Consider the following 43,113-nt stretch of genomic DNA (forward strand, 5'->3'; position numbering starts at 1 on the left):
CGTGCAGTCGTTCTTCGAAAGGCGACCACTGCTACAGCGCTCATGAACGGGGGTGCTGACCTTCTCTCAGACCCTGCAATCCGCCAATCTAGCTGTCGCGTCACCTCTATGTACTTGACATTTGATACCGAGCGCAAACAGGCCGAAGAAGCCCTCCGCGTTGCCGAAGAAAACTATCGCAGCATCTTTGAAAATGCCCTCGAAGGAATTTTCCAATCCTCCCCAGAGGGCTACTTCATCAGGGTCAATCCAGCCCTGGCGAAGATTTACGGCTACGACTCGCCCCACGACATGATCCAAAGCATTACCAATATTTCAAAACAGCTCTATGTGGATGCAGAAAGACGGGCAGAATTCATCACCGCCATTGAAAAGCACGGCACCATCAAAGATTTTGAATACCGTGGCTACTGCAAAAATGGCAGCATTATCTGGACTCAAATTGATGCCCGTGCGGTCACCGATGGCAATGGCAGAGTGATCTACTACGAAGGCATTGTGCAGGATATTACTGAACGTAAGCAGCAAGAAGAGTCTTGGAAGCAGCAGTTACAGGAATTACAGATCGAAATTGACCATAAGCAGCGGGCGCGTCAAGTCGCTGAAATCAGCTCAACGGACTATTTTCAGAAGTTGATGGCCGAAGCCGATAATTTAAGAAATTTTAATAATGAGTGGAGTTAACCCATGGCCGAAGTTGTATTAGTGCATTCCTTTCGCGGTGGTACCGGAAAATCTAACACCACCGCCAATTTAGCGACCACGATCGCCCGCACGGGCAAACGGGTGGCGGTGATCGACACTGATATTCAATCCCCTGGTATTCACGTGTTGTTTGGTATGGAACAGGTCGATTCCCAAACCACGCTCAACCAATATTTGTGGGGCAACTGTTCTGTAGAAGAAGTCGCCCATGATGTCAGCCCCGATGAGGTGAAACAGAATGGGGGAAAGGTGTTTTTACTGCCGTCGAGTAGTGATGCGGGTGATATTACCCGAATCTTGCACGAAGGGTATGACGTGCGTCTATTGAAAAAAGGCTTTGCCAGCCTGATCAAAACTCTCACCCTGGACTATGTCTTTGTGGATAGCCATCCAGGGCTGAATGAAGAAACCCTGCTCTGCATCGCGGTTGCCAACACGCTGATCGTGATTTTGCGCCCCGACCGTCAAGACTTTCAGGGCACTGCCGTGATGGTGGATTTAGCCCAAAAGCTCAAGGTGCCCAGAATTTTGATGGTGGTGAACCGGGTGATGCAAAATTCTGACCCGGAGATGGTGCGCCAACAACTGGAAGCCAAATATGAGGTGCCCGTCGTCGGGGTGTTGCCCAACTGCGACGAGATGATGCAACTCGCCAGTAGCGATCTGTTCTCCCTGCGATATCCCGACCATTCCCTGACCCAGATTTACCACCAGGTGGCCGATAAAGTTATGACCACCTAAGCCCTTTCGCAATACTGGCTCAGCCATGAAAGTTTCCCCCCACAAGTCCCAACTACCTCAATTAACCCTAGGCACCCAAGTGCGTCAGGAATTACAGCCTGCTCGGCTTATTCCCACGCTGACAGCAGGGTTGATTACGGGAGTTCTGCTGGTGATTTATGCCATTTCAATGGCGGCGCTGATCTTTACGGGTCCCCTAGCAGAGTTTATTTCCGTAGGTATTGGTTTAACGCTGTTTGCCGCGATCGTGACCGCCGTGGTTGTGGCGTTGACTAACTCAATGCCAGGAATTGTGACCATGCCCCAAGATTCCCTAGCGATCATTCTGGCGATCATGGCTGGGGCCATTGCCGCTCAACTTCCAGCCTCTGATGCGGCTCTATTACCAACGGTCATTATGGGCCTGGCGATCGCGACCGGCATCGTCGGCATTGTCTACTTTTTAATCGGCTCCTTCAAACTCGGCAATTTAATTCGGTTTATTCCCTATCCGGTCGTGGGCGGCTTTTTGGCAGGCACGGGTTACCTACTGGCCCAGGGTGCCTTCAACGTGATGACAGACCAGTTCTTTAACCTGGCAAATTTACCCGCTTTGCTGGCTCCAGCAATGGCTGTGCGTTGGCTACCGGGTTGCGCGACTGGCTTGGCTTTAGTTCTGTTGCTGAGACGCTATCACAGTGTATTTATTTTGCCAGGCGTCATCGTTGGCGGCACTCTCGTCTTTTACTTAACCCTCTGGCTCACCCAAACCCCCATCAGCAGCGCTCAAAACTTGGGGTTGCTGTTTGGCGCTTTCCCGGAAGGTGGACTGTGGCGACCTTTGCACTGGTCAATGCTAACTCAAGTCAATTGGGCACTCATTTTGGGGCAGGTCGATAAAATTGCCACCGTAGTACTGTTATCCGTGATTGCCCTTTTACTCAACGTGTCGGGCATTGAGCTGGCTGCTCGTCAAGATATCGACCTAAATCAAGAACTGCGATCAGCCGGGATAGCCAACGTGTTGGTGGGCTTAGGCGGTGGCATTGTTAGTTTCCACTCGTTGGGGTTATCCGTTTTAAGCTGCGCCAAAATTAACGCCAAGAGCCGCCTAGTCGGTATTTTAGCCGCCATTATTTGTCTGATTACCCTCCTCATGGGCGAAACCTTGGTGACCCTGTTTCCTAAGCCGATGTTGGGCGGTATCGCTCTATTTTTAGGCTTAAGCTTTCTGGTGGAGTGGGTTTACGATGCCTGGTTTAAGCTGCCAAAAACGGACTACGGCATTGTAATTCTCATCCTCTGTGTGATTGCTACCCTGGGTTTTTTGCAAGGGGTAGGAGTCGGGTTGGCGGTGGCAATCGCTTTATTTGTCATCAGCGCTAGTCGGGTCAACGTCACCAAGTACACACTTTCCGGGGCCACCCACCAGAGCCACACGGCCCGCAGCTTACCGCAAACTCGGATTCTTCAAGAAGAAGGCGAGCAGATTTACATTCTCGATTTACAGGGGTTTCTCTTTTTTGGCACGACAAGTACTCTGCTCAATCGCATTCAAGAGCGGCTGCACGATGATCGCTTGCAACCGCTGAAGTATGTGGTGCTGAATTTTCAGGCGGTCAACGGTCTAGATTCTTCGGCGGTGCTCAGCTTTGTGAGGCTCAAGCAGCTCTTGCAGCAGCAAGATATCAAGCTGGTGCTGACCCATCTCAGCCCTGCGATTCGGACGCAGCTAAAACGCGGCGATTGTTTGTTGCCCGATGATCCGGTTTGCCAAGTCTTTCCCGATCTTGATCGCGGTTTAGAGTGGTGTGAAAACGACCTGCTGGGCGTAGTTCCCCTGCGGCGCGCCCGCACTCTGCCGCTGCTGCTTCAGCTTAACAACCTGTTTCCTCAACGCGATGTCGCCGCCGAGTTTATCGATTACCTGGAAGAATGGGACGCCGAACCAGGGGAATACATCTATCAGCGGGGTCAGCCCGCCGATACCCTTGATCTGATCGAAGTGGGGGAGGTGGCCGTGTATCTAAATGGGCAACAGGAACAAAATCATCGCATTCAAGCTCTAGGCGCAGGCAACGTGGTCGGAGCGGTAGATTTTTTCCGTTACTCAAATCACCAAACTACAGCAATCGTCGAAGCCCCCAGTACCCTCTATCGATTAACGATAGAGAGCTTCCAGCGCATGGAAAAAGAGCAACCCAAGGTGGCCACAGCGTTTCAGGCGGCGGTGATTCAAATTTTGGGCGATCGCCTCACCTATGCCTACAAAGAGATTGCCGACCTGCTGCGATCGTGATGCAGAGTATGGCTAGGTATTTGCATACTTAGCCCAAATCAGCTGTATACCTTTGTGAGTTAAACCTCACTTACAAAACCACCGGCCAGGGCTGCGAATTATCTTGTGATATTCCGGTACTGGTCGGTTTCTTGACAACTAACATCAAATCCGCTTTAGCTACCCTCGGCTTGCGTAGGGGCAAACGGTGTTTGCCAAAAAAATCCCAACTTCAGAACTAAGACTGCATACTCACCCTATATAAGCCGTATTAGCCTGCAAGGGCATAGCTTTGTTCATCCCTAACAACAAATCCAGGGTCAGATACCAAATCGGAGCAACTTCTATGAAAAAAAACCTGAGCATTGATGGCGGCTTTTGTGGATTGATGGTGACGACAATGCTGGCCAGCGCTTTTGGTTCTAGCGCGATCGCCGACCAACCCACCGTTGCCACCGTTCAAAATCTCATCGCTGGCGATCGCGCCTGCTATGTCGATATCATTGATGTGGGGGGAGTGTACTCTACAGAATATGCTGATTTTGAGATTTGCGAACAAGATTTAGTTGGTAGAGACGTGCAGCTTACCTATGAGTCGGGCACCATTACGGCTGCCTCGTGTCAGGGTGATCCGGCCTGTAGCGAAACTGAAACGGTGATGCTGATTACCCAGGCTGAAATCGTCGAGACCCCGACAGTGGGCAGTATCCATGACGTTATCGTAGGCGACAGAGCCTGTGATATTGGATTTACAGATGAAACGGGAGAACTGTGGTATCGCCAGGCGACCTTTGAAGTTTGTGATCCAGATTTAGTCGGTGACACCGCGCAATTTACCTATGAGGTGACAGAGATTGCAGCCTATGCTTGCCAGGGCGAGCCAACCTGTGAGCAAACCGATGTCGTGACTCTGATTACTGCGGTTGAGGTTCTGTCTGCCGCAGAGACCGATCCGTCAGATATCGGGGATCGAAGCCGGGTACAGGATCTTCCTGATGGCAACTATCGCTACTGGAATGCTACTACCAGCGATGTGATCGTTTCTGATGAAACGCTATTGACTACTGGCGGTACGCTGTTTCTCTTTCGCAAGCAGGACAATGCCATCAATGGGGTGTTCTCCTATGTTGGCGAAGAAGCCATCTGCGTGAGCGGCCAGGTTAACGGCAACACTGTCAGCGGCACGGCCATCCAAACCGGTCAGGGGCTTTCCGTCGTGAGTACTGGAGAATCTTTCGCGAATTTTGGCCCAAGTGAGGCTTTGTCTCTTCGCCGGGGTCGCCGGATCAGCAGTGAGCAGATCCGTTACGACAGTGCCCTTTTGAATCTAGCTGAACTCAATCGAATCAATGCCGGTACGGTCGTTCCTCCTGGAGGATGCTAGAACCCATGGCACTGGCCTCTAAAAGTATGATCCTTGATTTCTCGTCACCCAGAATCCTTGTATAGCAAGAATTCTAAAAAGCATCTCACCTTAGCAGTCCAGTGCCCAATCTGTAGGGCTGAGCCAACTTTTATCAGAGATAATCGTTCTAGTTTGCGCCTAGTTGGCTGAGTGTTTCGCTATATGCAATGGTTCCACCGCTTTAGATGGTCTCGAACTTTCAAATTCTGCCTCGGCATGATTTTGGGCACCGCGATCGCCTGTAGTCCAATCCTCAACCAGGGTTGGAAATTCGCTGCGGTTCCGGCAGCATTTGCCCAGGCCTCTACTGCGATCGCAGCCACCCCAGCCGAAAACCTAATCGATCAGGGTCGCCAAGCCTATGCCGCCCAGCGCTTCACCGAGGCCGTAGCCACCTGGGAAGAGGCCGCAACAATATTCTCCAATCAACCCCTGAACCAAGCGCTGGCTCTCAGCTATCTCACCGCCGCCTATCAACAACTCAGCCAGTGGGAGGCGAGCGATCGCGCCATTACCCGCAGCCTAGACCTACTAGCCACCACCCCTGACTCCACCCAAAAGCTAGTCGTCAGTGCCCAGGTCCACAATACCCTCGGCAGCCTGCAATTTGCCCAAGGGCAAACCCAGGCCGCCCTAGAAACCTGGCAAACCGCTGCCGATCTGTATGCTCAAACCGGGGACGAAGCTCGCTATTTCAACTGTCTTTTAAACCAAGTCCAGGCTCAGCAGTCCCTTGGCTACTATCAGCAGGCGCGAAATACCCTGGCTGTGCTAGAGCAGCGCTTGCCGGAACAGTCGCCGCCGCTACAGGTGCTCGGCTATCAGCGTTTGGGGCAGACCTATCGATTGCTGGGCGACCTAGCGATCGCGCAAGCCCACTTACAAACTGCTCTGGATCTGGCTCAGCGAGAGAACCTAGCAACTGCTGCCATTCTGCTAGGGCTGGCCAATACGGCTCAGGGGCAGGAAGATTGGCAGGGTGCGATCGCCCTATACCAACAAGCCGAACAGTCCCCTGAAGCCGAGATCCGCCTTAAGTCCCGACTGAATCAACTCAAGCTATTCGTTCGGCACGATCCTGATATGGCGCTTAAGCTTGCGGCCATTCTGCCGAGTGACCTGGGCCAAATGCAGCCGGGGCGCAGCCAAATCTACGCCTACATCAACACCGCCCAGAGCTTACTTCAGCTCAAAACCCCTGCCGAAGTTGAAACCGCTGCCCGTCTGCTGGCTCAGGCCATCCAGCACAGCATCGCTTTGCAAGATACTCGTGCCGAAGCCTATGCCCAAGGCTATCTGGGCCATGCTTACGAAATCTCCCAGCAGTGGCCTGAGGCGCTACAACTGACCGAGCAAGCCCTGAACCTGGCGCAATCTCTCAACGCTGCCGACATCGCCTACCAGTGGCACTGGCAATTGGGTCGCCTGCTTAACCAACAGGGCCAACAAGAAGCGGCTTTACCAGCCTATCGGGCTGCCTTCACAGGCCTCCAATCGCTCAAACAAGATTTGGTCAACCTCAGCGATGACTTACAGTTCTCGTTTCGAGACAGTGTCGAGCCAGTCTACCGAGAGCTAGTCGATCTGCTGCTGCAACCTGCACCTCAAGCAGGTCTCCCTCCTGCCGCCCGCTTAGCCGAAGCCCGATCTGTCCTAGAAGCATTGCAAATTGCCGAACTCAACAACTTTTTCAGAACCGCCTGCCTAGAGGCTCAGCAGGTCAATCTTGAGGAGATAAGCCAGAGTACCACCGCCATCATCTATCCGATTATTCTGCCAGATCGGCTGGAAATTATTGCCAGTTTGCCGGGGCAGCCCCTGCGGCAATTTACCAGCGCAGTACCCCAGGCAGATCTGGAGCAAACCCTGCTGGCCTGGCGACAAAATCTCGAAAAACGGTTCACCGCCCCCGAAGGCAGAGCCCTCGGTCAGCAGCTCTACCACTGGCTGATTGTGCCGATGCAGACAGCTTTGGCAGAAACCCAGACTCAAACGCTGGTGTTTGTGCTAGATGGAGCCCTGCGGAATGCTCCAATGGCCGCGTTGTACGACGGCGATCGCTACTTGGTAGAAGACTATGCGATCGCCCTCTCCCCCGGTCTCCAACTCCTCGGCCCCCGCCCTTTGCAGTCAACTCGGGTATCGGCTCTGCTGGCAGGGCTGACAGAATCCCGCCACGGCTTCAGCGCCTTGTCCAATGTGGATGACGAAATTCAAACCATTCAGGCGCTGTTAGATAGTCAGGTGCTGCTGAACCAAGATTTCACCACCACCGCCCTGGCTCAGCAGGTGACCAACTCTGAACGACCGGTTGTCCATTTGGCCACCCACGCTCAGTACAGCTCGAACTTAGCAGACACCTTTATTCTGGCTTGGGATCGTTCCATCCCGGTAAAAGAGTTGAGCAGTTTGTTGAGAACCGGTGACCAAACCCGCCTGGAACCCATTGAGCTACTGGTGCTCAGCGCCTGTGAGACAGCCACTGGAGATAGCCGGGCCGCCCTGGGCCTGGCCGGTATTTCGCTACAGGCCGGTGCCCGCAGCACTCTGGCTTCGCTGTGGAATTTAGACGACGCTTCGGGAGCATACTTCGTCGGTCAGTTTTATCAGGCCCTGGCCCAGCCCCAAACAACGAAAGCGGCCGCCCTGCGCCAGGCTCAACTGGCCTTGCTAAATCACCCTGACTATCGCCACCCCACCTACTGGTCGGCCTATGTGCTGGTTGGAAACTGGCTGTAGCCCTATAATGCGATCGCCATTACCACAGCTTCCTGAAAATCTGCGTTGACTCGATCTCTGCACCGTTTGCCTTGGGTTGGCATTATTCCTGCCTTCTCAGCTATTTTTCCGATCCTGGTAGCCATTTCCTCGGCCAGGGCAAGGATGATCGATCATTCCCGATCGCCCTATCCTGCACCCCAGCTGTTATCCCAGGCGAATCCGGAGTTGCCCCGCCTGCCGAACCAGCCGATTCCAGAAACGCCCCTACCGGATCAACCGCTACCGCCTCTGCCGCCCCTGGAAGAACTGCTGCCCTCGGTTGAACCCCAGCCTCCTGAAAGCCCTCTGGAGGGGACGGATACCACCTTTTTCGTGGGAAACATTGACATTACGGGCAGTACCGTCTTTTCTCAAGCCGACTTTGCCGATCTCGTTGCGCCCTACCTAAACCGTCAGGTCAGCTTTAGCGAACTGCTGGACCTGCGCTCTGCGATTACAGAACGCTACATCGCAGCCGGATACGTCACCTCTGGGGCGATCATTCCACCCCAAACCCTGGTTGACGATACGGTCACCGTTCAGGTGATCGAAGGGGAACTCGAAGACATCGTGGTTGCTGGCTTGAACCGCCTGAACCCCGCCTATGTGCGCAGCCGCATTGGGCTAGCCAGCAACCCACCCCTCAACATTGATCGGCTACTGGCGGGTCTGCAACGCCTACAGCTGAATCCTTTGATTGAGACGGTGGTGGCTGACTTACAGGCCGGGAGCAGGCCGAACGCCAGCATCCTGGTTGTTAACGTAGCCGAAGCAGATTCGTTTGCCGTCGATGTGAGTTTGGATAATTACGGTTTTCCCAGTGTCGGGGCTGGGCAGCGCCGCCTGCTTTTGAGCGAGGGTAATCTGGCGGGGTGGGGCGATCGCATCGCGCTGGAGTACGAAAACACCGACGGCAGCAATGAGATCGATGCCAGCTACACCCTGCCTGTCAGCCCTAACAACGATGCCCTACGCTTCAGGGCAGGCTACTCCAATAGCCGAGTGATTGATCCAAATTTTGATGTGCTGGATATTTCCTCCGACAGTTTCTACTACGAATTTGGCTATCGTCATTTCCTGATTGAAACCCCTACCGAAGAACTCACCCTGGGGCTCACCCTGTCTCATCAGCGAAACCAAACTTTCCTGGGCTTAGACAACATTGGCCCCTTCCCGCTGTCTCCCGGTGCCGATAGTCAGGGCATTACCCAGGTGACGGCCCTGCGGTTTTCTCAAGAATGGAGCCAGCGGAGTCAACACCATGTACTGGCCTTTCGGTCTCAATTTAGCTTTGGTCTGGATCTGCTCAACGCCACTCTCAACGATACCGGCCCTGATAGCCGCTTTCTTGCCTGGCGCGGGCAGGGGCAGTGGCTACAGCGCTTAGGTGCCGATACAGTTTTGCTCCTGCGGGGTGACGCTCAGCTAACCACCGATGATCTGCTGTCGCAGGAAAAATTTGGCCTAGGCGGTGCCCTGAGCGTGCGCGGCTATCGACAAGATGCCCTGCTGCGCGACAATGGCATGCTGCTCTCGGCAGAGCTGCGATCGCCCATTGCCCGCATTCCAGAGCTGGATGGAACTTTGCAACTGATCCCTTTTCTGGATGCCGGATTGGCTTGGGACGCACACACAAACTCGCCGTCTGCCCCCAATACATTGATCAGCACTGGGTTAGGGCTGTTGTGGCAGCAGGGCGATAGCCTATCGATGCGACTCGATTTAGGCATTCCGCTTGTGCCGCTTGCCGAAGAGAGAAACGGGTTACAGGAGAGCGGCCTGTATGTTTCAGTCAGGTACATGCTTTTTTGAGAAGACGTTGGTTTCTAGTTTCGCCTGGCAGAGCGACTCCGAGAAAGGAAGATTTTCGCCCTTCCGTTTCCCGTTTAAGGCCTGCCACAAGCGTTCGGGTTGTAGGATGGCCTGCAGTTCCATCAGGGCGGGTCGGATATTTCTTTAAGTGTATGGCTCTGCGCGGGAGAAGTAGAAATGGCGAAAACTGAGCGGGAGAAGATGCTGACCTGTGAGCTGTATCGGGCGGCGGATCCGGAGCTGGTGGCGCTGCGGCGGCTGACTCAGACCCAGTTGTATCGGTTTAATCACTCGCGGCCTGAAGAGATTGAGGTGCGGGAAGGGGTGGTGCGATCGCTTTTCCATGCGATCGGTCCCAACGTTGAGATTACGCCCCCGTTCTTCTGCGACTACGGCGGCCACATTCGCGCCGGTAAAAACCTCTACATCAATGCCTACTGCACCATTCTCGACTGCAACTGGGTAACGCTGGGAGATGACGTGCTAATTGCGCCAAATGTGCAAATTTATACCGCGTACCACCCCACCGACCCCGCAGTGCGACTGACGGGGTTAGAACTGGCGGCTCCCATCATCATCGGCAGCAACGTGTGGATTGGCGGCGGCGCGATTGTTTGCCCTGGGGTAACGATTGGCGACAACACCACCATTGGCGCGGGCAGCGTAGTGACAAAATCTATCCCCGCAAGTGTAGTGGCTGTGGGTAATCCCTGTAAGGTTGTTCGCAGTGTTTGAAACTGACCCTAGAGATCTGCTGATGCCGCTGACCCTAGTCATTGTGCTGGAGCCGCTAGTCCTGGGCTAAATCAACTCAATACGTGGGGCCTATCTCTACCCCTGTTAAGGTAAGCATTCTGCCTCACCAATGATTAGCCCAAGGTTAGATGAAATTGTCCGCTGCCACAGTGACAATTTCACCAAGGTGTTTTGACGTGATCACAGTAATCACGCTAAGAACAGAACTCAAGCAGAAGTGGGCCAATGGTAAAAATTGCAGAAAAAACCTGGTGGCGCGTTCCGGTCATCAACCGCCGTAACTGGCAGTGGGAAACCCAAAACCAAGCGACTAAGGATGGCGAGTGGTGGCAAAACGCCGTCATTTATCAGATCTCACCCTGGAGTTTTTTAGATACCGATGGCGACGGCAAGGGCGACCTCAACGGCATTGTTGAGCGGCTTGACTACCTCGCCAGTTTGGGGGTAGATGCCCTTTGGCTGACACCCATTTACGAGTCGCCAATGAAAGACCTGGGCTACGACATCACCAACATGCGCAAGATTGGTGAGCCATTTGGCACAATGGAAGACTTTCAGCGCCTGCTAGATGTAGCCCACGCCATGAAGCTGAAGGTGATTATCGACCAGGTGTGGAACCATACCTCTGACCAGCACCCGTGGTTTCAGGAAAGCCGCTCTAGCCGCGACAATGCCAAGGCCGACTGGTACGTTTGGGCCGACCCCAAGCCCGACGGGTCTCCCCCGAATAACTGGCTCTCGTCGTTTACGGGTAAGTGCGCCTGGCAATGGAACGAGCCGCGCCAGCAGTACCGCTTGTCTAGCTTTTTAGACAGTCAGCCCGATCTAAATTGGCACAACGAAGAGGTTGTGGCAGCCATTTTAGAGCGGGCTAAATTTTGGCTCGACCTAGGTGTTGATGGCCTGCGGGTCGATGCCGTCAACTACTTTCTCCATGATGACCAGCTGCGCGACAATCCGCCCCGGCCCGAAGATGCTCCCCTGGCCGATGGCGTGCCCGTAGACAACCCGCTGAATAGCCAGATCTTGAAGTACAGCTTCAATCGGCCCGAAACCCTCGATCGCATTAAGCCAATTCGCCAGTTGGTAGATCAGTACCCCGGCGTGGTTACCCTGGGCGAAGTCACCCTGTGCGAAGACTCGATCGCCCTGGCTAGCCAGTACACTGCTGGCAAAGAGCGCCTGCACTTGGCCTACCAGAGCGGGCTGCTGGTGGCAGAGCCCATGACCGCTGAGCTGATGCGCGACATTCTGCAAAAGGTGGTAGACAACTTTGTCGATGGCGGTACCTGCTGGATTGTGGGCAACCACGATTACGGTCGGCTGCGCTGCCGCTGGACCGAAAAAGATGTCAACGGCAACCCCTACCCCGAGGCGTTCTACCACATGATGGCAGCGCTACTGCTGTCGCTACCGGGGGCGTTTTGTCTGTGGCAGGGCGATGAGCTGGGGCTGCCGGTGGCCGAAATTCCTGAAGATATTGCGCCTGAGCAGATCAAAGACCCCTTTGGCAAAACCCTCTACCCCGAAGTGGTGGGTCGAGACGGGTCGCGCACGCCCATGCCCTGGACTCCAGCAGCACCCTGCGGCGGGTTTACCACAGCCGAAAAGCCCTGGCTGCCCATTCCTGACGAGCATTTGGCTCGATCGGTCTACAATCAGCATCGCGAGGCCGGGTCACTGCTGAATACCTGGCGGCGATTGCTGCACTGGCGCAAAAATCAGCCTGCCCTGGCCGCCGGTCACCTGGAAGGGCTGGTCGCAGAGGGTACAGTGTTGGCCTTTAGTCGCTACTACGGTGAGCAGCACCTGCTCTGCGTGTTCAACATCGGCGATGAACCGGCTCACTACGACCTGGCGGGCTATGAGCGCTGTGAGGCGGTCAACCACTTGGCGTTTGATTTTAGCCTCGACGGCAACCAGGTGGTGCTGCCCCCCTACGGCGTCTTTTTTGCCTGCATTGACCTGTGAATCGACCATCGGCTCGGCGTAATGTGACCCGCGATCGCACCCCTGGCGCAATGCCCCCAACCCTGACCCAGAGCACTATGGAGCAGTGACCCCATGAACATAGATCGAACCAGCCTGAGCCAGGCCCAAAGCCGATTGGTGCCCATCTTGCTGATTATCATTGCGGTCATTCTTATGGTGCAGGCGCTGCGCATGACGCGCCCGGTCACGATGCCGATCGCCTTTGCCTTTTTTATTGCGGTGATTGCTCACCCGCTGCAGACCTGGCTAGAGCGCTATGTTCCTAAATGGCTGGCCATGGTAGGGGTACTGGTAGTGCTGGGCGCAGTAGTCGGGTTGTTTGTGGGGGCCGTCGAACTCAGTCTAGAACTCGTTGCGCCCAAGCTGCCGCAGTATGGCGATCGCCTGCAATCCCTGGCCCAAACCGTGCAAACCTGGTTGAGCAACCACGGGCTGCCCACCGGCGGCAGCCCTTCCGATCGGACGATTTCACAACTGACGCAGCGTGCGGTGGGCGGGGTGCAGTCGGTAGTGGGAGCCTTTAGCCTGCTGATTTTGGTAGCGTCGTTCTTAGCACTGCTGCTGCTGGAGGTGGGTAAATACCGCGATCGCACCCAGCGCGCCTTCCCCGATGGGGCGGGCGACCACATCATTCACGCCGTGACGAGCATGGGGAAAAAGCTGCGCCGCTACTTTTTGGTCGTTGCCTTCACCAGCCTGATCACGGGCGTTTTGACCTCGATCTGGTGTTTAGTGCTGGGAGTAGGGCTAGCCTTTGTGTGGGGATTGCTGGCCTTTGTACTCAACTTTATTCCAACCCTAGGATCCCTGATTGCAGCGATCGTTCCAGCTCTAGTAGCGACGCTGTTCCAAGGCCCCGCCATTGGTGCGGCTACCCTAGCAGGCCTGGCGGTGGTTCAAACGATTTTGGGCAACTTTGTCGACCCCAAACTACAGGGCAAGTACCTCAAACTATCGCCGTTTGTCGCTCTGCTGTCGATTGTGTTTTGGGGCTGGGTGTGGGGCATCCCTGGTGCTTTTATCGGCGTACCGATGACCGCCGCCGTGATGCTGTTTGCCAACGAGTTTAAGTCGAGTCGGCCCATTGCCATCATGCTGGGCGGCAGCGATTAGAGAAATGCTCTGGCGCTGATCAGCCGCCTAGTAGACTGTCAAGCCAAGGCCATAGTCGCCTAACTTGCACCGTCGAGTACCCGTGTGAGGGTAGATGGCCGCGCCGGGACCCGGTTCAGCCCATCAAACTGTCCCTAAAAAGATAGAGGCCAAACGCGATCGCGATCGCTAAGGTACGGGCAGTACTGTTTTGTTAAGAACTATGAACAACCCTTCGGCAGACAAGCGCCCCTTTATCGATCGGGGTACGGGGTCGCCTACCCTAGTGTTTTTGCACTATTTCAGCGGCGCTGCGGTCAGTTGGTCATGGGTCATCGAGGCACTGCAGTCAGAGTTTCGCTGTGTAGCCCTCGATTTACCGGGGTTTGGCCAACAGATGCCCCTACCTCAGCCCTCCCTGGCTACCTACAGCACTTTTGTTACCGAGGCCCTGAACGCTTTAGATATTAAACAGTGTATTTTAATTGGGCACTCCATGGGCGGCAAAATTGCCCTTCAGGTCGCCAGCAGTACCATTGCTCAAGACCTGCAACAGGTGGTGCTGATTGCACCGTCCCCGCCGACCCAAGAGCCCATGCCTGAGGACGAGCGGCAGCGGCTGCTGCAAAACCACCCCAGCCCCGATAACGCCGCTACTACCGTCGATAGCGGCACCCAGCAGCCTCTCTCTGAACCGCAGCGATCGACAGCCATTCAGACCCACATGCGGGCGGCAGACTCGGCCTGGCGCTGGTGGCTACTAGAGGGCATGAACCACTCGATCGCCGATCGGCTCGATCGCATTCAAGTCCCTGTTACCGTGGTGGCATCTGAAGATGATCCGGTGATTTCTTTCGACACCATCCAGCAGGAGGTGCTGGATCTAATTCCGCAGGCCCAGTTGGTCAAGCTAGTCGGCCTCGGCCATCTGACGCCTCTAGAAGATCCCGATGCAGTAGCTGAAATTATTCGACAAATAGCCTACGCTACCCCGGCGGCAGACGCCCGCGATCGATCCGTGTCGGTTCGATAAGGCTCTTGGCAAAAGAGCGTGAGATAGACCAGCTACCAGGAGACCCAGGCCATGGAACCGAGAGTTACGGTGATCATGGGGTGTTGCCCACCACTCTGAGTAGAGTGGTGGATTGATTGCATAGGTGCGATCGCGGCGGCCTGTTTACTCGGTGGGGGTAATGCGGCGGGTCATCACGCTGATGTATTCGCCGCTGCGCCCGGTGGGGATGGGGTCGATCCAGCCGATGCGATCGCAGTAGCGCAAGACTTCCATGCGGTTGATGGCTTCGACCAGGGCGCTGTAGTCACCGAGCAGAATGTGGCAGAGCTTGTCGGGCTGGTAAGTGGGCAGCCGAAAGCTGGGGGGGAGGTTGGGCTCCCCGGTGGATGGGTTAAACATTACGGGTATCTCCGTTTTCGGGTAAGAAAACGAGGAATGGTCTAGCTTTGTCCCAAAATGAAGGTGAAAAAGACGCTAGATCCTAGAATGAATCCAGGTTATCGCCAGCTTACCGCGCTAAATTGGGATGACTTAGGGGATTTGAGGAGTTCCAGCTCCTCTCTTCCCCGCCCAGAGTAATTCTCCGTGGCAAAGCGTAGTACAGTAAGCCCGTTAGGAGTGTGCCAAAGAAAACTCGTAAATAGCCTGGTAATTGCAAGACGTTAAAAATGTCAGATTTATTGAACGAATTGCGATAAGCCTTAAGCATTGTGATGATCGCCCTCGCCTTCGAGGTATGAGAATTCAAATTTCGGATGTGCTCGATCTGATTCAGCGAGGCTGAGCGCTGAGGAGTTTTTAGAATATTTACTCGTAACTTGGGTTAATGCTCACCTGTCACCTCTAATCGCGACTTGGGTAACAATAAGATTTCAAGCAGGTTTTGCTACATTATTTTTTAGTATAATGAATAAAGCTTGCTGAATTGAGAAGTAAACATTAATTAGCTATGTCAAAAGAAAAATGGGATAGAAATAGGTCGCTTCTTTCTCCTGGTGAACTAGAAATAGTTATCAACGAAAATCCGGTTTCACTTCAAGCGAGCCGGAGAAGAAAGGATATTGTAACGTCAGCAATTCACAAAATTACAAGCAAGTGTGAATTCATACTAACCGATGACGTTCAAATCTATATTGAATGGTGGATTCATGAGCAAGATAGATATGAAAGTGACTCATCAGCTGATGTGGACAACATAATAAAGCCTATACTAGATGCTATTTCTGGCCCAGATGGAATCCTTATAGATGACTGTCAAGTTCAAGCTGTTGATTGCAGATGGCTAGACTTCTTTAGTGTGGAACAAAAGATAAATATCAGAATTAAAATGTTTGATCGAGATGGATGGCTACTAAAAGACGGGCTCTTTTTTGTCCATATGGGAAATGGCTTATGTTATCCCACGTGGATGGACAAAGAAAACCCTGAAAACACTTTATCAGTCGTCGAACAAATGGAAATAATGCTTTTGTCTAGGGATAAAGTATTGGATAAAAAAGGAGATTATTATTTAGCAAGGGGGCTGATGTCGGTTCAGAGAATATTTCACATTTCTCGAGCGAAAGGTTTTCCGATTTTCAAAATTGAAGAGATAAAGGGAGAAATTGGAGCAATGATAGAAAAACAAAAATCAAAAAAATAAACAGTGCCTGTTAGTATTGACGCATAGCAAGTTAAGTTATTTTTGATTTTACTGTAAGGCAGGAGGGCAAAGAATGACACTAGAATCTTCGATTTTGAACAACATTCATAAGCTGCCGGAACCAATTCAGCAGTCTGTACTGCTCTATACAGAGTTTTTGGTCAGCCGCTATGCCAAAGACTCTGCTGAGATTGGAGAAGATGCGGAGCCTCAGAACCTTCGCCTAGCAGGTTCTATGAAAGGAACCTTTGTATTGCCATTGCCCGATAATTTCGACGAACCCTTAGAAGAGTTTGAGGAATATATGTAATGAGTTCTATTCTCCTAGACACTCATGCATTTATCTGGATGGCTGAAGATGATTCAAAATTGCCACTATCTGTGAAAAGTCAGATTGAATCAACAGAAAATGTTTTTGTGAGCATTGTTAGCTTTTGGGAGATCGCCCTCAAGTCACAAAAAGAGCGGGTTTTCCTAGAAATTGATTTTAATGAAATTGAAGCCAGATTTGCATTGACACGATTTAAACTATTAGATATATCGATTCAAGATACGATCCGAGTTTACAACTTGCCCTTTTATCTCAAAGAGCATAGAGACCCGTTCGATCGCCTTCTGATTTCGCAAGCGATCAATAGATCGCTGCCCTTGGCTAGCTGCGACAAAGCCTTTGATGCCTACCCAATTGAAAAAGTATGGGCGTAGCCAGTTTTGCCCAGCGCGGCGGACATTCTCATCTTTACCTTCGGCTACATTACAGAAACACCGCGATACCTTTAAGCGGCTAGAACCCGTTATCCTAAAAAAGCTAAGTTTTGAGAGCTATGCAGTGCAAACCCCAGCCCCTATTCATGTGACTGGCAGCGAGCAGGCCGGTACCGAGGCCACCTGGCAAATTGCCCAGGCCGGGGTGCCCGTGGTGCTGCTCCACGAAGAGACGAAAAAAGGTGCGCCATCGTTAAGGTGGCGCACCTTTTTTCAAGTGACAATCAGAGGGCTATTTATTCTTTCTAAGTCGCTGCACCAGCCAGCTCTGGAGTGGTAGCAAACGGCTTTAGCACCACCTTAATGCAGTTTTCTTCTTTGTCGCGGAAGATCTTGTAGGCGTGGGGAGCCTCTTCCAGCGGTAGCCGGTGGGTGATTAAAAACGTGGGATCAATATCGCCGTTGCGGATGCGCTCTAGCAAGGGCCGCAGGTACTTATGCACATGGGTTTGGCCCGATCGCATCGTTAGCCCCTTATTCACAAACGCCCCCATCGGCATTTTGTCGATAAAGCCGCCATAAACGCCGGGCACCGAGACCTTGCCCCCCTTGCGACAGGCCACGATCGCCTGTCGCAGCACCATAGCGCGCCCCGTTTCCATACGAACGGCCTGCTTGACCGTGTCGTATAGCGCCATTGCGCCCGTACCGTGGGCCTCCATACCGACCGCATCGATGCAGCAGTCGGGGCCAATGCCGCCGGTCATTTCCTTGAGGGCAACACCAGCATCCATCTCTTCGTAGTTGATGATCTCTGCCCCTGCCGCTTCAGCGAGGGCCAGCCGCTCAGGAATGCGATCGATCGCAATCACCCGCTCGGCCCCCAGCATCATGGCGCTGCGAATGGCAAACTGACCGACCGGGCCACAGCCCCACACCGCTACCACCTCACCGGGCTGAATATCGCAGTTTTCGGCGGCCATATAGCCGGTGGGAAAAATATCGGTCAGAAACAGCACCTGCTCGTCGCTGAGGCCGTCGGGCACCTTGAGCGGACCCACGTTGGCAAAGGGCACCCGCACATACTCGGCCTGGCCACCCGCGTAGCCGCCCAGCAAGTGGGAATAGCCAAACAGCCCCGCAGGCGAGTGGCCGTAGAATTTCTCGGCCATCCAGGCGTTGGTGTTGGTGTTGTCGCACAGCGACCACAGATCACGATTGCAGAAAAAACAGTTGCCGCAGGAGATCGTAAAGGGCACTACGACGCGATCGCCCTGTTTCAGGTTGGTCACCTCGGGGCCAGTTTCGACCACTTCTCCCATAAACTCGTGCCCCAAAATATCCCCCGACTGCATGGTGGGAATATAGCCATCGTAAAGGTGAAGGTCAGAGCCGCAAATGGCGGTCGAGGTCACCTTGATAATGGCGTCATGGGGATTGAGAATCTTGGGGTCGGGTACGGTGTCAACCCGCACATCTTGGGAACCGTGCCAGCAGACTGCTTTCATCAATTTCTCCTGAGTGAATGGCCGAGGTGAATGGCCGGGACAAGGTGCTAGAGGCGTGATGGTAGGGAGGCGAGCGGACTTACTGCTCAGCTGCTCCGTAGCGCTTCAGCGTCGGGTTGCGGGTTGGGTTGGGCTGGGCGTTGGGGTTAGCGGCATTTTGGCCCAGGCTCTCATCGCCATTGCCGGGTAGAACGTCTTGCACTGCATCCTTGACGGTGCCCAGAATTCCTCTGGCCTGATCTTCGGGGGCCTGGCTACGTTCTGCAGCGACTGTAGGGTCAACACCACCGTTGAAGTTTTCATTGCTCAGCGGGTTGCGCGACTGCCGCACGGCTTCAGCTTCGTAGCGTCTCGCGTCGAGGTTGTCGTCGGCCTGGGCGGGCTGGGTGTAGGTACTCGCAGCCCCTAGCCAGAGCACCATCGCCAGCATGGCTACCGTTACGATTTGGCTGGCTCGGCGAGCCAGTCCGCGCAGGCTGTGAGCTACCCCAAAGCCGAAGCTCAGCCGCTGGCCAAGACTAGAGACCTGGCGGCGGCACGACACAGAAATAAAGTGAAAACGAGAAATTGTCAGCATGGTTCTACTCAAAAACGTTAAAGAAAGAATGAATTGGTCGGTGGCCCTAGCCACCTTTGGGTTGTCCTTCGATGGTGGCGATTTCGCCAGCTTCCATCAGCTGCTTAAACCGGTGGAGTTCGTCGCCGATCTGCTGCTCAGGTTCTTCACCGAAGAGTTTGGCGATCGCGGTGCCCAACATGCCGCCCGGTGGCTGGTACTCCATCACCACCTTGACCTCAGTCCCGCGATCGCCAGCCGAAGGCCGAAACCGCACAAACCCAGAGTTTTCAATTGGGGCATCGTCGGTCGATGTCCAGGCAATTAGGTGGTTGGGCTCGTCGTTGACAATTACCGCATCCCACTCAATGGCCTGGCCCAGCGGCGCATTGGCCACCCAGTGAGAGGTGCGATCGTCGATCACCTGCACCGACTGCAGGTGACGCATAAACGTAGGCAAGTTGGTGAGGTCACGCCAAAAAGCGTACAGATCCGCAGCCGGACGGTTGATGGTCACGGTCTTCTCAACTCGAATGGCGTGGTCCAGACCAGCGGCGTCTTCCACCTGTTTGAGGGTGCTTTTACCCTGAGTGCCCTGATACACCAGGCCCCCACCGGCAATAGCGGTGAGAATGCCCTTCAGCGATCGCCGCTGTAGACCCGTCAGCACCATCGCCCCGCCGCCGATAATCGAAGCCCAGCGTTCCAGGTCACCCGCCTGTTTACTGGCTGGCGTCTGGGTGCTCATAGCGTTTTCCATATCCGTACCTCCTGACAGCAGGGCTGCGATAAATAAGTCAGCAAATGACAGCCTAGGGTAAGTTTTTTGCCGCTCGATTAAAGGCCCGGCCAGCGGCCCGCAGCAATCAAAACTCACCGTTAAATCATGGTTTCAGCGTAGGAGGCTAAATCGCAATCTCCGTCGACCGTAAGGCAGAAACGAGCCGTAAACTAGCCCTCCATCAGGAGTAGATAAACCCGTCGGGGCGATCGCCAAGCAACTGATCAGCAGGCAATATACCTGCTGCTCGGCGTTTGAATACACCATCGATGGCCAATCAAGGCTTTTGGCCAGCCCCAAAGTATCTACCGATGTAGCCGATGAGAAAGTCAGGCCGTTTTGGGGCATGATAAAGTGGAATCTATCGCTGGGAATAGGTTGATCTACGTCTCACGATAGATGTGAAGTTACCTAGTGTTGACTCGTAAAGTTGCCGCCATGAATGACAGCTGGCTTTCGGATTACATCATTTACTCTGAGCGCAAAGGCCAGGGCTATGCACGGCGGGCCTGCCGCCCCTTAGAGTCTCACATTAAAAAAATGTTGGGCCTGCCCATCAGCGAATCCTCCGTGCAGGCAGAAATCAAATATCTCACCTTGGTATCGGGTGGCGCGACCTGCGAATGCCCGGCCTGTAAGTTAAGGGCTCCCGGCAGCGCCGGTATTTTTTGGGCTGTAACCCGAAAAAGCGCCGCCTAACCAGAACCGCCTGGGCTATAGTCTTATCGCCCCAGTGCTAGCGGGTCAAGGTTCTCCCTGATCCCCTCTCGTAAGGGGGTTAGGGACCCAAAAACGAATAAAGTCTCAGCGTCATTCCCGCGCAGGCGGGAATCCACTTATGGAGTAGCTACTCTAGCTAATACTTTATTTTGAGGCGCATCCCTTAGGGGAGATCACCTGTGATTTACGTTAGCCCAGTGCAGTCTGCTCGGTTGCCAACGGTCCTTCGGCTAGGGCAGGTGCGACGTTAGGGCATGGCAGCGTAATGCCCAGGCCAGAAAATTCTACTGGTCAATGTGTTTTAACTAAATCAACGGCTGCAATAGCTGGGTTTGCCTCTTGCGATAGAGACTTGAGCAGGGGAAAAATCGTATACTCGCCTCAATTCACTGATGCTTGTCTGAACCTTCGACGGTGGCAAAACGGTACCGTCGACAGAGTTAACTCGGCGCGAAAACACCGTAGCTACAGTACGGGTCGTGAATGGACTAGAGCAGCAGAATGGCAAGAGTTTTACAATGAGCCCAAAACAAGCTTGGCGAATGCTTAAGCAAGCGTTCCAAGAATGGAACCAGGATAAAGCATCGCAGTTAGCCGCAGCATTAGCCTACTACACCCTTTTTTCGCTTGCCCCCCTGCTGATTTTAGCGATCGCGATCGCAGGCCTGTTTTTTGACAGTGCCGCCGTACGCGATCAGCTCATGGGTCAGGTAGAGACCTTGATTGGCGGTACTGGTGCCGACTTTGTTCGCACCGTGCTCGACAACGCTAATCGGCCTGGTCAGAGTTCTGGTTGGGTTGCTTCAGTCATCAGCATTGTGCTGCTGCTGGTAGGTGCCACCGGAGTGCTCACCCAGCTACAGCTAGCACTCAACACCATTTGGAACCTCGAAGCCCGCTCCGACATTGGCGTAATGAACCTGGTGCGCAAGCGAGTATTATCGCTGGGGATGATTATGGTAATCGGGTTTTTGCTGCTGGTGTCGCTGATCGTCAGCTCTGTTATCTCTGGATTTTCTGCCTATCTTCACACTCTGGCACCGGGACTAGATGCCCTGGTGCAGCTAATTAACTTTGTGGTGGCTTTTGGACTGACTACTTTACTGTTTGCCGCCCTGTTTAAGTATTTACCCGATGCGATTATCTCCTGGCGCGACGTATGGTTTGGAGCGATCGCTACTGCCATTTTGTTTTCTGTGGGCAAGTATTTAATCGGTCTTTATTTGGGTAATAGCGGGTTCAGTTCGTCCTATGGAGCGGCGGGGTCAGTTATCATTTTGCTCATTTGGGTGTTTTATTCGGCTCAGATTATGTTTTACGGAGCCGAACTCACGCAAGTTTATAGCCGTCGGTTTGGCTCCCCCATTAAGCCCAATAAATATGCCGTTTTGAGTGAGCCCTCTCCCCAAGAACAATCTGACTCGGCCTAAACCAAGCGCTTTTCCTTCAATCTCCATAACTTGCGTAAGCAAAAACTATTCAGCAATACCAACTTAAACCCCGCCTGTCGAAAGAACGTTCATTCTTACCAACAGGCGGGGTGAGTTATTATCTATGAAAGCTGGGTTAACGGCACGTTATTCTGATTGTGCCCATCATCCAAACACTAGATTTAGTAGATGCTGTCTACGCCTAGGCGGGATGCGAGCTGCTGTTGCAGAGTTTCAGGCAGCAGCACTCGGTTAACGGCATGAATAACACCGTTGCTGGCTTGAATATCGGCACTAACAACGCTGGCGTTGTTGACTACGATGCCAGAATCTCGAACGGCAACCGCAACCCCGCCGCCAATGGTTTCGACGCCACCTGTGCTGAGTTGGCTAGAGGTTACAGAGCCTTCTACCACGTGATAAGTCAGCACCTGAGCCAGTAGATCTCGGTTTTCAGGCTGAAGCAGGTACTCTAGGGCACCGTCAGGTAGTTGAGCAAAGGCTTCATCCGTGGGAGCAAATACTGTGTAGGGGCCTTCGCCAGACAGGGTATCGCCCAACCCTGCGGCCTGTACCGCCTGTACTAGGGTGCTAAAAGAGTCGCTACCGCTGGCCACATCCACAATCGTCATGCTCGATGTGGTGCCCATGGTGTCCGTGGGCTCAACCTGCTGCTGAGTCGTAGGCTCCATCATGCCGCCATCGGTGTGGTTATCGGCCTGGGCCGTACCACCTAGCAGCAGGCCAAAGCTGGCTGCCGCAGCGGCGATCGCTGTGTTACTACAAAGGGTTGAAAAACGCATAGATTATTTCCTTGTTTGGTTTTGCTCGGTCAATATATGTAAAGTTTAGTAAAGATATCTGACTCCCTCATCTGTCAATGGTCGTGAATGAGTTGTGAATGACCAAGATGCTTCGGGTTTAAACGTCTTGTGCTGTCGCCGGTTCACCGTCGTCATCGCCGGGCTCGTTGGGGGGTTGAGCATCGGTTTTGGCTTGGGGGTGCTGCCCGTTGCCGTTTTGGCCGGGCTGATAGGAGGGGTGCCCATCGTTGAGAGCCCCCTGCAGCGTAAGCCGAAACTCATCGGAAGGATGCAGCCAAACATCGCGCTGGGGGAAGGGTATGTCTGTACCTGCCTCCTGAACAGCTAGCTTAAAGCGACGGCGGTATTCCCTTGAAATATCCCACTGCTTCATCGGCTGGGTCTTAATCCATACCCGAATGATCAGCGAGCTATCGCCAAAATCATCGACGCCCAAAATTTGCGGATCGTCCAGAATGAGAGAACTCCAGTCGGGGTCGTGCTGTAGCTCGTCACCCACCTGTCGGGTGACCTCTAGCATGTGGTTAATATCGGCATTGTAGTGAACCGGAATTTTGAGGTCGGCCTGCGACCAGTGCAGCGAATAGTTGGCAACGCGGTTGATGTCGCTGGTGGGGATGGTAATTAAACGACCGGCGGTATCGCGCAGCTGGGTAATGCGCAGATTGAGCTTCTCGACGACGCCTGCATCATCGCCTATTTTGACCACATCACCGATCGCAAACTGGTCTTCTAGCACGATGAAAAAGCCCTGAATTGCGCCTTTGACCAGGTTTTGAGCCGCGAGCGACAGCGCCAAACCAATAATGCCAACGCTGGCCAGCAGCAGCCCAATATCGATTCCCGTAATTGAAAGCGCTACCAAAAAACCAATTGCAATCCAGACAAAGTTGGTGATGTTTTTAATCACGCTTGAGAGGGTCGAAATGCGCAGCCGGGCGCGGCGAGAGTAGTGGCTGCTAAACCCAGCTTCATCGGTGAGGCCCAGGGCGAGGCGATCGACCACGGTGTAGGTGAGGCGAATACCGACATAGGCCACAATCACGACAATGCCGATAATGATCGGCACTTTGAGCGTCGAGAGCAGTTCTTGCTGAACCATCCGCAGTTCGGGAAACTGCCCCATGGCCCACAGCAGGGTGCTGGCCAGCACCAGACCCTGCACCAGCGGCAGCAGGCGATCGCGCAAATCGTGCACCTGGTGACGCTGGTTTTCAGTCGTCTCAGCCTGGTTTAGAGATGTGCCTAACCCTCGGATGGCTGAGCGCACCAGCTTTTTGGAGGTGTACTGAAGCACAATCATCAGGCCGATGGCCAGCGCCACCACCACGCCAATGTGAATAAACTGCTGCCGTCGGTACTCGGGCTGCCGCTGTCGGTAGGCTCGTTCTAGGGTTTCTGGAATGACGTCCTTTAAATGTTCAACCAGCCCCTCGGTCGTCATGCCCTGTAGGTTCGTATCCTCCGAGGTGATCGTCATTAAATACTGATTGTTGACGTAGACCTTAGACTGCCCGCTCTCGGTTTGGAGGGTCGTGATGTTGGCAACGGGGTTGTCGAGCGCTAAATAGTCGTCGCGGATCTGCTCCAGATTTTGATGAATTTGCTGGCGACGCTGCCCCAGGGCGGCACCGGGGGCCGTGATCTGAAAGGTGTCATAGCCATCTAGTTCAACCCAGCCCAGCGAGTAGGGATTGCTGTTGCCGCCACCCACCGCCGAAAATTGCCCCAGTACCGGAGAAGCGCTGCTCGGCAGAGCGTGGCTGAGAATTAAACAGCAGGTGCCCACTAGCAGCAGCGATCGCATCCCCTGAGACAACATCCACCGCCACATTCGGCGCAGTCGGAGGGGTAGGCGAGATGTTATATGGGGAAGAAAAAATCTTCGCATAGGGCCAATGGATACTCTGTGGGTGTCTGTAAATAGCGGCCAGTAACGGGCGGTAAACCCTTGAAAACTTGAAGCAGTAGAAGCTTTAGAGAGTAGGAATACTCACCCCGCAGAGTGTCGCATTCCGGCGGCATTAACCTCTCTCGAAAGAAAGAAACCCGTTGCAAAACAGGCATTGGCAGGATTTAACTAGGCTAAATCGGCAGCAAAATCTGCCTATGGCTAGAAGACAGCACCCCGTCGGCAGCAGACAATAGCGGTTCGCGCTTTGTAGGTATGCTCAGCTGGTGCTTGAGGATGCGATCGCAGTTTTACTCCAACCTCTGATGACTTTTCTTAAAGACAACAAAGCTACGCTGCGAATTATTTTGGCCGTTTGCATGGTAGTGGCAGGTATTCTTCATTTCGTGGTGCCACAGCCCTTTATTCGCATTGTGCCTGGGTTTTTACCCGCCCCAGCGGCCCTGGTTTATATCAGCGGTGCGATCGAGATCGCGCTAGGTCTGGGCCTGCTCATGCCGTCGGTGCGTCAGTTCTCAGCCTGGGGCCTGGTCGCTCTATTTATTGCGGTTTATCCAGCCAATCTCAATATGGCATTTAACCACATTCAAATTTCTGGCATTCCAGATACTTGGTGGTTCCACGCCATTCGCCTGCCCTTTCAGTTTGTGCTGATTGCCTGGGCCTACTGGTATACCCGTTCTGAAACCCCTCAGCTCTCGTAAAAGCCTATGGATCCACTGTCTCCCATTCCCTGGCTAAATGCTACCGGACGATTGGGCATCGCCATCCTATTTGCGGCTATTATCGGCCTTGATCGCGAATTCAACAACAAACCGGCTGGCCTCCGAACCAATATGCTGGTGTCCCTAGGGGCCGCCCTGTTTGTGCTGGTTACCGTTCAAAGCGGGCTGGTTCAAACCGATAGCAGCTCTATGGCACGCACTCTGCAAGGCATTATTACCGGGGTTGGGTTTGTTGGGGCTGGCTCAATTTTGCGCGAAGATCGGGTACGGGGCTTGACCTCGGCCACCGCCGTCTGGATTTCGGCTGGAGTTGGGGTGGCGGCTGGGCTGGGGCAGTGGCAACTGGGCCTGTTGGGCACAGGGTTTGCTTTAATCATCTTGCGCTTGATGAAATTTGCCGAAAAACATATCTAACCAAATTCAAGGCCAGAGGTGAAGTTTGTTTGGGAAGAAAAGGCTAAATCCCAAGCGGCGTTGTTGCACGTTACTGTCGGCCAAGAAAACTCTGCAACCATCGATCTCTACTACGAAGATCTGGGGACAGGTCAACCGATTGTTCTCATTCATGGATTTCCCCTTAACGCTCATTCCTGAGAAAAGCAGGCTTTAGTGCTGCTGAATGCGGGGTGTCGAGTAATTACCTACGATCGCCGTGGATTTGGTGCTTCTAGCCAAAGCCATTTAACACAGCATTTTAAGCGATTTACTGGATTCACACCAAAACAGGTTCGCTGACACCATAAGAATCTGATAAATCACGATAAGAATCTGAAAGAACTTAAGTGTGGAAACTTATTACGCTCAAGTTAACCATTTGCAGACAGATTTGAAGCGTGGTGAAAATAAGGGCGCAACCCAGCCAGTCATTAATATTATCGCAGTTCAGCGGTCTTTCCGTACGCGAGACTGCCGCGCAGACTTATTAAATTACTGACTTTAACAAGGAGAATAACCGTGACAAACAACACGAAGATCGCCTTGGTCACAGGAGCGAGCCGAGGACTGGGCAAAAATACGGCTTTGGCGCTTGCCAAAAAAGGGGTCGATGTGATCGTGACCTATCGCAGCAGTGAAGTAGAGGCAAGTAGCGTTGTCTCTGAGATTGCAGAAATGGGCGGTAAAGCCGCTGCCCTGCAATTGGACGCTTCCAGCACAAAACCCTTTGATGAATTCGCGGCACAGGTCAAGCAGACGCTTCGAGATCAGTGGCAGGCCGAGCAGTTTGATTTTCTGGTGAACAATGCAGGAATTGGCATCCATAAACCGTTTGCTGAAACCACCGAGGACGACTTTGATCGATTGATAAACCTCCAATTCAAGGGCGTTTTCTTTCTCACCCAAAAGCTGTTGCCACTGATCAAGGACGGCGGACGAATTGTGAATCTCTCGTCAGGCCTTGCTCGCTTTACGCTGCCGGGCTACTCAGCCTATGCCAGCATGAAAGGCGCGATCGAGGTGCTGACCCGATACATGGCAAAAGAACTTGGGCACAGACAGATTGCCGTAAACGTGGTAGCTCCGGGCGCGATCGAAACAGATTTTGCGGGCGGTGCAGTCCGTGACAATCCAGAAATCAACACCTTCCTCGCTTCGCAAACGGCATTAGGTCGAGTGGGTGTTCCCGATGATATTGGCGGGGCGATCGCATCTTTACTTTCCGAAGATAACCGCTGGGTAAATGCTCAAAGAATTGAAGTCTCTGGCGGCATGTTTCTTTAATTCACACTGACTGAAGCCCAAAGAAACTCAAACAAAAGGAAACCTCACCATGCTGAATGTAGAAAACAAAGTGATTGTTATCACCGGAGCCAGTAGCGGTATTGGTGAAGCCACCGCGAATCTGCTCGCCCAAAATGGTGCAAAAGTCGTTTTGGGAGCACGCCGGACAGACAAGCTAGAGAAGCTAGTCAAGCAGATTCACGCCTCTGGTGGTACAGCAGAGTTCAAAGCAGTCGATGTCACCGATCGCGACAATGTGAAAGCATTTGTTGAGTTTGCCAAAGACAAATTTGGTCGCGTCGATGTGATCTTTAACAATGCAGGCGTGATGCCCCTATCGCCGATGAATGCCCTGAAAGTCGAGGAATGGGACAACATGATTAATGTGAATATTCGGGGCGTATTGAATGGTATCGCAGCGGGGCTACCGATTATGGAAGCTCAAGGTGGTGGGCAGTTCATCAATACCGCATCGATTGGGGCTCATGTGGTCGTTCCGACGGGGGCCGTCTATTGCGCCACGAAACATGCGGTTTGGGCTATCTCTGAAGGACTGCGCCAGGAATCGCAAAATATTCGCGTCACTACGATCTCTCCGGGTGTCGTTGAGACGGAGCTGGGCTCTGATATTACAGACGAGTCGGCGAAAGGTGCTTTGCAGGAATTTCGCAAAATTTCGCTTAGCCCAGATGCGATCGCGAGAGCGGTGCTGTACGCCGTATCCCAGCCCGATGACGTTGACGTGAATGAAATCATAGTCCGACCGACGGTCAGTGCGTTCTGAAGGGAATCGGTCAAAGCATAGGAGCGTTATCACCAACACAAAGGACATTGTCGTAATGAAACCATTTCATTTTTTAGCTGCTATGGTGCTTACTCTCACGGTAGGCTGTAACGCTGTCGGACAAACTTCTGTTCACAATGGAACACTGGCACCAAGTAACAAGGCCGTTGTCGAGGCGAGTTTTCAGCAATGGCAAGATGGTACCGGCTCTCCTTTCGAGCTTTTATCAGAGGATATGCGCTGGACGATTAGTGGCTTTAATACATATGCCAGCACTTACACACGCGAGCCTTTTGAAGAAGAGCTGATTGCGCCTTTTAATGAGCGCGTAGAGGAGCCTTTAAGGCCAACACAGTGGCAAGTTTATGAAGATGGCGACGTTGTTATTATTCATTTTGATGCTGAAACAACCTTGATTAATGGAGAACAGTATAGGAACAGCTATGCCTGGTTTTTCACTTTCGATGATGAAGAAGTGACTGAAGTTACCGCATTCTTGGACATGCCAGCTTTTGAAAAAGTTTTGGAAATAGAAGTTAGGTAACCAATGAATTAAATTGTGGATTACACCTGATGAGTTGATGGAAACTGTGTATCTCACGGACAGTTACGTCCAGTTTTCCTCGCGCTTGAATTGCAGCAGGAATTCTCAAAGAGCTGTTCCAGGAAAACAACGTTAGTTTTCCAGTAGCATCGCCGAATTAAATATTTTCAAATGTGGTTATATCCCTCTTCTGTCTAGGGCAATCGCATTTTTATCCAATTCAATGAAGTGATTGTCCGCCCGATCCGCCAGACGATGATGTAACCACGCTATAGAGCCAAGGGGAAAATCTTGTGTATGTAGTTTTTGGTGCGACTGGGCAGACGGGTTCTGCGGTTGCTGACGCTTTGCTTGGGAAAAATCAGTCGGTGCAGGTCGTTTTGCGATCGGACAAAACCGCCGCTGCTTGGCGGGCGAGAGGCGCAGACGTTACTTTTGCAGACCTAAGCGATTTAGAAGCGATAACCCATGCGATGCGGAATGCGGACGCTGTTTACGCGATGAATCCGCCTGCCTACAACGTCGCCAATATGTTTGCGGTGGCGAGAGGAATCGGTGAGCGTTACGTTGCTGCTATCAAAAATTCTGGCGTGCAGAAAGTCGTGTTGCTGTCTTCGATCGGCTCACAACGCGCCTCGGGCACGGGAAACATTTTTACGACGCATATTTTAGAGACAATTTTTGGCGATTTGGAAATCCCTGTTGCTTTTTTGCGAGCATCAGCATTTTTGGAAAACTGGGGCAGCGTGGCGAAGGTTGCCGCTGAGCAAGGCATTTTGCCGAGCTTCTATACGCCGCTTGAGCGCAAGATTCCGATGGTGTGCGCTGCTGATATCGGACGTGCCGTTGCCCAAGCGATGACCGCAGACTGGACGGGCAAACGCATCATCGAACTGCACGGCGCAGCAGATTATTCGCCAAACGATGTCGCCGCCGCTTTTGCCGCCGTTCTCGGTCGCGACGTACAGGCTGTCGCTGTCCCCGAAAGCGAGTGGCAGGCAACAATGTCCGGATTCGGCTTTTCGCCTGAAGCCGTCAACAGTTATAGCGAGATGATGCGCGGCTTTAATTCTGGTCACATTGTTTTTGAAGGAGGAAACCACGTTCAAATAGTCAGGGGGCAAATGATGATTGCAGATGCCGTCAGCAAACTGATCGAAGCACAAACTTGAGTCAACAATTTCACACCTAAAGGAGTCCATCATGACGACAATACTTGCAGGCAAAGTTGCCCTGGTTACTGGCGGTTCACGCGGTTTAGGCGCGGCGATCGCCAAGCGTCTCGCTCACGATGGGGTCACCGTTGCGCTCACCTACACCAGTTCGCCCCAAAAAGCTGATCAGGTGGTTCGGGATATTGAAGCAACCGGGGGAAAAGCCCTGGCGATTCGGGCTGACAGTGCCGATGTAGATGCGGTAAAACACGCCGTCGCTGAGACTGTTAACACCCTCGGTCGGCTCGACATTCTCGTCAACAACGCAGGCGTTTTGGTTTTAGCGCCGATCGACCAGTTCTCGATGGAAGAGTTTGACCGACTCGTCGCCATTAATATCAAAGGCGTCTTCGTCGCCACTCAAGAGGCCGTTCGTCACATGAGCGAGGGAGGACGGATCATCATGATTGGCAGCTTCATCAGTGATTTTACCCCCTTTGCCGGTCTCTCGGTCTATGCGTTGTCGAAGGGGGCAATCGCTAGTTTTACCCGTGGCCTCGCCCGCGATTTGGGGACTCGCGGTATCACGGTCAACAATATTCAACCGGGTCCGATCAATACCGATATGAATCCCGCAGATGGGGACTCTGCTAAAGAAATCACTAACATGATTGCTCTTGGTCGCTACGGACAGGACAACGAGGTGGCTGGCATGGTTTCTTATCTCGCCGGACCTGAAGCCGCTTTTGTCACGGGTGCGAGCCTCAAAATTGATGGCGGCATAGCTGCTTGAACAAGACGTAAGCAGTTACAAATCAGCATTTCATTGAGAATGATCCCATGAAGCGTTCAGTATCACAATGCAAGAATAATTTTGAGTCTGAGGTTACATCTCAGACTAATTCCATCTGTGACTCCTCAGTTAATTATGCCCTGATTGCGATCGCGCAAGAAGTTGCTGAATTGCTGAAACAATCCCATCCAGCACAAGCTGATAAAAGCGACAGTATAGAGAGTTAATAGTCAGGCAAAAATTTGCTGCATGAACGATCAACGGCTAAGTTAGAAAAGTCTACCTAAGGAGAGAAGCGTTAATGGCTAGCTTTTGCCTTAATGCGCCAGTGATTGTCTTGGGTTTCTAACTGATAGACGCTTTTTCTGCGCCAGAGTCAGGTTGAGAGGTGTTATTTTGTAACTGCAAGCAATCGGTGAGAGCAAGCTCTATGGCCAGCAACCAGCTCAACTCGCTCGAACTCAGCCAACGGTTTAATAAACCACTGATGATCTCCAGTCGTCAAATGAGCTGGAATGGCATTTTGGTGGAGCAGTGTCAAAGTCCTGCTTCAACCTACGAGGCAGAACTCCCAGCCCTCTCAGAACACTGGCTTAGCTTACACCTGGGGAATCCTACTCATATAATTCAAAAACGGGACGATCGACTGCATGAATCAATCCTTCAGGAAGGGGACAATCTCTTCATTCCGGCTGGACAGCCAAGCTACTGGTGTCAAGATAAAAGTGGTATCACCTGTACTCCACTATTCATTTGCTTAAAACCAGAACTGATTCAACAGGTTGCTGAAGCCTCTGATATGGATTCAAGACGGTTCGAGTTTATACATTGTTTTGGTCAGCAAGATCTGCAACTTCACCAGATTGGTATGCTGATATTGGCTGAGTTGCGATCGCACGGGATGATGGGGAAACTCTATGTCGAATCACTCACTCAAATTTTAGTGATTCATTTGCTGCGACACTATTCGACTCTGACGCGACCGATCGCATCCCAAGACAGCAGATTCACTCGTATCCAGTTGCAGCAGGCGATCGATTACATTCACACTTACTTGAATCGAGATTTGTCCTTGGCTGAACTAGCAAGCGTTGTGAATATCAGCCCGACTTACTTTGCGAGTTTGTTTAAGCAGGAAATGGGGATTTCGCCCCACCAGTATGTGATTCGACAGCGCGTGGAGCAGGCGAAACTGATGCTGTCAAAAACGGATTTGGCGATTGCAGACATCGCCCTACAAGTCGGCTTCTCCAGTCAAAGCCATCTGACCCAACAGTTTAAGCGCCTCACTGGCATGACACCCAAACAGGTTCGTTAATCTCCATAAGAATCTAACAAACCGTCGTAAGAATCTGAAAGCAGTCAAGCATTAGAACTGGCTACACTTTAGTCAGTAAGGCACGTGGTTATGTCGCAAAAACAATGGTTTTAGTGTTTGATCGCATTTCTGCGGAGACTTGCGATGAGAGTTTTGGGTGACCCAGATCCTTACCCTTTGCTACCACACATACATAGTCAATCCATCACAAACAGTAAAAGGGAGTTGACTTGGCAGTTTTGGAGAGGGTGGCTAGCGGTTGAGTTCTGCGATCAAATATCAGCTGCATCTCAAGGGCTCGGCTATCTCAAGAATCCGGCCATCTCAAACATTGGGCACAGCGCTGTTTGAGCACGTGCGGCTTGCCCTTGTCCCCCGGCGTGCGATCGCTCATCCGTTGCCCTAAAGGAGTTGATTACCATGTCTCAGGTTCCTTCTAACCCCCCACGGGAATCAGAAAAGACTACTGCCACGTCCTCACCTCGCCCCAGCAAGGTTCCCCGTCCGGGCTTGCCCGAGGGGATTGTGGGTCTGATCGTCTTTAGCGTAGTCGGGTATGGAATCGGCTCGCAACTCTCGCGGCTCGGACTCGATCCCGTGGTCTACGGCCTGGTCTTCACCGCGCTCTCCGGCATTGCTGGCATCGCCGGGTTCGCCGCCGCTGTGCTGCTCCGCATCCGATCCCTCAGCCCCTTCGGCGTCCGCCCAGTCCCCCGGCGATGGCTACTGATCGGGGTCGGGGCGGGAGTAGTCGCCTTCATAGTCAAGGGGCTGGCGGTGCTGGCCTACATCGCCATCACCGGAGACAGCTCCACCCCTCAGACAGTGTACGCCGAAGGTGGCAGTGGTGGGGTGCTGTCCTTAATCTTGGCAACGCTGTTTCTCGGTCTCCTCACACCCCTGGGTGAGGAGCTGATCTTTCGGGGCGTCATCGCCAACGTGCTGCTGTGCCACGGGCGGCCAGTTTTTGGGGTCGTGGGCAGTGCCCTAATCTTCGCCTTCATGCACGGCATCAATATCGTCTTTCCCGCCGCTCTGGTGATGGGTCTCGTCGGTGCCGAGTTGTTGCGCCGCAGCGGCTCGGTCTGGCCCGCCGTCGTCGTTCACGTCGTCTTCAACCTGCCCACTGTTCCCGTGATGGTGCTCGCTGGCATGGGCTGAACTATCAGCAGCTAGATCAAAGGAAATCACCATGTCTTACGTTTCTTTCAATCACCTACGCAACGATCTGTACCCTATGACCGCAAGATCGCGAAGGCTTGATAACACTGACGCTGCTGGTATGGCTAGGCTGGCGATTTGGGCAGCAGCGCCAGGGTAAACCCCAGGCCCAGTGGGTAGTAGTCGCCATTGCTGTCTCTTCCCTGGGGTTTGCTATGGCCTATGCGATCGCCCTAGGATTGCCGTTAACCCCACCCTTACTGGGGTTCTTGCTAATCCAAAATTCTCTGGTTGCAGGGGTTGCGGGGTATTTATTCTGGTGCTACGGGCTAGAGACCGCAATGATCGCCCATCTGACGGTTCATGCCGTGCTGGCCCTCCTAGGTTGAGGCATGGCAAGGCCGTTCTGGATATCGCCACGCAGTAAGCAGATGCTCTCAAGCCCGCCGGGGACGCACAGGGGTTGGGTGATCTCGAATCTTCGCCACAGCTAAGGCGTTAAACACCATGGCTCCAATTTCTTCTAATAACCTACGAAATCGTGACCGACTCACGCACGATTCACTATCAACAGCTTCCCCTAGGAGGAGAATGATGCGCGATCGCAAGACCTACTTTAGGCGCTTACTAACGGCCACAGCGGTGATGCTGCTGCTCATCGCTGGGGCACCTGCCGCATTTACACAGTCTGCCCAGGGGCTAGCGGCAGGACTGGAGCGCTTCTACAACCAGGAGCTGACCTTTGGTTCCTGTGAGAGTTTTGCAGCTAGTACGCTTGAGGAACAACTGTACGTTGACCCATTCAATTGTGCTCGGCTCGAAGTGCCACTAGACTACAACGACCCCACCGGCGAAACTATGCAGATTGCGGTGCTACGCCTGCCAGCGCAAGGCGAGCCGAGTGAGCGCATCGGTTCGCTGGTGATCAACCCAGGCGGCCCAGGTGGCTCGGGGATGCAAGTTGCTGTCCTTTCGGCGGTGGGCCTAAGAGACAGTCCACTGCTGCAACGCTTCGATTGGGTCGGCTTCGACCCACGCAGCGTCGGGGCCTCAAGCCCAGCGATTAGTTGTTTCACCGATGCAGAGAGTGACAGGGGCGAAAACAAAACCACCTTGTTGGGTACGTCAGGGGAGTGGACCACGGCCGACACCCGTGAGTTGATGGAGCAGTGCGCCAATGGGTCGGGCGGTGAAGCGGTTCTCGCTGCCGTCGGCACCCGGAATGTAGCCAGGGATATGGACGTGCTCCGCGCCGCCCTAGGTGACGAGACCCTCACCTTCTTCGGACAGAGCTACGGCACCCGGCTCGGTGCGGTCTACGCCGAGATGTTTCCGCAGAACGTGAGGGCAATGGTTTTGGACGGTGTGCTGGACCCTCGACAGGGCAGTGCGGAACGCAGACTGGCGCTCCACGCCGGATTCCAGCGATCGTTCGATCTGATGGCTGAGTTCTGCACCCAGAGCCCAGATTGCCCACTCGGTACCAACTCCGAGCAATCCACCGCCGTGTTCCAAACCCTGGTGCAACCGCTGATCGATGACCCGGTACCCGCCGGGAACGGACGCACGCTGAACTTCTTCCAGGCCACGGGTGGCGTGGGTACCGGACTCTACACCGCTGAGGCATGGCCGAGGGTCATCGATGGCATCGCCCAGCTCAAGACCGAAGGACGCGGCGACCAGCTGCTCGCCATCCATGATGGTTTCCACGGTAGAGATTCCAACGGCACGTGGACCAACTTTATCGAGGCCAACCTCGCGATCAACTGCAACGACGAGGAGCGCCGCACCCCTGAGCAGGAGGCCGACCTGCGCCGCCAGATTTTCAAGGTGAACCCCTTCCTCGATACCGGACGCGACGTTGAGGGCGTCACCCGCGACGCCTGCGAGTTCTGGCCTGGTGAGCCGACCCTCGGCTTCCCCTACGCTCAGGACGTTGAGGGTTTACCCGACACGCTGATCATCTCTATTACTGGCGACCCTGCCACCCCCTACGGCGCTGGGGCCAGTCTGGCCGAGGCGCTCGGCGGTACCGTGCTCACTGTCGAGGGAGAGCGGCACACTGTCGCCCTTGAGGGCATCAACCCCTGCGTCAATGCGATCGTTGCCGACTACCTGATTGACCTTGAAATACCCGGAGAGGGCGATCGCTGCCTCCTCTAGCCATCCCAGTAGCGTCATAAGGAGCTAGAAACCCCTATCAACAATCGTACTGAACAGAGAAACACTATGGATAAGCCCGAGTTCTTTGTCACCCCCGGCTATGGGGAATACATGCTAGATAAATTGCATTACTCACAAGCGGTAAAAATTGGCGATCGCGTAGAGACATCAGGCCAAGGTGGCTGGGATGACGATCTGCAAATTCCTGAATCGCTTGCGGACGAAATTGCTCAAGCGTTTCGGAACGTAGAGCGCACCTTGGCGACTGCCGGTGCAAGTTGGGAGCATGTGGTCCACATCAATTCTTACCATGTTGGCGGGTTGCCTGCGGAGGTTAACGATGCGATGGTTAGGCTATATCTCCACTACATGCCCAACCACGCCCCCATTTGGACACAGATAGGCGTCGCGGCGCTGGGACTGCCCACGATGCGGATTGAAATCCGCGTTACTGCAATAGTCCCGTAAGTTTCACACCAGCGGCAGCGCTAGCCAGCGCTGCCGCTAATGCGTAGAACGAAACGTTTTTACCGCAGCAAGACAGTATGATGAATTATCGTTTCCTTTTGTTTGATCCTCTAGTCGCAAGCAGTACAAGACTATATTCTCTCTTTGCGCTCGATGCAGGTGTTGTTCGTAATGAATTTCAAGTTTTTGAGTGGGATGGAGTGGAAAGAGACTTCGCTCCATAAAATCGAGACCAAGATTTGCGCTCAGCTATGCGAAATTCAACCGTTTAGGTTTACAAAACGTTTGCTAACGCAATCGGCGAAGCGAAAGCAAGAGAGTATCTGACAAGAATTGATTATGGAAACGCAGACCCAAGTACTAACGAAAGTGCTTATTGGATTGATGTAGCGGAGGGGTGTTTCCATGAAACTGCTTTGGGTTGGGGAATTCAAGCCTCTCATAAAATGCCCCTATTCATCCACTCTGGTCTTATTTGAGACTCCTTGCACAGCAACCCTTTCAAAACTTTTCTGCACCATTAAAAACGGCTCTCTCACGACTGCCCAACAACTCCGAATAAAGCGTCCTCACCTTTAGATAGTTACTATAAATAAAATCCATGGAGGGATTAAAAGCCCCCCATGGAAATTAGGAGGATTGAGTCAACGTGCAATAGCGATCATAAAGAATCAGCTATTACACTCATCAATGAGTGACTGAATAGTAAACTAATAATCTGAAGTTCTTAGGAAGATGCCTTGGGCAATGAAGATTGCTGCACCTATACCGATTCTAGATCGGGATGAGTAGTTTTCCCACAGCAGAACTTTATGTCTAGACCTGGATGAGAATTAGTAATAACCCCCCCCATGCCCATTATCTATTGACAAAATGAGCTATCGTTATCTCGCTAGAGCCTGAGCAATCTGGTCTGATAGACTGTAAGGATCGTAGGGTTTAGTAATCAGGGCCGCAATATTAAGCTGGTTAAACTGTCGCTGCTCACCCGATTGAGCCTTCGCGGTGAGTAAGATAATGGGAATCTGAGAAGTGGCAGTATTTTCCCGCAGTTTCTGCATGGTGGTTAAACCATCCATGCCCGGCATCATAATATCTAAGAGAATGGCGTCTGGCTTTTCTGCGGCAGCTTTGAGCAGTCCTTCATAGCCAGAACTCGCTAAAATAACCTCCCACTCGCCGGTAATTTCGAGACACATTTGGGTGGCTTCTCGAATATCAGCTTCATCATCAATAATAAGGATACGCTTATTGGTCATGGGTCACGTCATAGATGGGTAGGGTAAAGAAAAATGTGCTGCCTTGATCTAAGGTGCTTTCTGCCCAAATTTGGCCGCCGTGCTGTTGAACAATGCTACGGCAGATGGCTAGCCCTAGCCCTGTGCCACCCTGGTGTTCATCGTCAAGAACATGGAGTTGTTCAAATTGATCAAAAATGGTTTCCAGCTTGTTTTCTGGAATGCCTTTACCCTGATCCTGAACTGCAATAATTATTGCTTTAGGATTGGACTCTATCGTTGATTTCGAGGGAAGAGAGATAGGCTGAGGCCGGGGTATCAGTGGTGAGGTTGAAGATGCCTGACGATGGTCTTGCCCTTCTTGGTCGTAGAAACTGGCCGTAATCTGTACCGTAGATCCTGGCGGCGAAAATTTAATCGCGTTACTCAGTAAGTTGGCTAGGGTTTGGATAATTCGGTCGGGGTCGACCCAAAAATTAATTGAAAGGGATGACACAACAAGATTAATTGATTTTTTTTCGGCGATCGCTCGCATCTCGTCAACCGCTTGAGCGATCAGCTTAGCCAGGTCACAGGCTTGCTTTCTCAGGGTAACTTTGCCGAGCTTGATGCGCTCAATATCTAAAATATCGTTGACCAACCGCACCAGTCGATTGGTGTTAGAGAAAGCAATTTCCATCATGCGTCGACGCTTATTTTCAGCCACGTCGAGGTCGTCGTTGGCCAACAGCCCTAAGGCGGTGCGGATGGATGTGAGGGGAGTTCTTAGCTCATGGCTAACCACCGAGATAAATTCGTCTTTAAGCCGCTCAACGATCTGGCGTTCGGTGATATCTTTGAATATCACAACAGCGCCTAAAATATTGCTCTGATCTTGAATTGGGGCGCTGGTGTATTCTACCGGGAAGTAGTCACCCTGGTGTTTACGAAACAGGTCGCCGGAAATATGGTGATGAGTCCCCTCGTGGAGAGTTCTAAAGATAGGGCTGTGCTCCCAGGGGTAGGGTGTACCGTCAGCCTTTGCGGGGTCTACTAAGTGGGGTATAAGCTGATCCAACATTTCTTCTCTGGAATAGCCTAAGATTTCGGCGGCGGCTGGGTTGACAAAAATAATTTGTCCCTCGGCATTTAACCCACAAATACCTTCACCAGCAGATTCAAGAATCAGTTCATTTTGATGGCTGAGGCGGTTTAACGAATCTTGGGCTAGATGGAGTTGCCTAAGGGTATTTTCCCGTTCGGCAATTTCTCGTTTTAGGTCAGTGTTGGCCTGCTGTAGCTCCTTTGTGCGCTGGGTAACCCGGCCCTCTAGTTCTGTATTGAGGGCTTGAATTTGGCAGTAGAGGCGACTTTGATAAATGACCTGGGCAAAGTGGTGGGCCAGGGTATGGGCTAGGTCAATGTCGTTGCTCGCCCAGGGCTGAGTTTGACCTTGTTTCAACTCTCGCCAGGTTTCAAATGACTGCCGGGGCCGATCTTGGCGGGGGTCAGTGCTGTCTAATCGACCGGCCCAGATGGTTTCTACTGCTATGGCCTGGCGAAAAATGGTGAGGTAGCCCAGGTGTTGATTGCGGTAGAACAGTTGCGCCACCAAAATGCCACAAATATTCTTCAATTGCAGGGCCGATTTGAGCAATGGGGATGCCTGGGAGTCGGGCAAATGATCAATGGCCCACAGCAGTTCGTTGGGCTTAGCTGGGGCTTCGCTCTGTAGCCAAGATCGCCAGGCTAGCAGCTGTTCGAGAGGGGGGACAGCTATAGCTGAAGACGGGTAGCTTTGGTGATCGGTGACCGGGGACTGCACAGTGGTTTTGGGCACCAGATGGGCGGGTTGCTGCCCAGTGATGAGCAGTTGTTTTTTAGGGTTGGGGCCAGGAGTATTGAGGTAGAGTCTGCCGCCAACACCGCTGAGGGCTTTTACGGTTTTGGTCAGGGCGGTTTGAAGGGCAGGCGTAGGGGTTTTGTGCAGGAGGGTGACGACCTGGTTGACGGTCGCTTCGTGCCTAGCCTGGAGACGGCTCTGGCTCAGCAGCAGGGCGTGGGCGATGGCCACCGATACCTGATCGGACACCAGCTGTACCACTTCTAGTTGGTTGGGGCTGATGCGTCGCGGGGTGCTGTGGTGGGCAACCAGCAGCCCCCAAAGCCGCTGCTCATGGAGCACTGGCACGACGAGGGAGGACTGAACCCCCATATTGGTCAAGTACTCGACATGGCAGGGGTCAACTGAGCGAAACCAAATGTCTTGGTGTAGGGGGGCTTGGGTCTGGGGATGCAGTAAGGGGCTAATGCCAATTTCTTGCTCGGCCACGTTAACGATGTGGCGCTGACGGGTGATTAAAAATAGCTCGCGTGCCTCTTGGGGAATATCCTCGGCGGGAAATCGATGCCCCAGTAGGGACGGTAGCCGCTGCCCTTGAATGGATTCGGCGACTACTTCACCACTGCCATCAGGTTCAAACCGATAGAGTTTGACCCGGTCAATTTTGAGAAAGGTGCGCACCTCGGTGGCGGTGGCCGACAAAATTTCTGATAGCTCCAGGGACTGACGGATGCGGTCGGTCATCCGGTGCAGCAGGGCTTCGAGGGAGGGTTTGGGACCACTGAGGGAAAACAACATGGCGGTAGCCGATCAACCGATCGCCGAGGGTAGACAGTCTCTAGATATGACAGCGGTTTGCCGCCGCACCTGGTAGAACAGCCGCTTTACCAGGTCGGACTCGGTGAGAGATTTATCGATGATGTCGTTGGCCCCGGCCAGCATGGCGGCATGTTTGCGGGCGGCATCGGTATAGGCGGTCAAGAAGACCACTGGGAGCTGCTGCCACCTTGGCGTCTGACGCACCACCTGGCACAGATCAATACCATTAAAGTCAGGCATTTCGATGTCGAGCACCAGCAGGTCTGGGCAAGTTGACTGGAGGGTATGCCAGAAGTTGGGGGCGTGGTCTAGGGTGGTGATTTGGGTGCCCCAGGGTTCTAGTATGGTGCGCAGGGCCAGCAACATTTGGGGGTCGTCGTCAACGATCAAGACTTTGGCGGGGGCAGGGCGCGATCGCACCTCTATGCCCCCACTGAAAATTTGCGCTACCTCTGGGTTGTGCAAAAACGAAACCTGACCTAGCCGGGCTGCTCTAATCCGGTTCTTTAAGCTGCCGTCGGCACTGCATACCAAAACCGATAGGCACGGCATGGGGTTGATTAGATCTGAGATTTGCGCCAGGGTAGCTGGGTCGGTCTGGCGCAAACAGCATTTGAAAATGCTGAGATCGGGTAGCGGCGCTGAGGCCCCCTCTAGCTGAGTCTTGGGGATTGGGGCGCGATAGCTAGAGGTTACCTGCTGCTGGAAAACCTGCCAGTGCGCTTGATCTGAAATTGTTTGTACCGTCAACCCCCGATCTTGAGCAGCCTGAGCCAGGGTTCGTTCTAGCTCGGTACTGTCTTTATCATCGACGATCACTAGCTGCGGTAGAGGCGATCGCGCCTCTGGTGGGGTCGCGATCGCGATCGGAGGGCCTTTGCTCAACTCCTGCTCAAGGGCCATCACCCAGCTCCACAGCTGTGCCCGAGATTCAGGCGGCAATGGCGTAGAAAACTGCTGCTCGATCCGCCGGGCCAGATCTGATCCAGTAGACAGGCCAAATACCCCCAGTGCGCCTTTAAGGCTATGGGCCGCGCGATGGCCCTGTTGGTGCAGGTCAGCGGAGAGCTGGTTGGCTTCTAAGGCCTCAACGGCCCTTTTTACAATGGTTAGCCGTTCTTCATGGTGAACTTTAACCGTAGACCAAAGCGATCGCAGGGCGGTGTGGATCTGCTGCCGCCGAGGATGCTCCCACGGGTCGGCCCCTGGGGCGGTAGAACTGGCACTCGGCTCACTCTGCGGCTGCCCATGGCCAGAAGCCGCAGCTGGAGAGACCAATAGGTCGCCAATCGATGGATTCGGTGGCTTAAGACGATAGCCAACCCCGTAGACGGTTTTAATTAAGTCAGCGGGGGCACCGACCTCGGTCAGTTTGCGGCGCAGCCCCTTAATATGAGCCGTCACCGTATCTTCACCAGGGGCTTCGCCGCAGTTCCACAAGCTGTCGATAATCGCGCTACGGCTAAACACCTGGGATGGCTTGCGCAGAAATAGCTCTAGCAGGCGGTACTCCTTAGGTGTCAGATTGAGAGCTGTTTCACCATAGGTGACCTCCTGGGAGTTGGGATCTAGCTGTAAATCTCCCCACTCCAGCAGAGATAGTATGGGGGCTTGGGCTCGCCTCAATAGCACTCGCACCCGAGCTAAAAGTTCGTCTAGCTCAAAGGGCTTGGTGATATAGTCGTCGGCCCCGGCATTAAGCCCGGCAATTTTGCGGCTGCTAGAGTCGAGGGCCGTCACCATTAGCACCGGCATCTGGTAGGCATTGTCTCGCAGCTTTTGGCAAAATTTAATGCCGTCGAGCTTGGGCAAAACTACATCTAGCACGATTAAGTCATAGTCAAACGCCTTAACCAGTTGCCAGCCCATGTGGCCATCGCTAGCGACATCTACAGCATAGTGTTCAACAGCAAAGCCTTTTTCAAGGACTTTTGTGATAGATTCATCATCCTCAACGAGCAGTATTCTCATTGTCTTTTCCGCCTAGGTATCGACATTAGCCAAGCAAACCCTGGCTCATGCAGGAAAACGGGAAACAAGGGATCAATGATTTTTGTTTAATAGCATTATTAATTATTTTAATAAAATCTTGCTGAAGTTTATGAAAGTTAATAATTCTTAGAATGGTAACTTTTGGGCGGCTAGTCGGGTTCTAGTCCAGGCGAAAACAAACCCAGCAGCAAGGTCTTTTTTGAGTGACGCTACAGATCCTGAGTCAGGCTTAATGTCGGTGATTGATTAACTTAAATGTTCAGGAAAACAGTCATTCCTAAGTTATAGAAAACTCATAAGAAAAACTCAAAAAGCAATATCGGCATATTGTTTTGCGTTGGCAGAGCCTCGCCTTGGATGGTGTTTAAAAAGCGATCTATTGTAGCTTAAATCATCTGCCAATCTCCCTGGCCGGGTGTATGCAGCGGTTGGAAAAACTCCCCTGTTCCCCTAAAAGTTGGGGTCTGATTCCACTTCGAAGTCCCCCTTTTTGTAAGCATCCCTAAGTAGGTAAGCGCAATTAAATATGAGTCGATGTAGGTTGAGGCTGAGGCACGAAACCCAATGCCCGCATGGGTTACGCTGTCGCTAACCCATCCTACATTTGAATTGGCCCACCCACTTAGGGCCACGCTGGCTGAGCGGAGTCGTAAACCTTTCGGCAGGCTTCGCCAACATGCAACGTCTCCCAAAGGGAGAAAGCCAAAATCTCCCCGGTATGTTCCCTAGCCCCTTTGGGGCGGCTCCACTAACGACTCCGCTCAGAGAACGGTTATAGCTGTAGCCAATTGGATTAGGACGTCTGTCAGACGAGCGTTCAAACGTTTGAACGTTTTCAGGATTGATTGATGTCCTAACCCAGGTGACTCTGGCTATACCCTTTTAAGGAGAATTTAGGGGGATCGCTAGCTTTGGCAGAGCGGGTTTCTGATGATGGGTACTTAAAATGTTTCACCTCAACGAAAGTAGGTGCCGTACTGTAAGCCTGGGAAAAAATAATTCAGCATAATCATCGCGATCGACAACGTTACTAAGGCTAGAGTGGCCATGATAGGGGCACTGGTCAGATATTTCATGAAAGCAGTCATGGTTTGGTCTCCTGGGTAGACGTAACGTGAGATAGAGCTGAGCTATCGCGGTGATACTGTGAGATCGATCTGCTTAGCGGTCAGTTCTCCGGTGGTCACCTCCTTGAACGCCAGCAAAGGCCACAGCAACCCCTGGGTAAAAGATCTGATCGCCAAGGGAATATCGATGAAGATCTCTGCTTCCGCCGGCTTAGAACGGCGCTTGCTGCCAATCAAATAGGAGCGCCCAGACCAGCCGACAAACCCCGCAAAATAGAAAAAGATGCCAAAGGGAATGGCCACATCCACCGCCCGATCTAGACGCAGTTGCAGATGAGGGAGCCCGTCTGCGCCACAGAGCAGATTTTCGGAGTATGACTGATAGGGCTGATCAAAATAGTAGGTCTGAGGGGCCTTTTCCATCCGTTCTAAAAATGCGGCTGAATCGTGGCAGGGTATTAAGTGGGTATTCCCAGCAGCGGCGGCATCGGGCATCAGACTGAGCCAGATAAAGATGAACAGCAACATGCTCAGTAGGGTTTTCATAGCCTATTCTCCTCGATAAAAATCTTGGTTTTGATCCTCAGAATCAAGGACTAAATATTCGGCTCTCCTGGGATCACTATGCAGCGGTTGGAGAAAAATGCCAGCAGATTAGGCATCGGAGGCGGAATCGCTCAAAATTAGTGAATCCGTAGCCAGAGCGCTTAATCAACTTCAAACGCGTGTTGAT

40 protein-coding genes and 2 pseudogenes are annotated in these 43,113 nt (G+C 53.0%); 30 read left to right on the top strand and 12 right to left on the bottom strand.

All coding sequences use genetic code 11. The annotated features are described in order from the left end of the window. The 10 genes from IQ273_RS04420 to IQ273_RS04465 form a co-directional block, all read left to right on the top strand. On the top strand, nucleotides 1-684 hold a 684-nt coding region (locus IQ273_RS04420; protein ID WP_228052320.1), incomplete at its 5' end, for a PAS domain-containing protein. A 3-nt stretch (nucleotides 685-687) separates the two neighbouring features. After that, nucleotides 688-1,446: a MinD/ParA family protein gene (locus IQ273_RS04425; protein ID WP_194021963.1), complete on the top strand. Its 759-nt coding sequence runs from the start codon at nucleotides 688-690 to the stop codon at nucleotides 1,444-1,446. 25 nt (nucleotides 1,447-1,471) lie between these two features. Then, complete coding sequence (locus tag IQ273_RS04430) at nucleotides 1,472-3,724, top strand: SulP family inorganic anion transporter (RefSeq protein ID WP_194021964.1); 2,253 nt, start codon at nucleotides 1,472-1,474, stop codon at nucleotides 3,722-3,724. 325 nt (nucleotides 3,725-4,049) lie between these two features. Further along, entirely contained in the window at nucleotides 4,050-5,087 is a 1,038-nt protein-coding gene (locus IQ273_RS04435; protein ID WP_194021965.1) for a hypothetical protein, read from the top strand. Between the two features lie 237 nt (nucleotides 5,088-5,324). After that, complete coding sequence (locus IQ273_RS04440; RefSeq protein ID WP_228052322.1) at nucleotides 5,325-7,847, top strand: CHAT domain-containing protein; 2,523 nt, start codon at nucleotides 5,325-5,327, stop codon at nucleotides 7,845-7,847. A 144-nt stretch (nucleotides 7,848-7,991) separates the two neighbouring features. Continuing rightward, nucleotides 7,992-9,680 carry a ShlB/FhaC/HecB family hemolysin secretion/activation protein gene (locus IQ273_RS04445; RefSeq protein WP_194021967.1) on the top strand — a complete coding sequence of 563 codons (1,689 nt, stop codon included), beginning with the start codon at nucleotides 7,992-7,994 and terminating at the stop codon, nucleotides 9,678-9,680. Nucleotides 9,681-9,857: 177 nt separating this feature from the next. Continuing rightward, nucleotides 9,858-10,415: a sugar O-acetyltransferase gene (locus IQ273_RS04450; RefSeq protein WP_194021968.1), complete on the top strand. Its 558-nt coding sequence runs from the start codon at nucleotides 9,858-9,860 to the stop codon at nucleotides 10,413-10,415. 246 nt (nucleotides 10,416-10,661) lie between these two features. Then, nucleotides 10,662-12,407, top strand: coding sequence for an alpha-glucosidase family protein (locus tag IQ273_RS04455; protein ID WP_194021969.1), 1,746 nt, complete (start codon nucleotides 10,662-10,664; stop codon nucleotides 12,405-12,407). Nucleotides 12,408-12,500: 93 nt separating this feature from the next. Beyond that, nucleotides 12,501-13,541 (top strand): AI-2E family transporter, encoded by a 1,041-nt coding sequence (locus IQ273_RS04460; RefSeq protein WP_194021970.1) that lies wholly within the window; start codon nucleotides 12,501-12,503, stop codon nucleotides 13,539-13,541. A gap of 202 nt (nucleotides 13,542-13,743) precedes the next feature. Beyond that, nucleotides 13,744-14,553 (top strand): alpha/beta fold hydrolase, encoded by an 810-nt coding sequence (locus tag IQ273_RS04465; RefSeq protein ID WP_194021971.1) that lies wholly within the window; start codon nucleotides 13,744-13,746, stop codon nucleotides 14,551-14,553. A 144-nt stretch (nucleotides 14,554-14,697) separates the two neighbouring features. On the opposite strand, the gene IQ273_RS04470 is transcribed toward IQ273_RS04465, so the two are convergent. After that, nucleotides 14,698-14,934 carry a hypothetical protein gene (locus IQ273_RS04470; protein ID WP_194021972.1) on the bottom strand — a complete coding sequence of 79 codons (237 nt, stop codon included), beginning with the start codon at nucleotides 14,932-14,934 and terminating at the stop codon, nucleotides 14,698-14,700. 550 nt (nucleotides 14,935-15,484) lie between these two features. Between IQ273_RS04470 and IQ273_RS04475 the strand changes: the two genes are divergently transcribed. From IQ273_RS04475 to IQ273_RS04490, 4 genes are all read left to right on the top strand, one after another. Next, nucleotides 15,485-16,177, top strand: coding sequence for a RusA family crossover junction endodeoxyribonuclease (locus IQ273_RS04475; RefSeq protein WP_194021973.1), 693 nt, complete (start codon nucleotides 15,485-15,487; stop codon nucleotides 16,175-16,177). 73 nt (nucleotides 16,178-16,250) lie between these two features. Beyond that, on the top strand, nucleotides 16,251-16,487 hold the full coding sequence (locus IQ273_RS04480) for a DUF2281 domain-containing protein (RefSeq protein ID WP_194021974.1): 237 nt from the start codon (nucleotides 16,251-16,253) through the stop codon (nucleotides 16,485-16,487). Continuing rightward, complete coding sequence (locus tag IQ273_RS04485; protein WP_194021975.1) at nucleotides 16,487-16,882, top strand: type II toxin-antitoxin system VapC family toxin; 396 nt, start codon at nucleotides 16,487-16,489, stop codon at nucleotides 16,880-16,882. The genes IQ273_RS04480 and IQ273_RS04485 overlap by 1 nt, the downstream gene beginning before the upstream one ends. A gap of 124 nt (nucleotides 16,883-17,006) precedes the next feature. Continuing rightward, nucleotides 17,007-17,222 (top strand): hypothetical protein, encoded by a 216-nt coding sequence (locus tag IQ273_RS04490; RefSeq protein ID WP_194022000.1) that lies wholly within the window; start codon nucleotides 17,007-17,009, stop codon nucleotides 17,220-17,222. On the opposite strand, the gene IQ273_RS04495 is transcribed toward IQ273_RS04490, so the two are convergent. From IQ273_RS04495 to IQ273_RS04505, 3 genes are all read right to left on the bottom strand, one after another. After that, nucleotides 17,188-18,390, bottom strand: coding sequence for a zinc-dependent alcohol dehydrogenase (locus tag IQ273_RS04495; RefSeq protein WP_194021976.1), 1,203 nt, complete (start codon nucleotides 18,388-18,390; stop codon nucleotides 17,188-17,190). The two genes, IQ273_RS04490 and IQ273_RS04495, sit on opposite strands and share 35 nt — an antisense overlap. Nucleotides 18,391-18,469: 79 nt before the next feature. Further along, the gene (locus IQ273_RS04500) at nucleotides 18,470-18,967 is read right to left on the bottom strand and encodes a hypothetical protein (RefSeq protein WP_194021977.1); all 498 of its coding nucleotides are present in this window, start codon (nucleotides 18,965-18,967) and stop codon (nucleotides 18,470-18,472) included. Between the two features lie 46 nt (nucleotides 18,968-19,013). Then, nucleotides 19,014-19,706 (bottom strand): SRPBCC family protein, encoded by a 693-nt coding sequence (locus IQ273_RS04505; RefSeq protein WP_194021978.1) that lies wholly within the window; start codon nucleotides 19,704-19,706, stop codon nucleotides 19,014-19,016. 459 nt (nucleotides 19,707-20,165) lie between these two features. Here IQ273_RS04505 and IQ273_RS04510 point away from each other — a divergent pair, with 459 nt between their 5' ends. Together IQ273_RS04510 and IQ273_RS04515 are read left to right on the top strand one after the other, a co-directional pair. Further along, nucleotides 20,166-20,426 (top strand): hypothetical protein, encoded by a 261-nt coding sequence (locus tag IQ273_RS04510; RefSeq protein ID WP_194021979.1) that lies wholly within the window; start codon nucleotides 20,166-20,168, stop codon nucleotides 20,424-20,426. Nucleotides 20,427-20,965: 539 nt separating this feature from the next. Further along, a complete protein-coding gene (locus tag IQ273_RS04515; RefSeq protein ID WP_194021980.1) occupies nucleotides 20,966-21,877 on the top strand; it encodes a YihY/virulence factor BrkB family protein in 912 nt (303 codons plus the stop codon). 182 nt (nucleotides 21,878-22,059) lie between these two features. On the opposite strand, the gene IQ273_RS04520 is transcribed toward IQ273_RS04515, so the two are convergent. Both IQ273_RS04520 and IQ273_RS04525 read right to left on the bottom strand, forming a co-directional pair. Next, nucleotides 22,060-22,680, bottom strand: a complete 621-nt coding sequence (locus IQ273_RS04520) for a fasciclin domain-containing protein (protein ID WP_194021981.1) — start codon at nucleotides 22,678-22,680, stop codon at nucleotides 22,060-22,062. A 118-nt stretch (nucleotides 22,681-22,798) separates the two neighbouring features. After that, a complete protein-coding gene (locus IQ273_RS04525; protein ID WP_194021982.1) occupies nucleotides 22,799-24,535 on the bottom strand; it encodes a mechanosensitive ion channel family protein in 1,737 nt (578 codons plus the stop codon). Between the two features lie 383 nt (nucleotides 24,536-24,918). Between IQ273_RS04525 and IQ273_RS04530 the strand changes: the two genes are divergently transcribed. The 14 genes and pseudogenes from IQ273_RS04530 to IQ273_RS35675 all read left to right on the top strand — a co-directional run. Beyond that, the gene (locus tag IQ273_RS04530) at nucleotides 24,919-25,317 is read left to right on the top strand and encodes a DoxX family membrane protein (RefSeq protein WP_194021983.1); all 399 of its coding nucleotides are present in this window, start codon (nucleotides 24,919-24,921) and stop codon (nucleotides 25,315-25,317) included. Nucleotides 25,318-25,323: 6 nt separating this feature from the next. After that, the gene (locus tag IQ273_RS04535; protein WP_194021984.1) at nucleotides 25,324-25,752 is read left to right on the top strand and encodes an MgtC/SapB family protein; all 429 of its coding nucleotides are present in this window, start codon (nucleotides 25,324-25,326) and stop codon (nucleotides 25,750-25,752) included. A gap of 60 nt (nucleotides 25,753-25,812) precedes the next feature. Beyond that, nucleotides 25,813-26,013, top strand: a pseudogene (locus tag IQ273_RS35670) (alpha/beta fold hydrolase); the annotation flags it as partial. A 279-nt stretch (nucleotides 26,014-26,292) separates the two neighbouring features. Next, entirely contained in the window at nucleotides 26,293-27,057 is a 765-nt protein-coding gene (locus IQ273_RS04545; RefSeq protein WP_194021985.1) for an SDR family oxidoreductase, read from the top strand. Between the two features lie 49 nt (nucleotides 27,058-27,106). Continuing rightward, nucleotides 27,107-27,841 (top strand): SDR family oxidoreductase, encoded by a 735-nt coding sequence (locus IQ273_RS04550; RefSeq protein WP_194021986.1) that lies wholly within the window; start codon nucleotides 27,107-27,109, stop codon nucleotides 27,839-27,841. 55 nt (nucleotides 27,842-27,896) lie between these two features. Continuing rightward, entirely contained in the window at nucleotides 27,897-28,385 is a 489-nt protein-coding gene (locus IQ273_RS04555) for a nuclear transport factor 2 family protein (protein ID WP_194021987.1), read from the top strand. A 293-nt stretch (nucleotides 28,386-28,678) separates the two neighbouring features. Then, a complete protein-coding gene (locus tag IQ273_RS04560) occupies nucleotides 28,679-29,557 on the top strand; it encodes an NmrA family NAD(P)-binding protein (RefSeq protein ID WP_194021988.1) in 879 nt (292 codons plus the stop codon). A gap of 31 nt (nucleotides 29,558-29,588) precedes the next feature. After that, nucleotides 29,589-30,332: a 3-oxoacyl-ACP reductase family protein gene (locus IQ273_RS04565; protein WP_194021989.1), complete on the top strand. Its 744-nt coding sequence runs from the start codon at nucleotides 29,589-29,591 to the stop codon at nucleotides 30,330-30,332. 430 nt (nucleotides 30,333-30,762) lie between these two features. Beyond that, entirely contained in the window at nucleotides 30,763-31,650 is an 888-nt protein-coding gene (locus tag IQ273_RS04570) for an AraC family transcriptional regulator (RefSeq protein ID WP_194021990.1), read from the top strand. 525 nt (nucleotides 31,651-32,175) lie between these two features. After that, complete coding sequence (locus IQ273_RS04575; RefSeq protein WP_313898017.1) at nucleotides 32,176-32,811, top strand: type II CAAX endopeptidase family protein; 636 nt, start codon at nucleotides 32,176-32,178, stop codon at nucleotides 32,809-32,811. Nucleotides 32,812-32,909: 98 nt separating this feature from the next. Then, entirely contained in the window at nucleotides 32,910-33,200 is a 291-nt protein-coding gene (locus IQ273_RS04580) for a CPBP family glutamic-type intramembrane protease (RefSeq protein ID WP_228052324.1), read from the top strand. 205 nt (nucleotides 33,201-33,405) lie between these two features. Then, nucleotides 33,406-34,974: an alpha/beta hydrolase gene (locus IQ273_RS04585; RefSeq protein ID WP_228052326.1), complete on the top strand. Its 1,569-nt coding sequence runs from the start codon at nucleotides 33,406-33,408 to the stop codon at nucleotides 34,972-34,974. Between the two features lie 66 nt (nucleotides 34,975-35,040). After that, nucleotides 35,041-35,442 (top strand): RidA family protein, encoded by a 402-nt coding sequence (locus IQ273_RS04590; protein WP_194021993.1) that lies wholly within the window; start codon nucleotides 35,041-35,043, stop codon nucleotides 35,440-35,442. Between the two features lie 134 nt (nucleotides 35,443-35,576). Next, nucleotides 35,577-35,828: pseudogene (locus IQ273_RS35675) on the top strand (penicillin-binding transpeptidase domain-containing protein); the annotation flags it as partial. Between the two features lie 498 nt (nucleotides 35,829-36,326). On the opposite strand, the gene IQ273_RS04595 reads toward IQ273_RS35675, so the two are convergent. The 6 genes from IQ273_RS04595 to IQ273_RS04620 form a co-directional block, all read right to left on the bottom strand. Then, nucleotides 36,327-36,701, bottom strand: coding sequence for a response regulator (locus IQ273_RS04595; RefSeq protein ID WP_194021994.1), 375 nt, complete (start codon nucleotides 36,699-36,701; stop codon nucleotides 36,327-36,329). Further along, a complete protein-coding gene (locus tag IQ273_RS04600) occupies nucleotides 36,691-39,300 on the bottom strand; it encodes an ATP-binding protein (protein ID WP_194021995.1) in 2,610 nt (869 codons plus the stop codon). Before IQ273_RS04600 ends, IQ273_RS04595 begins: the two co-directional genes overlap by 11 nt. 12 nt (nucleotides 39,301-39,312) lie before the next feature. Then, nucleotides 39,313-41,292 carry a response regulator gene (locus IQ273_RS04605; protein ID WP_194021996.1) on the bottom strand — a complete coding sequence of 660 codons (1,980 nt, stop codon included), beginning with the start codon at nucleotides 41,290-41,292 and terminating at the stop codon, nucleotides 39,313-39,315. Nucleotides 41,293-42,269: 977 nt separating this feature from the next. Further along, nucleotides 42,270-42,401, bottom strand: a complete 132-nt coding sequence (locus tag IQ273_RS04610; protein ID WP_194021997.1) for a photosystem I reaction center subunit IX — start codon at nucleotides 42,399-42,401, stop codon at nucleotides 42,270-42,272. 42 nt (nucleotides 42,402-42,443) lie between these two features. After that, nucleotides 42,444-42,926: a Photosystem I reaction center subunit III gene (locus tag IQ273_RS04615; RefSeq protein WP_194021998.1), complete on the bottom strand. Its 483-nt coding sequence runs from the start codon at nucleotides 42,924-42,926 to the stop codon at nucleotides 42,444-42,446. A 76-nt stretch (nucleotides 42,927-43,002) separates the two neighbouring features. Then, complete coding sequence (locus IQ273_RS04620; protein ID WP_397197044.1) at nucleotides 43,003-43,113, bottom strand: transposase; 111 nt, start codon at nucleotides 43,111-43,113, stop codon at nucleotides 43,003-43,005.

Origin of the sequence: Nodosilinea sp. LEGE 07298 (genome assembly GCF_015207265.1) — a bacterium.
Taxonomy (GTDB): Bacteria; Cyanobacteriota; Cyanobacteriia; order Phormidesmidales; family Phormidesmidaceae; genus Nodosilinea.

Coding starts and splice junctions, on each gene's coding strand:
- IQ273_RS04425 (WP_194021963.1), top strand. CDS start 688: ATGGCCGAAGTTGTATTAGTGCATTCCTTTCGCGGTGGTACCGGAAAA.
- IQ273_RS04430 (WP_194021964.1), top strand. CDS start 1,472: ATGAAAGTTTCCCCCCACAAGTCCCAACTACCTCAATTAACCCTAGGC.
- IQ273_RS04435 (WP_194021965.1), top strand. CDS start 4,050: ATGAAAAAAAACCTGAGCATTGATGGCGGCTTTTGTGGATTGATGGTG.
- IQ273_RS04440 (WP_228052322.1), top strand. CDS start 5,325: ATGATTTTGGGCACCGCGATCGCCTGTAGTCCAATCCTCAACCAGGGT.
- IQ273_RS04445 (WP_194021967.1), top strand. CDS start 7,992: ATGATCGATCATTCCCGATCGCCCTATCCTGCACCCCAGCTGTTATCC.
- IQ273_RS04450 (WP_194021968.1), top strand. CDS start 9,858: ATGGCGAAAACTGAGCGGGAGAAGATGCTGACCTGTGAGCTGTATCGG.
- IQ273_RS04455 (WP_194021969.1), top strand. CDS start 10,662: ATGGTAAAAATTGCAGAAAAAACCTGGTGGCGCGTTCCGGTCATCAAC.
- IQ273_RS04460 (WP_194021970.1), top strand. CDS start 12,501: ATGAACATAGATCGAACCAGCCTGAGCCAGGCCCAAAGCCGATTGGTG.
- IQ273_RS04465 (WP_194021971.1), top strand. CDS start 13,744: ATGAACAACCCTTCGGCAGACAAGCGCCCCTTTATCGATCGGGGTACG.
- IQ273_RS04470 (WP_194021972.1), bottom strand. CDS start 14,934: ATGTTTAACCCATCCACCGGGGAGCCCAACCTCCCCCCCAGCTTTCGG.
- IQ273_RS04475 (WP_194021973.1), top strand. CDS start 15,485: ATGTCAAAAGAAAAATGGGATAGAAATAGGTCGCTTCTTTCTCCTGGT.
- IQ273_RS04480 (WP_194021974.1), top strand. CDS start 16,251: ATGACACTAGAATCTTCGATTTTGAACAACATTCATAAGCTGCCGGAA.
- IQ273_RS04485 (WP_194021975.1), top strand. CDS start 16,487: ATGAGTTCTATTCTCCTAGACACTCATGCATTTATCTGGATGGCTGAA.
- IQ273_RS04495 (WP_194021976.1), bottom strand. CDS start 18,390: ATGAAAGCAGTCTGCTGGCACGGTTCCCAAGATGTGCGGGTTGACACC.
- IQ273_RS04500 (WP_194021977.1), bottom strand. CDS start 18,967: ATGCTGACAATTTCTCGTTTTCACTTTATTTCTGTGTCGTGCCGCCGC.
- IQ273_RS04505 (WP_194021978.1), bottom strand. CDS start 19,706: ATGGAAAACGCTATGAGCACCCAGACGCCAGCCAGTAAACAGGCGGGT.
- IQ273_RS04510 (WP_194021979.1), top strand. CDS start 20,166: ATGAATGACAGCTGGCTTTCGGATTACATCATTTACTCTGAGCGCAAA.
- IQ273_RS04515 (WP_194021980.1), top strand. CDS start 20,966: ATGAGCCCAAAACAAGCTTGGCGAATGCTTAAGCAAGCGTTCCAAGAA.
- IQ273_RS04520 (WP_194021981.1), bottom strand. CDS start 22,680: ATGCGTTTTTCAACCCTTTGTAGTAACACAGCGATCGCCGCTGCGGCA.
- IQ273_RS04525 (WP_194021982.1), bottom strand. CDS start 24,535: ATGTGGCGGTGGATGTTGTCTCAGGGGATGCGATCGCTGCTGCTAGTG.
- IQ273_RS04530 (WP_194021983.1), top strand. CDS start 24,919: ATGACTTTTCTTAAAGACAACAAAGCTACGCTGCGAATTATTTTGGCC.
- IQ273_RS04535 (WP_194021984.1), top strand. CDS start 25,324: ATGGATCCACTGTCTCCCATTCCCTGGCTAAATGCTACCGGACGATTG.
- IQ273_RS04550 (WP_194021986.1), top strand. CDS start 27,107: ATGCTGAATGTAGAAAACAAAGTGATTGTTATCACCGGAGCCAGTAGC.
- IQ273_RS04555 (WP_194021987.1), top strand. CDS start 27,897: ATGAAACCATTTCATTTTTTAGCTGCTATGGTGCTTACTCTCACGGTA.
- IQ273_RS04565 (WP_194021989.1), top strand. CDS start 29,589: ATGACGACAATACTTGCAGGCAAAGTTGCCCTGGTTACTGGCGGTTCA.
- IQ273_RS04570 (WP_194021990.1), top strand. CDS start 30,763: ATGGCCAGCAACCAGCTCAACTCGCTCGAACTCAGCCAACGGTTTAAT.
- IQ273_RS04585 (WP_228052326.1), top strand. CDS start 33,406: ATGCGCGATCGCAAGACCTACTTTAGGCGCTTACTAACGGCCACAGCG.
- IQ273_RS04590 (WP_194021993.1), top strand. CDS start 35,041: ATGGATAAGCCCGAGTTCTTTGTCACCCCCGGCTATGGGGAATACATG.
- IQ273_RS04595 (WP_194021994.1), bottom strand. CDS start 36,701: ATGACCAATAAGCGTATCCTTATTATTGATGATGAAGCTGATATTCGA.
- IQ273_RS04600 (WP_194021995.1), bottom strand. CDS start 39,300: ATGTTGTTTTCCCTCAGTGGTCCCAAACCCTCCCTCGAAGCCCTGCTG.
- IQ273_RS04605 (WP_194021996.1), bottom strand. CDS start 41,292: ATGAGAATACTGCTCGTTGAGGATGATGAATCTATCACAAAAGTCCTT.
- IQ273_RS04610 (WP_194021997.1), bottom strand. CDS start 42,401: ATGACTGCTTTCATGAAATATCTGACCAGTGCCCCTATCATGGCCACT.
- IQ273_RS04615 (WP_194021998.1), bottom strand. CDS start 42,926: ATGAAAACCCTACTGAGCATGTTGCTGTTCATCTTTATCTGGCTCAGT.